Origin of the sequence: Serratia fonticola (assembly GCF_001006005.1) — a bacterium.
GTDB lineage: Bacteria > Pseudomonadota > Gammaproteobacteria > Enterobacterales > Enterobacteriaceae > Chania > Chania fonticola.
In genome coordinates this window covers 1,554,958-1,612,628 of sequence record NZ_CP011254.1, presented here as the reverse complement: position 1 = coordinate 1,612,628, position 57,671 = coordinate 1,554,958, and the positions used below count along the sequence as shown (strand labels likewise).

Annotated in this window: 49 protein-coding genes, 2 tRNA genes, 2 rRNA genes and 1 riboswitch (2 of these 54 only partly in view); of the genes, 25 read left to right on the top strand and 28 right to left on the bottom strand. The window is 55.0% G+C overall.

Annotated elements, in window-relative coordinates; translation table 11 throughout:
• On the bottom strand, positions 1 to 146 hold the beginning of the coding sequence (gene cpxR / locus WN53_RS07125) for an envelope stress response regulator transcription factor CpxR (RefSeq protein WP_021181873.1). It extends 553 nt beyond the left edge of the window; the window shows 146 of its 699 coding nt (coding positions 1–146); its start codon is at positions 144 to 146; its stop codon lies off the left edge, out of view.
• Between the two features lie 149 nt (positions 147 to 295).
• On the opposite strand from cpxR, the gene cpxP reads away from it, so the two are divergent.
• The 4 genes from cpxP to WN53_RS07105 all read left to right on the top strand — a co-directional run bounded on the left by cpxP (position 296) and on the right by WN53_RS07105 (position 4,476).
• The gene (gene cpxP / locus WN53_RS07120) at positions 296 to 790 is read left to right on the top strand and encodes a cell-envelope stress modulator CpxP (RefSeq protein WP_024482887.1); all 495 of its coding nucleotides are present in this window, start codon (positions 296 to 298) and stop codon (positions 788 to 790) included.
• Positions 791 to 1,125: 335 nt separating this feature from the next.
• Positions 1,126 to 2,028, top strand: coding sequence for a CDF family cation-efflux transporter FieF (fieF, locus tag WN53_RS07115; protein ID WP_024482886.1), 903 nt, complete (start codon positions 1,126 to 1,128; stop codon positions 2,026 to 2,028).
• Positions 2,029 to 2,261: 233 nt separating this feature from the next.
• The gene (gene pfkA, locus WN53_RS07110) at positions 2,262 to 3,224 is read left to right on the top strand and encodes a 6-phosphofructokinase (protein WP_021181876.1); all 963 of its coding nucleotides are present in this window, start codon (positions 2,262 to 2,264) and stop codon (positions 3,222 to 3,224) included.
• Between the two features lie 262 nt (positions 3,225 to 3,486).
• Positions 3,487 to 4,476: a sulfate ABC transporter substrate-binding protein gene (locus tag WN53_RS07105; RefSeq protein WP_024482885.1), complete on the top strand. Its 990-nt coding sequence runs from the start codon at positions 3,487 to 3,489 to the stop codon at positions 4,474 to 4,476.
• Between the two features lie 65 nt (positions 4,477 to 4,541).
• Here WN53_RS07105 and tpiA read toward each other — a convergent pair whose 3' ends face one another.
• Positions 4,542 to 5,309, bottom strand: a complete 768-nt coding sequence (tpiA, locus tag WN53_RS07100; RefSeq protein ID WP_024482884.1) for a triose-phosphate isomerase — start codon at positions 5,307 to 5,309, stop codon at positions 4,542 to 4,544.
• A gap of 127 nt (positions 5,310 to 5,436) precedes the next feature.
• Positions 5,437 to 6,024 carry a DUF1454 family protein gene (locus WN53_RS07095; protein WP_024482883.1) on the bottom strand — a complete coding sequence of 196 codons (588 nt, stop codon included), beginning with the start codon at positions 6,022 to 6,024 and terminating at the stop codon, positions 5,437 to 5,439.
• Positions 6,025 to 6,219: 195 nt separating this feature from the next.
• Here WN53_RS07095 and WN53_RS07090 point away from each other — a divergent pair, with 195 nt between their 5' ends.
• On the top strand, positions 6,220 to 6,639 hold the full coding sequence (locus tag WN53_RS07090; protein ID WP_021181880.1) for a DUF805 domain-containing protein: 420 nt from the start codon (positions 6,220 to 6,222) through the stop codon (positions 6,637 to 6,639).
• Between the two features lies 1 nt (position 6,640).
• Here the strand turns inward: WN53_RS07090 and fpr are convergent, their stop codons facing one another.
• Positions 6,641 to 7,387 carry a ferredoxin--NADP(+) reductase gene (gene fpr / locus WN53_RS07085; RefSeq protein ID WP_024482882.1) on the bottom strand — a complete coding sequence of 249 codons (747 nt, stop codon included), beginning with the start codon at positions 7,385 to 7,387 and terminating at the stop codon, positions 6,641 to 6,643.
• 4 nt (positions 7,388 to 7,391) lie between these two features.
• Positions 7,392 to 8,015: a helix-turn-helix transcriptional regulator gene (locus WN53_RS07080; protein ID WP_021807227.1), complete on the bottom strand. Its 624-nt coding sequence runs from the start codon at positions 8,013 to 8,015 to the stop codon at positions 7,392 to 7,394.
• A gap of 308 nt (positions 8,016 to 8,323) precedes the next feature.
• Between WN53_RS07080 and emrD the strand changes: the two genes are divergently transcribed.
• A complete protein-coding gene (emrD, locus tag WN53_RS07075; RefSeq protein ID WP_021807226.1) occupies positions 8,324 to 9,508 on the top strand; it encodes a multidrug efflux MFS transporter EmrD in 1,185 nt (394 codons plus the stop codon).
• Positions 9,509 to 9,540: 32 nt separating this feature from the next.
• Here emrD and glpX read toward each other — a convergent pair whose 3' ends face one another.
• From glpX to WN53_RS07060, 3 genes are all read right to left on the bottom strand, one after another.
• Positions 9,541 to 10,551: a class II fructose-bisphosphatase gene (gene glpX, locus WN53_RS07070; RefSeq protein WP_024482881.1), complete on the bottom strand. Its 1,011-nt coding sequence runs from the start codon at positions 10,549 to 10,551 to the stop codon at positions 9,541 to 9,543.
• Between the two features lie 121 nt (positions 10,552 to 10,672).
• Positions 10,673 to 12,181, bottom strand: coding sequence for a glycerol kinase GlpK (gene glpK / locus WN53_RS07065; RefSeq protein WP_021181885.1), 1,509 nt, complete (start codon positions 12,179 to 12,181; stop codon positions 10,673 to 10,675).
• Between the two features lie 43 nt (positions 12,182 to 12,224).
• Positions 12,225 to 13,070: an MIP/aquaporin family protein gene (locus WN53_RS07060; protein WP_024482879.1), complete on the bottom strand. Its 846-nt coding sequence runs from the start codon at positions 13,068 to 13,070 to the stop codon at positions 12,225 to 12,227.
• Positions 13,071 to 13,591: 521 nt separating this feature from the next.
• Here WN53_RS07060 and zapB point away from each other — a divergent pair.
• Complete coding sequence (gene zapB / locus WN53_RS07050) at positions 13,592 to 13,831, top strand: septal ring assembly protein ZapB (protein ID WP_021181887.1); 240 nt, start codon at positions 13,592 to 13,594, stop codon at positions 13,829 to 13,831.
• Between the two features lie 54 nt (positions 13,832 to 13,885).
• Here the strand turns inward: zapB and rraA are convergent, their stop codons facing one another.
• The 7 genes from rraA to priA form a co-directional block, all read right to left on the bottom strand.
• Positions 13,886 to 14,371, bottom strand: a complete 486-nt coding sequence (gene rraA, locus WN53_RS07045) for a ribonuclease E activity regulator RraA (protein WP_021181888.1) — start codon at positions 14,369 to 14,371, stop codon at positions 13,886 to 13,888.
• A 104-nt stretch (positions 14,372 to 14,475) separates the two neighbouring features.
• Positions 14,476 to 15,393 carry a 1,4-dihydroxy-2-naphthoate polyprenyltransferase gene (locus WN53_RS07040; RefSeq protein WP_024482877.1) on the bottom strand — a complete coding sequence of 306 codons (918 nt, stop codon included), beginning with the start codon at positions 15,391 to 15,393 and terminating at the stop codon, positions 14,476 to 14,478.
• Positions 15,394 to 15,490: 97 nt separating this feature from the next.
• Positions 15,491 to 16,825, bottom strand: a complete 1,335-nt coding sequence (gene hslU, locus WN53_RS07035) for an ATP-dependent protease ATPase subunit HslU (RefSeq protein ID WP_024482876.1) — start codon at positions 16,823 to 16,825, stop codon at positions 15,491 to 15,493.
• A gap of 12 nt (positions 16,826 to 16,837) precedes the next feature.
• Positions 16,838 to 17,368 carry an ATP-dependent protease subunit HslV gene (gene hslV, locus WN53_RS07030; protein WP_024482875.1) on the bottom strand — a complete coding sequence of 177 codons (531 nt, stop codon included), beginning with the start codon at positions 17,366 to 17,368 and terminating at the stop codon, positions 16,838 to 16,840.
• A 102-nt stretch (positions 17,369 to 17,470) separates the two neighbouring features.
• Positions 17,471 to 18,400: a cell division protein FtsN gene (gene ftsN, locus WN53_RS07025; protein ID WP_024482874.1), complete on the bottom strand. Its 930-nt coding sequence runs from the start codon at positions 18,398 to 18,400 to the stop codon at positions 17,471 to 17,473.
• A gap of 195 nt (positions 18,401 to 18,595) precedes the next feature.
• On the bottom strand, positions 18,596 to 19,624 hold the full coding sequence (cytR, locus tag WN53_RS07020) for a DNA-binding transcriptional regulator CytR (RefSeq protein ID WP_024482873.1): 1,029 nt from the start codon (positions 19,622 to 19,624) through the stop codon (positions 18,596 to 18,598).
• A 280-nt stretch (positions 19,625 to 19,904) separates the two neighbouring features.
• Positions 19,905 to 22,100, bottom strand: coding sequence for a primosomal protein N' (gene priA, locus WN53_RS07015; RefSeq protein ID WP_024482872.1), 2,196 nt, complete (start codon positions 22,098 to 22,100; stop codon positions 19,905 to 19,907).
• A gap of 199 nt (positions 22,101 to 22,299) precedes the next feature.
• Between priA and rpmE the strand changes: the two genes are divergently transcribed.
• On the top strand, positions 22,300 to 22,515 hold the full coding sequence (gene rpmE, locus WN53_RS07010) for a 50S ribosomal protein L31 (RefSeq protein WP_024482871.1): 216 nt from the start codon (positions 22,300 to 22,302) through the stop codon (positions 22,513 to 22,515).
• A 72-nt stretch (positions 22,516 to 22,587) separates the two neighbouring features.
• On the opposite strand, the gene metJ is transcribed toward rpmE, so the two are convergent.
• Positions 22,588 to 22,905 (bottom strand): met regulon transcriptional regulator MetJ, encoded by a 318-nt coding sequence (metJ, locus tag WN53_RS07005; protein ID WP_006317756.1) that lies wholly within the window; start codon positions 22,903 to 22,905, stop codon positions 22,588 to 22,590.
• A gap of 317 nt (positions 22,906 to 23,222) precedes the next feature.
• Here metJ and metB point away from each other — a divergent pair, with 317 nt between their 5' ends.
• The 3 genes from metB to metF all read left to right on the top strand — a co-directional run bounded on the left by metB (position 23,223) and on the right by metF (position 27,937).
• The gene (metB, locus tag WN53_RS07000; protein WP_021181896.1) at positions 23,223 to 24,383 is read left to right on the top strand and encodes a cystathionine gamma-synthase; all 1,161 of its coding nucleotides are present in this window, start codon (positions 23,223 to 23,225) and stop codon (positions 24,381 to 24,383) included.
• Positions 24,384 to 24,386: 3 nt separating this feature from the next.
• Positions 24,387 to 26,822, top strand: coding sequence for a bifunctional aspartate kinase/homoserine dehydrogenase II (locus WN53_RS06995; RefSeq protein WP_024482870.1), 2,436 nt, complete (start codon positions 24,387 to 24,389; stop codon positions 26,820 to 26,822).
• A 215-nt stretch (positions 26,823 to 27,037) separates the two neighbouring features.
• Complete coding sequence (metF, locus tag WN53_RS06990; protein ID WP_024482869.1) at positions 27,038 to 27,937, top strand: methylenetetrahydrofolate reductase; 900 nt, start codon at positions 27,038 to 27,040, stop codon at positions 27,935 to 27,937.
• Between the two features lie 36 nt (positions 27,938 to 27,973).
• Here metF and rihC read toward each other — a convergent pair whose 3' ends face one another.
• Genes rihC through dcuC form a run of 4 tightly spaced genes read right to left on the bottom strand, consistent with a single transcriptional unit; the run spans position 27,974 to position 32,665 of the window.
• Positions 27,974 to 28,909 (bottom strand): ribonucleoside hydrolase RihC, encoded by a 936-nt coding sequence (rihC, locus tag WN53_RS06985; protein WP_037411278.1) that lies wholly within the window; start codon positions 28,907 to 28,909, stop codon positions 27,974 to 27,976.
• A gap of 29 nt (positions 28,910 to 28,938) precedes the next feature.
• Positions 28,939 to 29,979: a type II asparaginase gene (locus WN53_RS06980; protein WP_024482867.1), complete on the bottom strand. Its 1,041-nt coding sequence runs from the start codon at positions 29,977 to 29,979 to the stop codon at positions 28,939 to 28,941.
• Between the two features lie 27 nt (positions 29,980 to 30,006).
• Entirely contained in the window at positions 30,007 to 31,284 is a 1,278-nt protein-coding gene (locus WN53_RS06975; protein ID WP_024482866.1) for an amidohydrolase, read from the bottom strand.
• Positions 31,285 to 31,294: 10 nt separating this feature from the next.
• Positions 31,295 to 32,665, bottom strand: coding sequence for a C4-dicarboxylate transporter DcuC (dcuC, locus tag WN53_RS06970; protein WP_024482865.1), 1,371 nt, complete (start codon positions 32,663 to 32,665; stop codon positions 31,295 to 31,297).
• A gap of 236 nt (positions 32,666 to 32,901) precedes the next feature.
• On the opposite strand from dcuC, the gene WN53_RS06965 reads away from it, so the two are divergent.
• Positions 32,902 to 33,819 carry a DMT family transporter gene (locus WN53_RS06965; RefSeq protein WP_024482864.1) on the top strand — a complete coding sequence of 306 codons (918 nt, stop codon included), beginning with the start codon at positions 32,902 to 32,904 and terminating at the stop codon, positions 33,817 to 33,819.
• Between the two features lie 295 nt (positions 33,820 to 34,114).
• Here the strand turns inward: WN53_RS06965 and WN53_RS06960 are convergent, their stop codons facing one another.
• From WN53_RS06960 to argE, 3 genes are all read right to left on the bottom strand, one after another.
• Positions 34,115 to 34,651, bottom strand: coding sequence for a MarR family winged helix-turn-helix transcriptional regulator (locus WN53_RS06960; protein WP_021181904.1), 537 nt, complete (start codon positions 34,649 to 34,651; stop codon positions 34,115 to 34,117).
• 335 nt (positions 34,652 to 34,986) lie between these two features.
• Positions 34,987 to 37,623 carry a phosphoenolpyruvate carboxylase gene (gene ppc, locus WN53_RS06955; protein ID WP_024482863.1) on the bottom strand — a complete coding sequence of 879 codons (2,637 nt, stop codon included), beginning with the start codon at positions 37,621 to 37,623 and terminating at the stop codon, positions 34,987 to 34,989.
• Between the two features lie 315 nt (positions 37,624 to 37,938).
• A complete protein-coding gene (gene argE, locus WN53_RS06950) occupies positions 37,939 to 39,084 on the bottom strand; it encodes an acetylornithine deacetylase (protein WP_037411277.1) in 1,146 nt (381 codons plus the stop codon).
• A gap of 218 nt (positions 39,085 to 39,302) precedes the next feature.
• Between argE and argC the strand changes: the two genes are divergently transcribed.
• The 4 genes from argC (at position 39,303) to argH (ending at position 43,793) form a co-directional block, all read left to right on the top strand.
• Positions 39,303 to 40,307, top strand: coding sequence for an N-acetyl-gamma-glutamyl-phosphate reductase (argC, locus tag WN53_RS06945; protein ID WP_024482861.1), 1,005 nt, complete (start codon positions 39,303 to 39,305; stop codon positions 40,305 to 40,307).
• A gap of 20 nt (positions 40,308 to 40,327) precedes the next feature.
• Positions 40,328 to 41,101 carry an acetylglutamate kinase gene (gene argB / locus WN53_RS06940; RefSeq protein WP_021181908.1) on the top strand — a complete coding sequence of 258 codons (774 nt, stop codon included), beginning with the start codon at positions 40,328 to 40,330 and terminating at the stop codon, positions 41,099 to 41,101.
• Positions 41,102 to 41,127: 26 nt separating this feature from the next.
• The gene (locus WN53_RS06935; RefSeq protein WP_024482860.1) at positions 41,128 to 42,345 is read left to right on the top strand and encodes an argininosuccinate synthase; all 1,218 of its coding nucleotides are present in this window, start codon (positions 41,128 to 41,130) and stop codon (positions 42,343 to 42,345) included.
• Between the two features lie 74 nt (positions 42,346 to 42,419).
• A complete protein-coding gene (gene argH / locus WN53_RS06930) occupies positions 42,420 to 43,793 on the top strand; it encodes an argininosuccinate lyase (protein WP_024482859.1) in 1,374 nt (457 codons plus the stop codon).
• Between the two features lie 30 nt (positions 43,794 to 43,823).
• Here the strand turns inward: argH and WN53_RS06925 are convergent, their stop codons facing one another.
• From WN53_RS06925 to WN53_RS06915, 3 genes are all read right to left on the bottom strand, one after another.
• Positions 43,824 to 44,150, bottom strand: coding sequence for a type II toxin-antitoxin system HicB family antitoxin (locus WN53_RS06925; RefSeq protein ID WP_024482858.1), 327 nt, complete (start codon positions 44,148 to 44,150; stop codon positions 43,824 to 43,826).
• A gap of 280 nt (positions 44,151 to 44,430) precedes the next feature.
• Positions 44,431 to 45,879, bottom strand: a complete 1,449-nt coding sequence (locus WN53_RS06920; RefSeq protein WP_024482857.1) for a dihydrolipoyl dehydrogenase — start codon at positions 45,877 to 45,879, stop codon at positions 44,431 to 44,433.
• Positions 45,880 to 46,009: 130 nt separating this feature from the next.
• On the bottom strand, positions 46,010 to 46,741 hold the full coding sequence (locus WN53_RS06915) for a glutathione peroxidase (protein WP_024482856.1): 732 nt from the start codon (positions 46,739 to 46,741) through the stop codon (positions 46,010 to 46,012).
• 153 nt (positions 46,742 to 46,894) lie between these two features.
• On the opposite strand from WN53_RS06915, the gene oxyR reads away from it, so the two are divergent.
• Positions 46,895 to 47,812 carry a DNA-binding transcriptional regulator OxyR gene (gene oxyR, locus WN53_RS06910; RefSeq protein ID WP_024482855.1) on the top strand — a complete coding sequence of 306 codons (918 nt, stop codon included), beginning with the start codon at positions 46,895 to 46,897 and terminating at the stop codon, positions 47,810 to 47,812.
• Here oxyR and sthA read toward each other — a convergent pair.
• A complete protein-coding gene (gene sthA / locus WN53_RS06905; RefSeq protein ID WP_021807209.1) occupies positions 47,795 to 49,192 on the bottom strand; it encodes a Si-specific NAD(P)(+) transhydrogenase in 1,398 nt (465 codons plus the stop codon). The two genes, oxyR and sthA, sit on opposite strands and share 18 nt — an antisense overlap.
• 214 nt (positions 49,193 to 49,406) lie before the next feature.
• On the opposite strand from sthA, the gene fabR reads away from it, so the two are divergent.
• Together fabR and WN53_RS06895 are read left to right on the top strand one after the other, a co-directional pair.
• A complete protein-coding gene (gene fabR, locus WN53_RS06900) occupies positions 49,407 to 50,039 on the top strand; it encodes an HTH-type transcriptional repressor FabR (protein ID WP_024482854.1) in 633 nt (210 codons plus the stop codon).
• A gap of 13 nt (positions 50,040 to 50,052) precedes the next feature.
• Positions 50,053 to 50,415, top strand: coding sequence for a YijD family membrane protein (locus WN53_RS06895; protein WP_024482853.1), 363 nt, complete (start codon positions 50,053 to 50,055; stop codon positions 50,413 to 50,415).
• Positions 50,416 to 50,479: 64 nt separating this feature from the next.
• Here the strand turns inward: WN53_RS06895 and trmA are convergent, their stop codons facing one another.
• Positions 50,480 to 51,580, bottom strand: a complete 1,101-nt coding sequence (trmA, locus tag WN53_RS06890) for a tRNA (uridine(54)-C5)-methyltransferase TrmA (RefSeq protein WP_024482852.1) — start codon at positions 51,578 to 51,580, stop codon at positions 50,480 to 50,482.
• A 120-nt stretch (positions 51,581 to 51,700) separates the two neighbouring features.
• Positions 51,701 to 51,915: riboswitch (cobalamin riboswitch) on the top strand.
• Positions 51,916 to 51,989: 74 nt separating this feature from the next.
• Between trmA and btuB the strand changes: the two genes are divergently transcribed.
• The 6 genes from btuB to WN53_RS06860 form a co-directional block, all read left to right on the top strand.
• A complete protein-coding gene (gene btuB / locus WN53_RS06885; protein WP_024482851.1) occupies positions 51,990 to 53,870 on the top strand; it encodes a TonB-dependent vitamin B12 receptor BtuB in 1,881 nt (626 codons plus the stop codon).
• The gene (gene murI, locus WN53_RS06880; protein WP_024482850.1) at positions 53,815 to 54,678 is read left to right on the top strand and encodes a glutamate racemase; all 864 of its coding nucleotides are present in this window, start codon (positions 53,815 to 53,817) and stop codon (positions 54,676 to 54,678) included. The genes btuB and murI overlap by 56 nt, the downstream gene beginning before the upstream one ends.
• Before the next feature lie 427 nt (positions 54,679 to 55,105).
• Positions 55,106 to 56,646, top strand: a 16S ribosomal RNA gene (locus WN53_RS06875).
• 75 nt (positions 56,647 to 56,721) lie between these two features.
• A tRNA-Ile gene (locus WN53_RS06870) sits at positions 56,722 to 56,798 on the top strand.
• 155 nt (positions 56,799 to 56,953) lie between these two features.
• A tRNA-Ala gene (locus tag WN53_RS06865) sits at positions 56,954 to 57,029 on the top strand.
• Positions 57,030 to 57,248: 219 nt separating this feature from the next.
• A 23S ribosomal RNA gene (locus WN53_RS06860) occupies positions 57,249 to 57,671 on the top strand (it continues 2,485 nt past the right edge of the window).
• The 16S and 23S rRNA genes sit together here with 2 tRNA genes alongside, the layout of an rRNA operon.

Here is a 57,671-nt window from a genome sequence, read left to right as displayed (position 1 = left end):
AACAGCAGATCGATGGAGCTGTCCAGTAACGACAACGCCTGTTCACCGTCGTGAGCCACGACGATGTTAAAGCCTTCCATTTCAAGCAGTTCTTTCAGTAGCGAGGTGAGCTCGCGGTCGTCGTCAACTAACAGAATTTTGTGCATATGTGATTTACCTCCTGACGCAAAATACGTCATCAACTGTTGCTATTCCATGACTTTACGTAGTTTTACATGCCCTGACGCATGTTTGCAGGTGCAGCGATACACTGCTCCTCGTTGATTCGCAAAGTGAGAAAGCTCGAGGAGTAAAAATGGTTAAGGTGACCGCAGTAGTTATGGCATCAATTTTGGCAATAGGTTCTACCGCTGCCTTTGCTGCTGATACTACACCGGAAACTGTCCAACCTCCTGCTAATGATGCACTGTTGAGAGCGCTTGGCCAGAATCACATGTTCGACGGCGTTCGCTTGACCGAACAGCAACGCCAGCAAATGCGCGATTTGATGCGCCAGGCCCGTTACGATTTGCCTGGTGTTAATGTAGACGAAGTGGAAACCATGCATAAGCTGGTCACCGCAGATAAATTTGATGAAGCCGCCGTGCAGGCCCAGGCGGAAAAAATGGCTCAGGAACAGGTTAAGCGCCAGGTCGAAATGGCCCGGGTACGCAACCAAATGTATAACCTGCTGACGCCAGAGCAAAAAAGTGTTTTAGACCAGAAACATCAGCAGCGTGTGCAGCTGATGAAGCAACAGATTTCTGGTTTGCAGCAAACTTCTGCCCAGAAGTTGAGTATGACTGAGTAATCCCCTGTTTTTCCTTGCCATAGACACCATCCCTGTCTTCCCCCTCATGATGAGGGGGTTTTTTTTCATTTCGATAAAATAAATATACTTAAAAAACAATGAATTAATTTTTTTCTAAAAGGTTTCGGATTTTTAAAAACCATTGAGTGTGGACACTATGTGGACGCGCCTTCAAACCTGGATAATTTATGAATACTTATCTAGGGACAGCGACATTACTGCACATTTTGCCAGATTTTTTTGCTTAACTGACAAGCATCCCGTAATGATGGCGGGACTTTTTTTACCCCGCATTCCGTTATACTGAAGCCCATAAACTTTGGTTGGGGTTTTTTATGGAACAGCAATACGCGCGGCTGGTGCAGTCCGCTGCTTTAGCCGCCACCGGAATGGCCTCCGTTCTACTGTTGATCAAGATCGTTGCCTGGTATCTCACCGGTTCGGTCAGCCTGTTGGCGGCGTTGGTGGATTCGTTGGTGGATATTGCCGCATCGTTAACCAACCTGCTGGTGGTGCGCTACTCGTTGCAGCCGGCTGATGAAGAGCATACGTTCGGTCACGGCAAGGCTGAGTCGCTGGCGGCGCTGGCGCAAAGCATGTTTATCTCCGGTTCTGCCCTGTTCCTGTTCTTGACCGGCTTCCAGCATCTGTATTCCCCGCAGCCCCTGAATTCGCCGGGTATTGGGATAGCTGTAACTATCATTGCGTTGATTAGCACTCTCATCCTGGTGACCTATCAGCGCTGGGTAGTCAGAAAAACGCGTAGCCAGGCGGTACGGGCCGATATGCTGCATTATCAGTCAGATGTGATGATGAATGGTGCTATTTTGATAGCACTTGGGCTAAGCTGGTATGGATTTCACCGTGCGGATGCGCTGTTTGCCCTGGGTATTGGGGTCTATATTCTCTATAGCGCGCTGCGTATGGGGTACGAGGCGGTGCAGTCCCTGCTGGATCGCGCCTTGCCGGATGAAGAGCGTCAGGCAATTATCGATGTGGTATCGTCTTGGCCGGGTGTGAAAGGTGCGCACGATCTGCGTACGCGGCAGTCCGGGCCAACGCGGTTTATCCAGTTGCATCTGGAAATGGAAGACAACCTGCCGTTGATGCAGGCGCATATTCTGGCAGAACAGGTGGAGCAGGCATTGTTGCATCGTTTCCCTGGGGCCGATGTGATTATTCACCAGGATCCCTGTTCTGTTGTTCCTCAGGGCCGACAGGGGCATTGGGAACTATAATCAACAGACGTAGGTCAATGTTGGGTGGATTGAGAAATCACGGTGTTAGCACGCCGTGCCATGTGAAGTTTTTTCCTTGATGTTGCGTGACCTGAATCAATTCAGCTGGGTGTTTTTGTTATAATATCCAGCAATAAAAGCCGTAAAGCTGGTTTTGCGCCGTTGGAGAGATACCCGGTGAGTCGGCGAATACAGAATTCTTAAGAAATTGCATCTACAGTTCAGAGGTAGTCATGATCAAGAAAATCGGTGTACTGACAAGTGGCGGTGACGCCCCAGGTATGAACGCTGCCATTCGTGGCGTTGTGCGTGCCGCGCTCACAGAAGGTCTGGAAGTATTTGGTATTTACGATGGCTACCTTGGTTTGTACGAAGATCGCATGGAGCAATTAGACCGCTATAGCGTGTCTGACATGATCAATCGCGGCGGCACCTTCCTGGGTTCTGCGCGTTTTCCAGAGTTCAGGGATGACAGCGTGCGCGCCAAGGCGATTGAAAACCTGAAAAACCGCGGCATTGATGCGCTGGTGGTCATCGGCGGTGACGGCTCCTACATGGGGGCGAAGCGCCTGACTGAAGAGGGTTTCCCTTGCATCGGTTTGCCTGGCACCATCGATAACGACGTTGCAGGCACCGACTACACCATCGGTTACTTCACCGCGTTGGAAACCGTGGTGGAAGCGATTGACCGCCTGCGCGACACCTCTTCATCACACCAACGTATCTCTATCGTAGAAGTGATGGGGCGTTACTGTGGCGACCTGACCCTGGCGGCGGCCATTGCCGGTGGTTGTGAATTTATCGTCCTGCCGGAAATCGAATTCAGCCGTGACGATCTGGTTGACGAAATCAAAGCCGGTATCGCCAAAGGTAAAAAGCACGCCATCGTGGCGATCACCGAGCATATCTGTGATATCGACGAACTGGCACGCCATATCGAGCAGGAAACCAAGCGTGAAACCCGTGCTACCGTATTGGGCCACATCCAGCGTGGTGGTTCACCGGTTGCCTACGACCGTATTCTGGCTTCCCGCATGGGCGCGTACTCCATCGACCTGCTGCTGCAAGGTTACGGTGGCCGCTGCGTAGGGATCCAGAACGAGAAGATGGTGCACCACGACATCGTTGACGCGATCGAGAACATGAAGCGTCCGTTCAAAGGTGACTGGTTGGAAACGGCGAAAAAGCTGTACTAATCTGCCCCTGATGCTGCTAAGCGGGCGCGGTATATAAGGCGCTCCTACGGGCGAACATGCTCGCCTCTACAAGTTCAGCCGCATTGGCACTTGGTCATCAATCTGGAGCCTCCGTTTTGGAGGCTTTTTTTTGTCTGTTATCGCTATATTCCAGAATGGTCTAGTACCACATTTTTTATTCTTTAATTGTGAGGGAAGTTTCTGGCAGGCTTTGATGCTAAATCAACCGTTTGAGGTTGCGTCATTTTCTGGGGGAACGGCAATGCAAAAATGGGGTGTGGGTCTGACTTTACTGCTGTTGGCATCGGGTGCCATGGCGAAAGATATTCAACTGCTGAACGTCTCATACGATCCAACGCGTGAGTTCTACCAGGAATATAACACGGCGTTTGGTAAGTATTGGCAGCAGCAGACCGGCGATAAGGTTACCGTGCGTCAGTCACACGGCGGTTCCGGCAAGCAGGCGACCTCGGTGATTAACGGCATCGAAGCGGACGTGGTCACGCTGGCGTTGGCATACGACGTGGACGCCATTGCAGAACGTGGTCGTATTGATAAAGCGTGGATCAAGCGCCTGCCAGACAACTCAGCACCTTACACTTCGACCATCGTTTTCCTGGTGCGTAAGGGCAACCCAAAACAGATCCATGATTGGGCTGACCTGGTGAAGCCCGGCGTATCGGTTATTACACCGAACCCGAAAACCTCTGGCGGTGCCCGTTGGAATTATCTGGCTGCCTGGGGCTATGCTCTGCACCAGAACGGTGGTGATAAAGCCAAGGCTCAGGAGTTCGTCAAAGAACTGTACCGCAATGTGGAAGTGTTGGATTCAGGCGCACGTGGTGCAACCAATACCTTCGTTGAGCGCGGCATCGGTGATGTGCTGATCGCTTGGGAAAACGAAGCCTTGCTGGCAGAGAAAGAGCTGGGTAAAGACAAGTTTGAAATCATCACTCCGAGCGAATCCATTCTGGCCGAACCGACGGTATCGGTGGTGGATAAGGTCGTTGATAAGCGTGGCACCCGTGATGTGGCCACGGCTTACCTGAAGTATCTGTATTCACCGGAAGGCCAGACTATTGCGGCCAACAACTATTACCGCCCGCGTGATGCAGCCGTTGCTGCCAAATTCGCCGAGCAGTTCCCAAAACTGAAGCTGTTCACCGTGGATGATACCTTTGGTGGCTGGACTGAAGCGCAGAAGGTGCACTTTGCCACTGGCGGGATCTTTGACGAAATCAGCAAGCGCTGATCGCTAATTTTTGGCCATAAAAAACCCCGGCAAGCCGGGGTTTTGTTATTTCAGGCCGGATAAAATCAGGCTTTTTTCGCTTGGGCAGCGGCTTTGACGATCACGGCGAAAGCGTCAGCTTTCAGTGATGCGCCGCCAACCAGCGCGCCGTCGATGTCTGGCTGAGCAAACAGCTCTGCGGCGTTCTTATCGTTCACGGAACCGCCGTACTGGATGATCACTTCGGCAGCGACAGCAGCGTCTTGCTTGGCGATATGGTCACGGATAAATTTGTGCACTGCCTGAGCTTGCGCTGGGGTGGCGGATTTACCGGTACCGATAGCCCATACTGGCTCATAAGCGATGACGGTGCCTTTGAACGCTTCAGCGCCCTGGGTTTTCAGCACGGCGTCGATCTGGCGCGCACAAACTTCTTCGGTTTTACCCGCTTCGTTTTCTGCTTCGGTTTCACCGATGCACAGCACTGGGATCAGGCCAGCGGCTTTCAGCACGGCAAATTTCTCTGCGATCGCTGCGTCGGTTTCTTTGTGATAGGTACGGCGCTCTGAGTGGCCGATGATGATGTATTCAGCACCTACGTCTTTGAGCATGGTGGCAGAAACTTCACCGGTGAAGGCGCCAGACAGGTTGATGTCGACGTTCTGTGCGCCCAGAGCGATGCGGCTGCCACCCAGCTCGTGCTTGGCCAGATCCAGATACATGACTGGAGGTGCGATGGCAACGCCACAACCGTCAACGCTGCTCAGTTCTTTACGCAAGGCGGCGATCAGTTCGTTAACCATATGAACGCTGCCGTTAAGCTTCCAGTTACCCATTACTAATGGATGACGCATGTGTTTTCCTCCAAAAAGGGGACGCGAGAGTCTAAATGACAACTGCCGGACTGGCAGTTTACCTGCCCAACAGTATAGAGATGAATCAGTGCAAAGGCTTTGCTTTTTGTCATTAATTGCTGGGGTATCAGGGTTCAGATAGCGTTAGCTTAATCGGTTCAACGGCGAAGGTTACCCCCTTATCGCCGTTATCTGCCACCACATAGCGTATTGCCCCGACCTGTTGCTGGTAGAAGTAGGAGCCTTTGCCTTTTTCCAGCAGGTTGTTCACCTTGATAATGCTTTCTTCCACGGTGAGTGCCGGTTCAAACTGACGGCTCAGGGCCGCCATGTAGTTCACCGCGATGGCTTTGGCCGCTTTTTCTTCGCCATCCTGCAACAGCAAATGGGTAAGCTGCATGGTTTTAATCTTACCGGTGCCCTTTTCCAACGCGGTAGAGGCGTACAGGTTTTCGTTAATCTTACTGGCCGCGCGGGTCAGCAAAGGAGAGTCATCCTCTCTGGAGGGGACGACGCGAAACTCACCAATCGGCAGCGTTGGGTTGTCGCGGTTGTATTTTTCGCGAAATTGCACCACCGTCAGATCGAAGGTGGGTGCGCCAGCCAGCAAGTAGGGGGCGTTCGCCGGGGCTTCGGTAGGCGTATCCGGTGGATCGGCCCAGGCACTGCCGATGGGGGAGCACAGGCAGGCTATAACGATGATTTTTTTCAGCATGGTATACGGCATCGGTAACAAAGATGACTCCGATTAAAACGATAACCCGGGGGAATTGTCAAAAATTCCGCGTGATTGTCGTTTGCTGACGCAAGGCGGTGCGATGGTCTGCGTTTTTCCGGGGCTAGCTCAACCCGGTATGGCCTATGTTACACTGCGGCGCAGAATATGGGCAGGCCAAGAGTGCATGAATCGATGAGCTTACAGCAATGGTGTTTTTCCTTTAAGGGCCGCATCGGGCGGCGCGACTTCTGGATCTGGATGGCAGTCTGGGTGGTGCTGATGGCGGTGGCTTTCACGCTGGCCAACTACGATGTGGTGGCGATCCAGACCATCGCCTTTTGCATTGTGGCGCTGTTGTGGCCAACGGCGGCGGTGCTGGTCAAGCGCCTGCACGATCGTAATAAAAAGGGTTGGTGGGCGTTGCTTTTGATCCTGGCGTGGATATTGGCGGCAGGTAATTGGCAGATGTTGGCGCCGGTCTGGCAGTGGGGCGTGGGGCGTTTTATTCCAACGCTGATTGTGGTGATGATGGCGATCGATCTGGGCGCTTTTCTTGGCACTCCTGGGGATAACCGATTCGGGCCAGAGGCCGAACCGGTAAAATTCCGCTGAACTACCAGTAATGCTCGCTGGTGATATGGCCCGGCTTACGGCGCAGATGTTTGCGCATCTGGTACTTCTCTTTCAGCGTTTGCTGGGTATCTCGCACCATCTGCGGGTTGCCGCACAGCATCACATGGCTGGTTTCGGCATCCAGGGTCAAACCAACTGCCGCTTCCAGTAGGCCGTCTTCCAGCAGAGCAGGAACGCGCCCGGTCAATGAGCCAGCCACCTCTTCGCGGCTGACCACGGTTTGAATGCGTAGTTTGCCGTTAAAACGCTGTTGCAGCTGCTGCATCAGCGGCAGGTAGCTGAGATCGCGAGCAAATCGTGCAGCGTGCACCAGCACCAGGTTGTTGAAGCGCTCCAGATCTTTGCCTTCTTGCAGGATCGATAGATAAGGGCCGATGGCGGTACCGGTCGCCAACATCCACAAGGTGTCGCAGTCTGGCACTTCTTCGAGCACAAAGAATCCGGCGGCTTCTTTGGTGACCATCACCTCCGCTCCGGGCTGCAACTGATGGAGGCTTGGGCTGAGTTTTCCTTCCGGCACTGTGACCAGATAAAACTCCAGGTTGGGATCGCTGGGGGCATTAACGTAAGAATAGGCGCGCTGAACGCGCTCGCCGCCTATTTCTAGTGATAGCTTGGCAAACTGCCCGGCGGTGAAACTGTCGATCGGGGCATTGACGGTGATGCTGAACAAGCCATCGGTCCAATGTTGTACCCCTGTCACTTTGCCATTAACCCATTCAGCCATACTTTTAACGCTCCCGTGGTCGGATCAAATAAGCACAATGTCGTGAGCCGGAGATGGCATGCGCGGTACGTTCTATCCGGTAGCCTTTACCAAACAGGCGATGGAACAGCTGCAGTTCGGAGTTGCACAGGTTGCTGCAAGTATGGGCCGCCACGCCGATCGGACAGTGGTTTTCCACCAGCAACATGCCCTGCGGGCTTTCCAACAGTTCCGCCATATAGCCGTCACGCTGGCGTAGGTTTACCAGGCGGTTGAGCTTGCTGAGATGGTCTTCTTCCTCTGCCAGCTCATCAGCGTACCGGTGATAGAGTTTATCCTCGCGCGCCCGGATCAGCTTTTCTATGCCTTCGGCACCGAACAGCTCATGTGCAGACTCCAGCAGGATCGCCGAAAGCCGATCGTGTCCGTCGGCAAACTGGGCATGGCCCTGTTGGGTCAAAGACCAGTAACGCGTCGGGCGGCCTACTTTGGCGCGCGTTTCCTCGTAGCAAACCAGCTCACGTTGTTCAAGGGATTGCAGATGCTGGCGGATCCCCATCGGCGTGATTTCCAGCCGCTCTGCCAGCATTTTGGCAGAATGAGGACCCAAGGTTTTTAACTGCAATAAAATCAGCTCTGGTGTTTTCATAAAACCCAAATCCCTGTGGCGGTATCTTATTTCAAGTTGATGGAAATAATTATCGATTAAGTGTTAAAGCTAATCTGATGCAAGTTTATCATTTTTAACTCTTTCCCGTTATGACAACAGATACGTACAGTTTCATTTACGAGACTGGTAGCGATAGGTGCCAGTGTGACGGCGATCTATATTTGCCCGAAACTCGCTAAAAAAATCAGATTTGTTAGCTTATGCGACGCTGAGAAGCTGCTCTGTGGTTCCCCCTGGGATATTAGGCGGGGTTGAGTGTCGCAAGACTGAATAAGTTAATGAAGATAATGAGAAAAGTTGAGAACTTCCACCTGCTGGTGATGCTGATCCTGCTGGTTGCCGTCGGTCAGATGGCGCAAACCATTTATGTACCTATCATCGCCGATATTGCCCGCGATCTCTCGGTGCCCTCCGGCTCCGTGCAGCGCGTTATGGCGGCTTATCTGCTGACCTACGGCTTCTCGCAGTTGATCTACGGACCGCTTTCCGATCGCATTGGCCGCCGCCCGGTGATCCTGGCTGGCATGATGATTTTCCTACTTGGTGCCTTGGGCGCTTTGCTGGCCAACAGCCTATCGATGTTGGTAGCCGCCAGCGCGGTTCAGGGTATGGGCACCGGCGTGGCGGGCGTGATGGCCAGAACCATGCCGCGCGATCTGTATGCAGGCACTTCCCTACGTTATGCCAATAGCCTGCTGAATATGGGCATTCTGGTCAGCCCGCTGTTGGCTCCGGTGATTGGCGGGGGACTGGCGATGATGTTTGGTTGGCGGGCTTGTTATGGCTTCCTGCTGGTGTTGTGCGCCGGTGTAGCGTTTGCCATGTTCCGTTGGTTGCCGGAAACCCGGCCGCAGCAAACGGAAAAACGCCGTATGCTTTCCAGCTTCCGCCAACTGCTGGCGGACGGCACCTTCAGCTGCTATCTGGTGATGTTGATCGGCGCTCTGGCCGGGATCGCCGTCTTTGAAGCCAGCTGTGGCGTGTTGATGGGCGGAGTGTTGGGCCTGAGCGGTTTGACCGTCAGTATCCTGTTTATCTTGCCGATCCCGGCGGCGTTCTTTGGTGCCTGGTATGCCGGGCGTGACGGCAAATCCTTCCACAGCCTGATGTGGCATTCGGTGATCAGTTGCCTGTTGGCCGGGCTGATGATGTGGATCCCTGGTTGGTTCGGGGTGATGAATATCTGGACGCTGATCGTGCCTGCAGCGTTGTTCTTCTTTGGTGCCGGGATGCTATTCCCACTGGCGACGACCGGTGCGATGGAGCCGTTTCCTTATCTGGCCGGGGCGGCGGGTGCCCTGGTGGGCGGCATGCAGAATATGGGGTCTGGCCTGGCAACCTGGCTGTCAGCCATGCTGCCACAAACCGGGCAGTTCAGCCTTGGTTTGCTGATGTTTGCCATGGCGTTGTTGATTTTGCTGTGTTGGTGGCCGCTATCGAGCCGTATGCAGCATCAGGGACATACTGCCTGATAGAGACGGGGCGCGCTCTGCGCCCCTAGGCGTTAAAGCAGGAATTCGTGCAGCGCTGCGTCTTTGCGATCCAGATAGTGGGTCGAACGGATGCGGCGGATAGTGCGCGATTTGCCCCGGATTAACAGGGTTTCGGTGGTGGCCATATTGCCTTTGCGGGTGATGCCTTCCAGCAGATCGCCCTTGGTGATGCCGGTCGCGGCAAAGATCACGTTATCGTTGCGCGCCATTTCATCCAGCACCAACACCTTACCGGCTTCGATGCCCATTTCTTTACAGCGGGCCAGCTCCTGCTCGCCAATACGGCGATTATCTTCGTTATCCCCTTTGACCTGATGGCGAGCCAGCAGGCGGGCTTGCATATCACCATCCAGCGCACGGATCACCGCAGCGGAGATCACGCCTTCCGGTGCGCCACCGATGCCGTACATCACATCCACTTCGCTTTCCGGCATACAGGTCAGGATCGACGCGGCGACATCACCGTCGGGAATAGCGAAAACCTTCACCCCGAGCTGCTGCATTTCTGCGATCACCGCATCGTGGCGCGGTTTAGCCAACGTGATCACCGTTAGCTCCGTCAGTGGCTTGCCTAGGCAGGCAGCGATGTTGTTCAGGTTGGTGGCTAGCGGCAAGTTGAGGTCGATCACTCCACGCGCCTGCGGGCCGACGACCAGTTTTTCCATGTACATATCAGGAGCGTGCAAGAAGGTGCCACGATCGCCTACCGCCAGGACCGCCAGCGCATTGGATTGCCCCATTGCGGTCATGCGTGTGCCTTCGATGGGATCGACGGCAATATCCACCGCATCGCCCAGCCCGGTACCGACGTTTTCGCCGATATACAGCATCGGGGCTTCATCAATCTCACCTTCACCGATCACGATCCGGCCATCAATATCCACCCTGTTGAGCATAATGCGCATGGCATTGACGGCGGCACCGTCGGCGGCGTTTTTGTCGCCGCGTCCCAACCATTTATAACCCGCAAGTGCGGCGGCTTCGGTAACGCGGGAAAATTCGATGGCTAATTCACGTTTCATGGCAAACCTGTCAGTGAGAAAAGGGAAGAAAATATCGGCAAAGTTTACCACAGGGGGGAGCTGGCAGGGCGAGGCAAAAAAAACGCTGCCCGTAGGCAGCGCTGTTGCAGGGTAAAACGAATCAGTCGTGATCTTCCCAGGCTTGCGCACGAGCCACGGCCTTTTTCCAGCCGCTGTAACGGAAATTACGCTCGGTAGTTTCGATACCCGGACGGAATTCACGCTCAATGTTGGCTTTGCTCTTCACTTCATCCAGATCGCTCCAGTAGCCAATCGCCAGCCCGGCCAGATAGGCCGCGCCCAACGCCGTCACTTCACGCACCTCAGGACGCTCGACACGGGTGCCGAGGATATCGGACTGGAACTGCATCAGGAAGTTGTTGGCTACCGCACCACCGTCCACACGCAGCGATTGCAGACGGGTATTGGCATCGGCCTGCATAGCATCCAGTACGTCGCGGGTCTGGTAGGCGATAGACTCCAGCGTGGCGCGGATGATGTGGTTGCTGTTGACGCCGCGGGTCAGGCCGAAGATGGCGCCACGGGCATACGGGTCCCAGTAGGGGGCACCTAGGCCGGTAAAGGCGGGCACCACGTAGACGCCATTGCTGTCTTTGACCTTGGTGGCGAAGTATTCGGAGTCGGCGGCATCGCTGATCAGTTTCAGCTCGTCGCGCAGCCACTGGATAGAGGCACCGCCAATAAACACCGCACCTTCCAGCGCATAGTTCACTTCGCCGCGTGGGCCGCAGGCGATGGTGGTCAGCAAGCCGTGGCTGGAGCGTACTGCCTCTTTGCCGGTATTCATCAACAGGAAGCAGCCGGTGCCGTAGGTGTTTTTCGCCATACCCGGCTGGACGCAGAGTTGGCCATACAGCGCCGCCTGCTGGTCACCGGCGATCCCGGCGATAGGAATACGCGTCCCGCCTTTACCTCCGATGTTGGTCTGGCCATACACTTCGGAAGAAGGACGGACTGCTGGCAGCATGGCGCGCGGGATGTCCAGCGCTTCCAGCATCCGATCGTCCCAGTCCAGCTCATGGATGTTGAACATCATGGTACGTGAGGCGTTGGTGTAGTCGGTCACGTGAACCCGCCCTTGGGTCATCTTCCACACCAGCCAGGTGTCGACGGTACCAAACAGCAGTTCACCGCGCTTGGCACGTTCGCGCGCGCCTTCGACGTGGTCGAGGATCCATTTGACCTTGGTACCCGAGAAGTAAGGGTCAACCACCAGGCCGGTATTGTGGCGGATATACTCTTCCAGGCCATCACGCTTGAGTTTTTCACAGATGTCGGCGGTGCGACGGCACTGCCAGACGATCGCGTTATAAATCGGTTTACCGGTCTCTTTTTCCCAGACGATGGTGGTTTCACGCTGGTTGGTAATGCCGATCCCGGCGATTTGGTCAGAACTGATATCGGCCTTGGCCAGCACTTCGACCAAGGTGGAACTTTGTGAGGACCAGATTTCCATCGGGTCGTGCTCTACCCAGCCGGCCTTCGGGTAGATCTGCGTAAATTCACGCTGTGAAACCGCAACAATATTGGCATCGTGATCGAGCACTACGGCACGTGAACTGGTGGTTCCCTGGTCGAGGGCGACAATGTATTTTTTTTCGGTTGTCATAATTTTGAGTCCTACTGTGGTTAACCGTTTAAAGCCGTGCCAATCACGCTTTACGTTGTTCTGGTTTAGTGGCGGGTTGCTCTTCCTCGAAGCAAACGTCACAAGGCAGATGGCGACCGATCAGCGCGCGATAACCAAAGGCGCCCAAACCTGCACCGACGATAGGGCCGAAGATAGGCACCAAGAAGTAAGGGATGTCGCGAGCGCCGGTGAAGGCCACGTTGCCCCAGCCCGCCAGGTAGGCGAACAGTTTCGGGCCAAAGTCACGCGCCGGGTTCAGTGCAAAGCCGGTTAATGGTCCCATAGAGGCACCGATGACGGCAATCAGAATACCGATCAACAGCGGTGCCAGCGGGCCGCGTGGAATGCCGTTGCCGTCGTCTGTCAGCGCCAGGATCAGGCACATCAGGATGGCGGTGATCACGGTTTCTACCAGGAAGGCCTGGCCGACGGAGATATGCGCGTTGGGATACGTCGAGAAAATGCCGGCCAATTCGAGGCTTTCGTTGCTGCCACGTACCATCTGGTGGGCGGCTTCAAAATCGAAGAACAGACTGTAATACAGCCCGTAGACCAGTGCTGCCGCGCAAAAGGCACCCGCAATCTGCGCAACGATGTAAGGGAGTACTTTGCGTCCATCAAAGCAGGCGAACAGCCACAGCGCGAGCGTGACGGCCGGGTTCAGGTGAGCACCGGAAATGGCGGCGGTCAGATAGATGGCCATCGCCACCCCCAGGCCCCAAATGATGCTGATTTCCCACTGGCCGAAGCTGGCACCTGCCAGTTTCAGCGCTGCCACACAGCCTACGCCAAAGAAAATCAACAGACCGGTGCCGAGGAATTCAGCGATGCACTGGCCTTTTAAGGTCGGACTGATGGTTTGGCTCATAATATTATTGTCCTGCAGACGACGGTTATAGGTTATCTAGGCTTGGCGCGTTGGCGTTTTGGCCTTGAGCTACAGAGTTTTTCTTCACGTCCTCTTATCGGTTGAGGATGTGATGTAAATTTATCGTTAACGAGCATAAACGAGAAATAGCGAAATCAAAATGTGTGTACTTCGTCATAAAATTGAGCGAATTCGCGTTGTTTGGTGTTCTTTCTGCGCCATAAAACGGTGATCTGACCAGTTATTTTGTCTCTATTTGTTAACAACCCTGCCGTTTGGCAGCGGTGACTTTCAGCTTTGGCTGATAGCCAGGGTAGGAAAATTGCAACAGAGTGCGCGTTGGGTCGGTATGTTGCTAGACACTGGGGGGCTGGCTACTTACAATCGTTTTTATTGCGGGAAAGGTTTTATCGAAACAGGCGCTGGGCCTGTTGGTTACGCGAGCATATTCGCAGTCGCTGCAGCTAAGGTTGCGGCGCTACTTATGGATGTACGCCTTGCTATCATGAGGGGACTGAAGAATGTCATTTGAAGTATTTGAAAAACTGGAAGCAAAAGTTCAGCAGGCGATCGATACCATCACGCTGTTGCAGATGGAAATTGAAGAGCTGAAAGAGAAAAACAATTCCCTGTCTCAGGAAGTTCAGAGCGCTGCGGGTAACCACGAGTCACTGGTCCGTGAAAACCAGCAGCTGAAAGAAGAGCAGCACGTGTGGCAAGATCGCCTGCGCGCATTGCTGGGTAAAATGGAAGAAGTCTGATCCATTAGCACCAACGAAAAGGGCGCCTCAGGCGCCCTTTGTCATTTTCTGCGGTTACTCGATATCGAGCGGGTCTTCAGAAAGGATGATGCCGGTGTTGTCGGCATACAGATGATCGCCAGAGAAGAAGGTCACACCGCCAAAATTCACGCGGATATCACTTTCGCCTATCGCTTCGCTGGTGGCTCCTACCGGGATCGCTGCCATCGCCTGAATGCCGATGTCCAGTTCTTCCAGATCATCCACCTGGCGCACCGCACCGTAAACCACGATGCCTTCCCATTCGTTCTGAGTCGCCAGACGGGCCAGCTCCGCGTCGATCAGGGCACGACGTACCGAGCCGCCGCCGTCGATCACTAACACGCGGCCACGGCCGTTTTCTTCGAGCAGTTCAAACAGCAGGCCGTTATCCTCGAAGCATTTCACCGTAGTGATTTGCCCGCCAAATGAAGTACGCCCGCCAAAGTTGGAGAACAGAGGCTCAACTACGTTGACCTCTTCCTGATAGATATCGCAAAGTTCGGAAGTATCGTATTTCATAGGATTTTACGTCTGTTTGCCGCTGGAATAACCAGTATATCCCTTTATTCGCCCCGTTGGCAAAATCATCAGTGCCAGGATGCGTTCTGGTACGCAAGTCTCAACTAACTGAGCACCACGCCAATAGCAAACAGCACGTTGGCGAGCAAGGCGGCCTTGACCATATGTTCCAGCATCGGACGCATACCGACGGCAGTAGGGTCACGTAGGACACGCATACCGTGGCGATACAGAAACGGGATGGCCAGCACAAACAGCCAGCCCCACAGGCTGTGCAGGTTAAGTAGGGTGAACAGGGCAAAGCAGACCACGGCGGCGATCAGCAGCGTTGCGTGGTAATAGCGCGCATTCTGTGGGCCAAGGCGGACGGCCAGGGTATTTTTGCCGTTAGCACGGTCACTTTCGATATCGCGCAGATTATTGATGTTCAACACCGCCGCCGCGAGCAGGCCACAGGCGGTGGCTGGCAACATCACGACGCTATCGAAAGTGTGAGTCTGTAGATAGTAGGTGCCTGCCACGCTGAGCCAGCCGAAAAACACCAATACCGAAATATCGCCCAGCCCCAGATAACCGTAAGGTTTGGTGCCCACGGTATAGGTAATGGCCGCGATAATCGCTAGCCCGCCCAGCACCAGGAAGCCCACTACATCGCTAGGTTTTTCACAGGCGACGGCGATTAGCCAGCAACCGGAAATGGCGATCAGCACCACCGTCAGCATCAAGGCCCGTTTCATCTGGCTTTGGGTGATCATGCCCTTTTGCATGCCGCGCAACGGACCGATACGGTCTTCTTTATCGCTGCCTTTTACCGCATCACCGTAATCATTGGCCAGGTTGGAGAGGATCTGCAGCAGACCTGCGGTCAGCAGAGCCAACAGCGCCACGCCGGGCTTCAGGCTGCCCTGCCAGGCCGCGATCGCGGAACCGACAACGATGGAGGCAAAGGCCAATGGCAGGGTTCGTGGTCGTAAACTTTCCAGCCAGGCTCTGGCCGGGGTGGTGGTGGTTGATGAGCTCATATTTCGCTTCAGTAAGTCAAAAGACGGTGTCCGTTAAAAATAAATGTGGGAGGCAATGCCTCCCACAAAGATAACTGACAGGACAGTGATAGAGCGATTATAGGATAAAACGACTCAGATCTTCATCCGCTACCAGTTCATCCAGATGATTGCGCACGTATTCCGCGTCAATTGTAATGGATTGGCCGCCAATTTCACTCGCATCGTACGAAATATCTTCCATCAGACGCTCCAGTACGGTGTGCAAACGACGTGCGCCGATGTTTTCGGTGCTTTCGTTAACCTGCCAGGCGGCTTCAGCGATGCGGCGGATACCGTCAGCGGTGAAATCGATAGTGACGCCTTCGGTAGCCATCAACGCTTTGTACTGCTCGGTAAGCGATGCGCTTGGCTCGGTCAGGATACGTTCAAAATCTTCCGTGGTCAGCGCTTGCAGCTCAACGCGGATTGGCAGACGGCCTTGCAGTTCCGGGATCAGGTCGGAAGGGCTGGCCGTCTGGAACGCGCCAGAGGCGATAAACAGAATGTGATCGGTTTTTACCATGCCGTGCTTGGTTGATACCGTACAGCCTTCCACCAACGGCAGCAGGTCGCGTTGGACGCCCTCGCGGGACACGTCCGGGCCGGAGCTCTGGCCGCTGCGCTTACAGATTTTGTCGATCTCATCGATAAACACGATACCGTGCTGTTCAACGGCTTCCACCGCCTGCTCTTTCAGTTCTTCCGGGTTTACCAGCTTGGCCGCTTCTTCTTCGATCAGCAGCTTGAAGGCTTCCTTGATCTTCACTTTACGCGGTTTCTGCTTCTGCCCACCGAGGTTTTGGAACATCGATTGCAGCTGGTTGGTCATCTCTTCCATGCCCGGAGGAGCCATGATTTCCACGCCCATCGGGGCCGAAGCCAGATCGATTTCGATTTCTTTATCGTCCAGCTGACCTTCACGCAGTTTCTTACGGAATGCCTGGCGAGCGGCAGAAGGTTCATTCTGCTCTTCTGCCTGGCCCCAGTTGTTCTTGGCCGGTGGGATCAGCACGTCGAGAATGCGTTCTTCTGCCATCTCTTCCGCACGGGTGCGGTTTTTCTCGATCGATTGCAGACGCACCATTTTCACGGCGGCATCGGTCAGATCGCGGATGATAGAGTCCACTTCTTTACCTACATAGCCCACTTCGGTGAACTTGGTGGCTTCTACCTTGATGAAGGGAGCGTTGGCCAGTTTAGCCAGACGACGGGCGATCTCGGTTTTACCGACGCCCGTTGGGCCGATCATCAGAATATTTTTTGGGGTCACTTCGTGACGCAGCATCTCGTTGAGCTGCATCCGGCGCCAGCGGTTGCGCAGGGCAATGGCGACAGCACGTTTGGCTTTGTTTTGGCCGATGATGTAGCTGTCCAGTTCGCTGACGATCTCGCGCGGGGTCATTTCAGACATGGTATTCGATCCTTACGCTTTGGAAGGCAATTCTTCAATGGTGTGACAATGGTTGGTGTAAATACAGATGTCGCCGGCGATGGTCAGGGATTTCTCCACGATTTCGCGGGCGCTCATTTCGGTATTTTCCAACAGCGCGCGGGCGGCCGACTGGGCATAAGGGCCACCGGAGCCGATCGCAATCAAATCATTTTCTGGCTGAATTACGTCACCGTTACCGGTGATGATCAGCGAGGCATTCTCATCGGCTACCGCCAGCAGGGCTTCCAGCTTGCGTAGCATGCGGTCGGTACGCCAGTCTTTCGCCAGCTCAACGGCCGCTTTCACCAGATGGCCCTGGTGCATCTCCAGCTTGCGCTCGAACAGTTCGAACAGGGTAAAAGCGTCAGCCGTACCCCCGGCGAAACCGGCAATCACTTTGTCGTTATACAGGCGACGGACTTTTTTGACGTTGCCCTTCATTACCGTGTTGCCCAGTGTGGCCTGGCCATCGCCACCGATCACTACCTGGCCGTTGCGGCGTACGCTTACAATTGTTGTCACGAGCAGACCCTCGTTGCGGACGGAAAGAAGTCCCCGCAGCCTCTGCGTTGGCAGAGACTACGAGGCATATTGAGACTATAGATGGGGGGAGATTGACGCTTTTCAACCCCCGACGGAGAGGGGAATGCAACTTGACATGCCAATGCCCTTCAGGCGCGACAGGGTTTTGTCTGCGGCGGCGCGGCTGCTGTATGGGCCGAGCATCACTCGATTCCAGCCACCGCCTGCGGTGACCCGGCTTTCAACCCCTTCAAACGCCAGCTGTGCCCGTACCGACTCGGCCTGATCGGCTGCGCGGAACGAACCACATTGCACCATCCACTTCTGCTTCGACTCAGGTTTGGTTTCCGGCTTGGCCGTTTCCGTTTTTACTTCTTGTTTCACTTCAGGCTGACGGGTCTGCACTGGCGGAGTTACGGCCTGTGGTTTTGGTTGCTGTACCTGCGGCTTCGGCTGCTGTACCGGTTGCTGCTGCACGGGTGCTGCGCCGTTGTTGAACGGGTTGCGAGGCTGAGTGACCTGCTGTTGCTGCACCGGTGGTGCTATCTGCTGCTGTACCGGCGGCTGTACCTGTTGTTGCCGCCCACCGTTACGCAGCTGTGAAGGATCGTTGTAAGGCACTTCAGACAGCTGCGTCGGGCGCTGCTGCATATCGGCCTGCATCTGCTCCAGCAATTGGCGCTGTTCGTCGGTCAACTGAGTTTTGGAATTGACCTCTCCCCCGGCCGTTGGCTCGGTAGGTGTCTTGACTCCGATCTGGCGGTTCTCCAGCTCTTTGATGTAACGCCAACGCTCTTCCGGCTTCGGTGGCAGACCGTTGCCCGGGCGTGTGCCATGCGTAGGCAACATCGGTGTTTCATCCGGTTTGTTGTGGGTAATGAAATAAAGACCACCGATAAAGACAACCAGAATGGCGACGGCAAGCGCCACCACGGTTTTGGATACCTTTGGAGAACTGCGTTTTTTACGGCTGGGGGTCTTGCGCCGCGCTGCTCCTGAGCGCCCGCGGCCTACATAGTCTCTCTGTGCCACTATAATTCCGCTGTGTCGTGATGAGGTTAAAACCTATCCTCTAGCTATTTTATCGGCCATTTTGCATCAGCTTACTGCCCTGTAGGTGTAGGCAGGCTCCGGGGAGCGATTCTGGCAAAATGACCACAACAATAATCATTACGCCGGTTTGGCCGGCGCTGGGTCTGCCATGTTACTTAACCCGAAAATATTTGACTAGCGTTTAGGGGCCGCGGTGCTGCCTCTGATGATCAATTCACTGTCCAGTAGCCGGGAACCGCTGTTCACGGTTTGCCCATGCAACTGTTCCAGCAGCAGCAACATTGCCTGCTGGCCAATCTGGAAGCGGGGCTGTGCCACGGTGGTCAGCGGTGGATCGCAATACTGTGCCAGCTTGATATCGTCAAAGCCGACAATCGACAGATCCTGTGGTACCCGCAAGCCCAGCTTTTTCGCCTGGGACAATACGCCGATCGCCATGACGTCGCTGTGACAAAAGACCGCCGTTGGCGGTTTCGGCAGCGCCATCAGTGAGGCTAACGCCTGCGCACCGGCTTCGTAGGTGAAGTCACCCCGGGTAATATAGCTGCTTTCGACGGTAATGCCATTACGGCGTAGCGCCTGAATGTAGCCTTGCAACCGATAATGGCTCAGCGGCATCTGCTCTGGCCCGGCGATACAGGCGATCTGTTTATGGCCAAGCTGGTGCAGATAATGTACGGCTTCAAACGCGGCGGTCAGGTTGTCGATATGCACCGTTGGCAGTTCGAGCTCCGGTGCAAACTCGTTGGCCATCACCATCGGCGGCAGGTTGCGCTGCTCTTCCTTGCTGGCGTCGAAAGGCAGGTTGGAGCCGAGCAGCAGCATGCCATCGATTTGTTTGGTGATGATCAGGTTAACGAAGGTGCGTTCCTGCTGGTTCTGCTGTGCACAGTCGCCGATCAGGACCAGATAACCCTGCTGCGCTGCCGTTTGCTCGATCCCCTGGATCACGTCGGCAAAAAACGGATCGCAGATGTCCGGGACGATCACCAGGATAGTGCGGGATTCATTGCGTTTGATATTGCGTGTCAGGGCATGAGGGGAGTAACCCACGGCCAGCACGGCCTGTTCTACTTTCTGGCGCGTTGGCGTTGACACCTTTTCCGGATTCATCAGCGCACGCGACACGGTTGCCGTGGAAACGCCGGCCATTTCGGCAACGTCTTTCATGGTCGCCATGGGTAATTCTTGCTTGTGTTCCAACGCCTTTCTCCTTGCGTCAGCACCCGGCTAACGCGGTTACTTCAGTTTGCTCACAAATTCTGGCATGCAGTGGTGGTGGTGTTATTTTTAGCGTCATCCACATTCAAGCATTCCATTGCCTGGCTGAAAAAATGCCTTCACCGACATTCTAAACAGATTACGGGCCGCTTTTGTTACCTAATTTGCATGAAAAGTGTGACGCAGGAAGGTTTTTTCGTGTTCGCTCGCAAATTGTGGTGTAAACGTTTGCTTTTTACCGTGGAATTAAGAGTTTTCTTAATCAACTATCAATGGGATCAACGTCTAACGTCCATTTAACTTTACGCGCCTGAGGCAGGGTGCCAATCAATGGCAACGTGCTTTTTATCAGGTGCTGTAACAGTTTTCTGGACGGGTGTTGCAACAAGAGTTGCCAGCGGAAGCGACCCCCACGTTTGGGTTGCAGGGCGGGAACTGGGCCCATTACCCACAGCGAATCATCCTTCAGCGGGCTGGCTTCCAACAGATTGCGTAGCTGCTGTAAGAACAGCGGTGCCTGCTGGTTATCGTGATCTTCCGAACGCACGATGATGTGGCTGGTGTAGGGCGGCAGGAAGACGCTGTTACGCTCGGCCAGGGTTTGCTTGGCAAAGGCGTCGTAGCCCTGTTGCAGCAGGATTTGCAGTAACGGATGTTCCGGGTGATGAGTTTGCAGCAGCACTTCGCCCTGTTTACCTGCCCTGCCAGCACGGCCTGAAACCTGAGTATAGAGCTGGGCAAAACGCTCGGCAGAACGGAAATCGGCGGAGAATAGCGCGCCGTCCACGTCGAGCAATGCCACCAGGGTGACATCCGGGAAGTGGTGGCCTTTGGCCAGCATTTGCGTGCCGATCAGGATACGTGGGCCGCCACGGTGAATATCGGCCAGATGCTGTTCCAGTGACCCCTTGCGGCTGGTGGTATCGCGATCGATACGGGTAATGGCGGTTTCCGGGAACAGGGGAGCCAGTTCATTTTCCAACTGTTCGGTACCGACGCCGACGGAAACCAGGTTGGTGGTACCGCACTGCGGGCACTGATGTGGCACCGGGCGCTGGCTGTCGCAGTGGTGGCAGCGCAGCTGGCGTTGATGCTGGTGGAACGTGTAGTAATGGTCGCAGCGCTGGCATTCGGCGATCCAGCCACACTCATGGCACAGTAGCGCGGGTGCATAGCCTCGGCGGTTAAGGAACAGGATCACCTGATTGCCGTTCTTGAGGTGGTGCTGCATGCTTTTCAGCAGAGGCTGAGAGAGCCCGACCTTCAGCGGCAGGCCTTTCAAATCGATCAGATGTTGGTTGGCCGGTTTGGCGTTGCCTGCCCGCTGGGTCAGTTTGAGCTGACGGTATTTGCCTAACTGCACGTTGTGCAGCGTTTCCAGCGCTGGCGTCGCCGAGCCCATTACCAGCGGGATGTTTTCGGCGTGAGCGCGGAACACCGCCAGATCGCGAGCGTGATAGCGCCAGCCTTCCTGCTGTTTATAGGAGCTGTCGTGTTCTTCGTCGATGATGATCACCCCAAGGCGCGAGAAGGGGGTGAACAACGCCGAACGGGTGCCGATCACAATGGCGGCTTCACCGCTGCGCGCGCGCAGCCAAACGGCCAGCCGTTCGCTGTCGTTCAGGCCGGAGTGCAGGACTTCTACCGGTGCGTTGAAGCGTTCGCGAAAGCGAGCGATGGTCTGCGGGGTCAGGCCGATCTCCGGCACCAACACCAGCGCCTGCTTACCTTTCGCCAGAATATTTTCCAGTACGCTGAGGTAAACCTCGGTTTTGCCGGATCCGGTGACCCCGGCCAGCAGCCAGGCGGCAAACTGGTCGTCTTCACTGCGGATCGCGCCCACGGCGGTGGCCTGTTCGGTATTGAGCCGCAGCCGTTCACCGAGTACGGCAAAGCCCGGCCGCCAATCCTGCGTTGCTACCGTTTGCGAACGCAGGTCGATCAAGCCTTTTGTACGCAGCGCCTGGAGCGCGCTTTCCGTCAGTTCCAGTTCGCTCACCTGATGGCGATACACCGGGCGTTGTAGCAGCGCCGCCAGTGCCTGTTGCTGCTTTGGCGCACGCTTCAGGCTTTCCGGCGGGGTTGCGCGCCCCTGTTCGGTAGCAAACCATTGCCACAGCGGGGCGACCTCTGCGGGCTTACCCTGACGCAATAGAATGGGCAGCGCATGGAACAACACTTCACCGATCGGGTAATGGTAGTATTCGCTGGCCCACAGCAGGATGCGCCACAGGCTGGTGGTGAATAGCGAGTCGTTATCCAGCAGGCTATCGATGGGCTTGAGCCTTTCCAGCGGCAGTTCACTGCTCTCGCTGCTGCCGGTGATGATGCCTATCGCCCGTTGCTTTCCCCAAGGCACACTGACGCGCGCGCCGATGACCGGCTGCAGGCCTGCGGGCAGCAGATAATCGAAGGTGCGGGCAAGGGGAACCGGTAGAGCAACGTGTACAACAGGCATGTGGCTGTCCAGGTAGAAAAAAGTGTTGGCTAGTTTACACGGTAGGCTGGCAAATGTACGGATCCGATTGCGCGCTACATTTTATTCTGTATAATTTGCCGCCTTTGGTATAATCCCATATCAAAACCTATTATCAACCACGTGTGGTGTCTGGCGGAACAGGGCTGGATAGCGACACGGCCTTAACTGAGGTTCTCCCATGAAAAAAGGTATTCACCCTAAATACGACGAAGTTACTGCAAACTGCTCTTGCGGTAACGTGATCAAAATCCGCTCTACCGTGGGTCACGATCTGAACCTGGACGTTTGTGGCGAATGCCACCCGTTCTACACTGGCAAGCAGCGTGATGTTGCTACCGGTGGCCGCGTTGACCGCTTCAACAAGCGTTTCAGCGTACCAGGCGTTAAGAAATAAGTTTTCTTATCGTCAGATGAAAAAGGCGCCTTCGGGCGCCTTTTTTCGTTTTTGCCTTCGGTGCAGGCAGGATCAATATTCCCAGGTATCAGGGTCGACACCCAATTCTCGCATCAGTACTTTCGCGGCTTCCGGGATTTCATCGCTGCGTTCTTTGCGCAGGTCTTCATCGTTCGGCAGCGGCTGGCCGGTAAAGGCGTGCAGGAATGCTTCACACAGCAGTTCGCTGTTGGTGGCGTGGCGCAGGTTGTTTACCTGGCGACGAGTCCGTTCATCCGTCAGGATTTTCAGCACCTTCAGCGGAATGGATACCGTGATTTTTTTGACTTGCTCGCTCTTTTTACCGTGTTCAGCGTAAGGGCTGACATACTCGCCGTTCCACTCAGCCATGGGACACCTTAAAATTGTCTGAAAAATACAAAATTCTAAAAACCGGCCAATTATGCCCGATCTTCACTGTGCTCACTAAATAAATGTCTACTTTACGCGATAAGGGTCACTGAATCTGATGATTTAATAGGCTATGCCTATGCATTGTTGGGCTGACATCTTATCAATATTACAAACCGCCATAATTTTAGCGGGTATTGTCCCTTTGCTCAATCTATACGCAAAGAAGTTTAGATGTCCAGATGTATTGACGTCTATATCCACTGCGGTTAATCTTTAGGCCTCATTCCCCCACTTTCCGAGAGCCGAGCCACCCTATGACGCGTAAACCAGCCACGATTGCCGTACGTAGCGGTCTGAATGATGACGAACAGTACGGCTGTGTCGTCCCGCCGATCCATCTTTCCAGCACCTATAACTTCACCGATTTCAACCAGCCCCGAGCTCATGATTACTCACGCCGTGGTAACCCTACGCGTGATGTCGTGCAGCGTGCGCTGGCTGAGTTGGAAGGAGGTGCGGGTGCGGTGATGACCGGGAGCGGGATGTCGGCGATCCATCTGGTGACCACGGTATTTCTCAAACCGGGCGATCTGCTGGTGGCCCCTCATGATTGCTACGGTGGTAGCTACCGCCTGTTCGATAGCCTGAGCAAACGCGGGGCGTATCGGGTGCTGTTTGTCGATCAAGGGAATGAAGCCGCACTGCGCGATGCGTTGGCACAAAAGCCGAAGTTGGTGCTGATCGAAAGCCCAAGCAACCCGTTATTACGCGTGGTGGATATTGCCGCCATCTGTAAAGCGGCCCACGAAGCCGGTGCGCTGACCGTGGTGGACAACACCTTCCTCAGCCCGGCGCTGCAACAGCCGATCGAACTGGGTGCCGATCTGGTCGTCCACTCTTGTACCAAATACCTCAACGGCCACTCCGACGTGGTCGCGGGCGCGGTGATCGCTAAAGATAAAGATCTGGCGGTCGAGCTGGCCTGGTGGGCCAACAATATTGGCGTCACCGGCGCGGCATTCGATAGCTATTTGTTATTGCGGGGGATGCGTACCCTGTCGCCACGTATCAAGGCTGCACAACATAATGCCGAGGCGATTGTCGGCTATTTACAGCAGCAACCCTTGGTCAAAAAGCTGTATCATCCTTCCTTGCCAGAAAACCCTGGCCATGAGATTGCGTGCCGTCAGCAACGTGGGTTCGGTGCCATGCTCAGCTTTGAACTGGATGGGGATGAAGCGCTGCTGCGCCGTTTCCTGTCTGCTCTGGAGCTGTTTACGCTGGCGGAATCCCTGGGTGGCGTAGAAAGCCTGATCTCACATGCGGCAACCATGACTCACGCCGGTATGGCGCCAGAAGCGCGTGCCGCAGCGGGGATTTCCGAAAGCCTGCTGCGTGTTTCCGTGGGGATTGAAGACAGCGAAGATTTGATTGCCGATCTGGAACAAGCCTTCCAGGCGGCGGCTACGAGGTAAGTCATGAATGCAATTGCGGTAGCAGGGCCGGTTAGCGGGCGTCAACTGCACAAATTTGGCGGCAGCAGCCTGGCAGATGTGAAGTGTTATCTGCGGGTGGCCGGGATCATGGCCGAATACAGCCAGCCGGGTGACATGATGGTGGTGTCGGCGGCGGGTAGCACTACCAACCAACTGATCAGCTGGTTGAAGCTCAGCCAGAGCGATCGTCTTTCCGCGCATCAGGTGCAGCAAACGCTGCGCCGTTATCACAGTGAGCTGATCGGCGGGTTGTTGCCTGTAGAAACGGCGGAACCGCTGATTGCCGAATTTATTCACGATCTTGAACGCCTGGCCATCCTGCTGGACGGCAAGGTTGATGATGCGGTGTATGCCGAAGTGGTGGGGCACGGTGAGATCTGGTCAGCCCGCCTGATGGCTGCGGTGCTGAACAAGCAGGACATGCAGGCGGCATGGCTGGACGCGCGTGATTTCCTGCGTGCCGAACGCGCGGCGCAGCCGCAGGTCGATGAAGGCCGCTCCTATCCGTTATTGCAGCAACTGCTGGCACAACATCCGGGCAAACGTCTGGTAGTGACCGGCTTTATTTCGCGTAATGACAGCGGTGAAACCGTGCTGTTGGGGCGCAACGGCAGTGACTATTCCGCCACGCAGGTTGGCGCATTGGCCGGTGTGGAGCGAGTCACCATCTGGAGCGACGTGGCCGGGGTTTATAGCGCCGATCCGCGCAAAGTGAAAGATGCCTGCCTGCTGCCGCTGCTGCGTCTGGATGAAGCCAGCGAGCTGGCCCGCCTGGCGGCTCCGGTGCTGCATACTCGTACTTTGCAGCCAGTGTCTGGCAGCGATATCGATCTGCAACTGCGCTGTAGCTATCAGCCAGAACAGGGCTCAACCCGTATCGAGCGCGTACTGGCTTCCGGTACCGGTGCCAAAATTGTCACCAGCCACGATGATGTCTGCCTGATCGAACTCAGCGTTGCGCCGCAGCATGACTTCAAGCTGGCGCAGAAAGAGTTGGATCTGGTGCTCAAGCGCGCACAGATCAAACCGTTGGCCGTAGGGGTTCATCCTGACCGAAACCTGATCCAGCTGTGCTACACCTCTGAAGTGGTGGGCAGCGTGCTGCGCATTTTGCAGGAGGCCGGATTACCGGGTGAATTGCAACTGCGTGAAGGGTTGGCGCTGGTGGCCTTGGTGGGCGCGGGCGTGTGCAAGAACCCGTTGCACAGCCATCGTTTCTATCAGCAGTTGAAGGACCAGCCGGTGGAGTTCATCTGGCAGGCTGAAGATGGTATCAGCCTGGTGGCAGTGCTGCGTCAGGGGCCGACCGGTCTGCTGATCCAGGGCCTGCACCAAACGCTGTTCCGTGCGGAAAAGCGTATTGGCCTGGTGCTGTTTGGCAAAGGCAATATTGGTTCACGTTGGTTGGAGCTGTTTGCTCGCGAACAGAAGAATATCTCTGCGCGCAGCGGCTTTGAGTTTAGCCTGGCAGGGGTGGTGGATAGCCGTCGCAGCCTGCTCAATTACGAAGGGCTGGATGCCAGCCGTGCGCTGGCGTTCTTTGAAGATGAAGCCCAGGAGCTGGACGAAGAGTCGCTGTTCCTGTGGATGCGGGCGCACCCGTTCGACGATCTGGTGGTGCTAGACGTCACCGCCAGCGGGGAGTTGGCGGAGCAATATCTGGACTTTGCCAGCTATGGTTTCCATGTGATCAGCGCCAACAAGCTGGCGGGGGCCTCATGCAGCGCCAATTACCGCCAGATCCGCGATGCGTTTGCCAAAACGGGCCGCCACTGGCTGTATAACGCCACCGTGGGGGCCGGGTTACCGGTGAACCATACCGTGCGCGATCTGCGCGACAGCGGGGACAGTATCCTGGCGATCAGCGGTATCTTCTCCGGCACGCTTTCCTGGCTGTTCCTGCAGTTTGACGGCACGGTGCCGTTCACCGAGCTGGTGGATCAGGCTTGGCAGCAGGGGCTGACGGAACCGGATCCGCGTGTTGACCTGTCTGGACAAGACGTGATGCGTAAGCTGGTGATCCTGGCACGTGAGGCGGGTTATGACATTGAACCTAACCAGGTGCGTGTGGAGTCGCTGGTGCCTGCAGGCGCGGAGCAAGGCTCCATCGATCAGTTCTTCGAGAACGGCGATGCGCTGAATCAGCAAATGCTACAGCGTTTCGAAGCGGCCAACGAAATGGGCCTGGTACTGCGCCACGTGGCGCGTTTCGATGCCAATGGCAAAGCGCGCGTTGGCGTTGAGGCCGTGCGGCCAGAACATCCGCTGGCTTCGCTGCTGCCTTGTGACAACGTGTTTGCCATCGAGAGCCGCTGGTACCGCGACAACCCGCTGGTGATCCGTGGGCCAGGGGCCGGTCGCGACGTGACTGCTGGAGCCATCCAGTCCGACCTTAATCGCTTGGCACAACTGCTTTAAATCCTCGCTTTAACCTCGGGGGTGGCGCTGCGCTGCCCCCATTCAATCCTGCAACTTGAAATTCTCTCATCTTGCGTGAGGATTAATCATCGTATCTCCCTCACTTTCCTGTTGACTCTTCAGGCAACATCCGGCATTTTCTATCTAGACGTCTAAACGTATAGACGCTTATTATAACGAAGCAAAAACAGTGATCGATAAGAGGCGGACAGGGTATGAGTTTTTATCACGCAAACCAGCGGGAAGCGCTGAATCAGAGTCTGGCAGAGTTAAATGGCCAGATTAACGTGTCGTTCGAGTTCTTCCCGCCGCGCACCAGCGAGATGGAAGATACCTTGTGGCAGTCGATCGATCGCCTGAGCAGCCTCAAACCCAAGTTTGTATCTGTGACCTACGGTGCCAACTCGGGTGAACGCGACCGTACCCACAGCATCATCAAGGGGATCAAAGAGCGTACTGGTCTGGAAGCTGCCCCTCACCTGACCTGTATTGATGCCAGCCCGGCGCAACTGCGTGAGATCGCGACCGATTACTGGAACAGCGGTATCCGCCATATTGTCGCGCTGCGCGGTGATTTACCGCCAGGCGGTGGCAAGCCGGAAATGTATGCGACCGATCTGGTCACGCTGCTCAAAGACGTCGGCGACTTTGATATTTCTGTCGCGGCCTACCCGGAAGTGCATCCGGAAGCGAAAAGCGCCCAGTCAGACCTGATCAACCTGAAACGTAAAATCGATGCCGGTGCCAACCGTGCCATCACCCAGTTCTTCTTCGACGTAGAAAGTTATCTGCGTTTTCGTGACCGCTGTGTGACTGCTGGCATCGACGTAGAAATCGTGCCGGGCATTCTGCCAGTGTCCAACTTCAAGCAGCTCCAGCGCTTTGCCACCATGACCAACGTGCGGGTGCCAAGCTGGATGACCAGCATGTTTGCCGGGCTGGATGACGATGCGGAAACCCGCAAGATGGTCGGTGCCAATATCGCCATGGATATGGTGAAGATCCTGAGCCGCGAAGGGGTCAAAGATTTCCACTTCTATACGCTCAACCGTGCGGAAATGAGCTACGCCATCTGCCATACCCTGGGCGTGCGCCCTAGTGCGGTGGTTGGCTGATAGATTGCGGTTGCCGTTGCGGCAACCGCGCCAACATCAAGGAACGGTCGGGTGCGTGAGCATCTCCAGGAACCACTGCCGGAATCCTTCGACATCGATTTCCAGACAGACTTCGGCATTGGCTGGCAGTTTCAAACGATTGGCCAGATCGACGCAGGTCGTTCCTCTGGTCAGTTCACCTTGCGTCTCTACCGCCACATGGCAGGTCTGAGTGGTAAACAACTCCGGTTTTGCCAGATAGGCCAGAGCGCATAGATCATGCATTTTCAGCCCACGGCTCATACTCCCACCCCGATAGTGTTGGAACAGGCTATGCAGCATGGCCCCGGTGCGGTTCAGCGTGGGTAAGCTGGCGATCATCTCGGCGGTGAGCGTAGCCCGGTTGGTGACGTCCAGCCCGCACATCACAATCGGGATACCGCTGGCAAACACCATGCTGGCGGCCTCGGGATCCACGTAGATATTAAACTCCGCGTTTGGCGTATGGTTGCCACGGCCAGCGGAGCCTCCCATCATGACGATCCGCGCGATGGATGGCTTACATTCCGGGTAGAGCGTGAGCAACAGGGCAATGTTGGTTAACGGACCAATCGGCACCAAGACGATAGGTTCCTTGCTGGCCAGCAGCAGGTCACGCATCACTTCGACGGCATGACCGTCAACGATCTGCCGTGTTGGCTCCTCAAACGCGTACCCATCCAGGCCAGAGTTGCCGTGAATATGGCTGGCATCTTCCAGTTTACGTACCAGTGGAGCCGCTGCCCCGCGAGCTACGGGCGTGGACGCGCCCAGGAAATGCAGTAGGCGCAGCGCATTGTGGGTGGTTTTATCCACGCTGACGTTGCCCGCCACCGTGCTCACCAGGCGCAGGTCGATTTTTGGATGAAACAGTGCGGCAACCAGCGCGACGGCATCATCGATACCGGGATCGGTATCCAGGATCATGGCAATAGGTGCAGAGCTAGAGGACATAATATCTCCCATACAGGATGGATCAGGCGTTAGCGCTGATGGTCAAAATAGCTGGCGATCTGCGGCAGATCTGCGCCACTCGCCAGAGCTAGTTGCAGTAAAACCCGGGACTTCTGCGGGTTGAGGAAGCCTGCGCCGATGGCGAAGGACTTGGTGCTGACATAGCCTGCACCGGTACGCGTGGACATCACCACCGGGATACCTTGCTGGTGTAGCTTGCCAATGGCCGCCTCCATATTGGTAGACACGTTCCCGTTGCCATTACCGGCGATGACAATGCCTTTGGCACCGCTCTTTAGGGCCGCATCCAGGATGGCGGTGTCCTGAGCCTGGTAGGAATAGAGTATTTCAACCTTCGGCAGGCTGGTGAGTTTACTGACGTCAAAATAGCGTTTATCGATCGGCTGGGCGGCGGTGTAATAGAATTTGGGTTGCCCGCTGACAAACAGCCCCAGATAGCCGGGCTCCGTGGCTTTAAAGGTGTCCAGCGTGGTGGAGTTGGTTTTGCTGGTGTAAAAGGCGGAGCCGATGCGGTCGTTTAATACCACCAGCGTTCCCCGGTTTTCTGCCTGCTTGGCCGTGGCTAACGTCACCGCTTCCAGCAGGTTCATTGGGCCGTCCGCACTGATGGCCGTTGCCGGGCGCATCGAACCGACCATCACCACCGGTTGCTTGCTGTTCACGGTTAAATCGAGGAAGAAGGCGGTTTCTTCCAAGGTATCGGTGCCGTGCGTGACGACGACGCCCTGCTGCCCCTGTTGGTTCAACAACTGATTGACTCGCTTGCTCAGGGTAAGCAGAACCTGGTCATTGACGTCGCCGCTGATGGTATTGGAGATTTGCTCGCCTTTCACCTCTGCCACCTGCGCCATTTCAGGCACGGCGGCGATCAGGGTATCGATGCCGACGGCCCCCGCCTTATAACCAGTGGTGTCCGTCTTGGAAGCTGAGCTGCCCGCAATGGTGCCGCCGGTCGCCAGGATAGTGACTTGGGGTTTACCCGTCTGTGCGGCTACCGGTAGGGCGAGTATCGTGCTTGCCAACAGAACGGCCAGTGTCGATTTGTTCATTTCTCTCTCCTTGGAAAATAGGCCGCGTTAATGGGCCAGCAAGAGGCGCTCAAGCAACTGGGTGAAGACGGTATAGCCAGTGAACAGCTGGTCTTCGTCGATATCAAACTCGGATTGGTGGTGGCCCGCCTTCAGATCGGAGCCAATCACAAAGTAAGCCGCTTTGCCGCCGTGAGACTGCACCCGCTTGATCAACACGGTGGCATCATCGCTGCCGTTAAAATTCATGCTGCGCTGCACGTGTTCCACCGAAGGGATGTCTCTGACAATAGCCATAATCAGCTCGGTCATTTCATCATCGGGCACGAAGTTGACTGCTTCCCCCATGATCTGGGTTTCGAGCTGTACGTCAAAGCTGAGCGCGGCCCCCTGGGCGCGGCGCATCGCTTCTTCATACATGAAGTTATTGATTTTTTCGTTCTCGCCTCGCACTTCGACCTGCATTTGCGCATGGCTTGGGATGACGTTGCGCCCTTCGCCGCCGTGTAACACCCCGACGTTAACGCGCGTCATACCCTCGCCGTGTGTCGGCAGGCTAAGGAGTTGCAGCGTGGTGTGGCAGGCCGCTGCCAGGGCGTTTTTCCCCAGATGGGGCTCCATACCGGCATGGGCGGCTTTGCCTTGGAAGCTCATATCGATCTTCAACGTCGAGAGGAATTTCTCTGGCGCAGCCACGATGGTGTTGCTGGGGATGTCACAGCCCAGATGGCCGCAAGCAAAAAAGTCCACATCGTCCAGAATGCCGCTTTCAGCCATTGGACGCGCACCCCGCACGCCTTCTTCCGCCGGTTGGAACAGCAGCTTGACGCAGCCATGCAGTTGGTCACGGTGATCCATCAACCATTGCGCCACGCCGAGTCCTATCGCCATGTGGCCGTCGTGGCCGCAGGCATGCATGAATCCAGGTTGGTTAGAGGCGAAGTTTTCCTGTTGTGGCGTATGGGACGTACAGGTCGACTCCTGCACGTTGACGCAATCCAGTTCAAAACGCAGTGCTACCACTGGGCCAGGCCTGCCGGTATCGAAAACCGCGGCGCAACCGGTGTAATCCCCAATCCTTTGCAGAATGTCTTCATCAATGCCTGCGGCTTTGGCGGCGGTCTGGGAGTTCTTTACCGCCTGCAGATTGTAGCCGCGGACGAAGTCGGGATTGATAACCTGTGTCCCGGTTAATACCTGATGCCCCATGGATTCCAGCGTCTGGATCACGCGGGCGGTGGTGGCAAATTCGGTCCAGCCGGTTTCCGGGTAAGCATGAAATTGACGCCGCCAGTTAATCAGGGTGCGGGGGTCGATAGTGCTCATGGTCGTCTCCTCAGAATGAATAGCGGATCAGCGTGAAAATCAGGGTGGCGACAAACCCGACCAGCAATGGCACCGAGGTTCTTTTGACCACCTCAATCGGGCTGACTTTGACTACTGATGCCACGATGATCACCACCGCAGAAACTGGTGATATCGCACGGATCAGGTTTGAGGTCAGCTGCATAGGCAGGGCAATCATGACCGGATCGACGTGAGCCTGATTGGCAATGGACGGAATAAGCTCAATAAAGGAGTAGAACACCGCATTACCGCTACCGCTGATCAGCGTGATCAGCGCGGTCAGGCCGGAGAAGATAAACATCAGGCCGATCCCGGCGTTATTGACCTCTTTAACCAGTGAGGCCACGGTGCTGATGGCTCCGATGGCGGTCAACCCGGCCACCAGGGTACTGGCAGCCACGATCAACACCACCACCTGTGAGAAGCCTTGCCCCATGCCGGTGAAGAACAGCGACGAGTTTTTCATTTGTTCGTGCAGGTCGCCTTTGCGGATCAGCTCCACAATAAAGGCCAGCGCAAACGAGAACAGGGTGATTTCCACCAGGCCGATTTTGATCTGGCGGAAGAACAGGCCAAATACCACGATCAGGAATAACGGGATCAGCGGAAACAGGGCGTAGTAAGCCGGAGGGAGCTGGCTGTTGGTGGTCAATTTGCTTTCATCGATGTCGGTAAACGCGGCTGCGCCCTGGCGCTTATCCATGTACTTTTGCCAGAAATAGTGCGCGATGCCGATAATGACCAGCACCGGCAGTGAGATAACGGCATGGTGCATAGTGACGTAGTCCACCACGTGCTCGAAACCCAGGATTTTGGCTGCGACCACATTATCGCCACCCAGCGGTGTGGGTACGATGGTGGCGGTGGTGGCAATGACCCCGGCGGCGCTGAGCGAGGACATTTTTGCCACCCGCAGAATGGGGTAAAGCGTGGCCATTAAAATCACGGCGAGGGAGGCGGCGCTGGGAATAATCAACGACAACAGTGACCCTATCCAGAATACGATCGGCACCAGAATATAGGGGGAGCGGATCTTTGCGATGGGTTTTGACATGATCTTAACCGCGACATCGTTTGCGCCAATGTGCGACATATAAGCGGAAAAGCCGAACAGCACCATGATGATGATGCCTGCCCGGCTAAACTGCTTGATGAAATCCAGCTCGATTTGTTTTAACGGATCCAACCAGACGGTGCCCGTTCCTGCCCCGGCACTTAAAATAGGTAAGCCCAAGGTGGCCGCCGCCAACATGAGTACGATCCCTGCGCTAAACAGCACCAGCTTGGTGTCGTAGTTCTTGGCAATGGCGTAACCGGCCACCACGAGCACTGCCAAGCTGATTATTAGTGCTACATCCATTTGCTTCCCCTGTCATCATCAATCTTCATGATAAATATCTTTCTGTGAAGATACTTTTAAGAAGGTAAGATTTTTGTCTATTACCTGCAACGAATAGTACCGGTAATTTTGATCTTAACTGCATTTATTGTGAATTCCTGATTGGGAAAAGCATTGGGCATTTACTATGCACAGAAAGTATCTTAACGTGAAGATAAATTCTCTGCGGATGTTCTGCCTACGGATAAGTCACCAGCATGAAAAAATTCTCTTTAATTGGCGTTTTGTTAACATTATCTGCTGCTTTCTTGTGGGGCACGGTGGGAACGGCGCAAAGCCTGGCACCCGGCTCGGCATCGCCTTACTGGCTCGGGGCACTGAGGTTGGTATTGGCCTGCCTGTTCTTCCAACTGCTGTTTGCTTACCTCCAGGCCAAAAATACGGCGACGACCAGCGCCGAAGGGCAACAGGTTGCGGCACAGCGCCATTTGTACTGGGGGTTTGTAGTCGGTGCCGGGGTGTGCATGGGGCTATATAATCTGGCCTTCTTTGCCGGGGTAAAAGCCACAGGGATTGCCGTGGGCACCGCCACGACGATAGGCAGCGCGCCGATCTGGGCTGGTTTGCTTGAGGCCGTCTGGTTGAGAAAGTCACCGAGCGCATTGTGGTGGGGAGGGGTGTTGTGTGCCACCAGCGGCGGGATCTGGATGGTGCTTTCGCAATCGGCTTCCTGGGTGATTAACCCGGTCGGGCTGATGACCTGTCTGGGGGCCGGTTTTTGCTATGCGCTGTATACCTTGCTCAGTAAGCGGCTGGTGGCCATCGCGTCACCGTTAACCATCACCAAACACACCTTTGCCATTGCCATGCTGATCGCCGTGCCGGTGGCCTGGGGGATGGCGGGTACGCCGTCACTGACCTTGCCAACCTGGTTGATCATCGCTTATCTGGGGATTTGTACCACCGGTATCGCCTATCTGCTGTTTACTCTGGCATTGAAGCACATGAGTGCGGCGACCTGCGTTGCCTTGGGATTATTTGAGCCGATTGTGGCCTTTGCGTTGGCCATCATGGTGGCAAGAGAGCCCATCAGCATGCTGGCCTTTGGTGGGTTATGCCTGATTTTAGCCGGGCTGTGGTTGGTATTGCGCGGAGAGAGCGCACCCAATCAATAGACGCCCTCACCCTAACCCTCTCCCCCAGGAGAGGGAACCGATCGAGTTGGCCGGAAAGGAAGGGGGCATACCTTGGATGCAGGACAATTACGGTGGGTAAAACATGTTAAAAAGTGTTCACCATGTCCTTGAACACCTGTCTACTCTATCCCCGGCCTGTACTGAGGGGACGTTATAGCTATTTGATATTACGATATTTTTCGAAGCTGCACGGGCTGATTCAGTACTCCGGCCAGCTCCCTCTCCCTGTGGGTGAGGGGCAAGGGTAATTCTGGCTAACGTTAGCCGAGTGACATCAGGCTGATTTGGTTTTTTCGTTCAGCTGTGATTTTTGCGAGAGGATCAATTTTTTCAGTAGCTCCGCCAACTGGTCTTGATCTTCTGCGCCCAGCCCCTGGATCAAGGCTTTTTCGATTGCCACATGGGTTTCTACCGTTTCCAGGGTTAATTTCCGACCTGCCGGAGTGATTTTAACGATCACGCCACGCCGGTCCGAAGGGTCGGGCATACGGACAATATATTTTTTATTTTCCAGGCGATTAATCCGGTTGGATAAGCCACCGGAGGAAATCAGGATTTTCTCTTGCAGATCTTTGGGAGAAAGCTGGCGGTCGGGGTTGCGGGCCAGGGCGGCCAGCACTTCGAATTCACCAATCGTCAGGTTATAGCGTGCGAAGTTGGCATCGACAAACTGCGAGATATAGTGGCTCATGCGCACAATTCTGGCGATCACCGGTAGGCCAGACAAATCTAAAGTGGGTACCGTGTCTAACCATTCCTGGATTAAACGATCAACGAAATCTGTTTCAGTGACATTGGTCTTATCGCCCATCTATCTTATCTCTTCCTGACTGGATTCAACGCATATACCCGTCGCCTTTCAAGCTGCAGCGTTGTTACCTGCACTTACCCACCCCAATAGTAAGCTCCTGGGGATGGGTAAGCTTGTCGCCTAGCTGCAACTTGAAATTCATAGGGTATAACCAAGGCAAAAGGTGCGGCCAAACGGAGCATGGACTCAAAATGAGTGTCAGCAATAATAGCATTGATAGCCCGCCGTGAGTGACGGATGGGACAAAAATCCGCAGATTAGAATGAGGATAACCGGGGGGAGAATAAGCACCGACGCCGATCGCATCGGTGCTTGCTGCAAAAGATGAAGCAATATTAGCCGGTGTTGCGCATCCCGGCCGCCACGCCAGCAATAGTGACCATTAGAGCCTGCTCAACGCGGGCATCCGGATGCTCCTGCTGGCGCGAACGGTGCAGCAGCTCGGCCTGCAATACGTTTAGCGGGTCGGTGTAGACGTTGCGCAACGCGATAGATTCGGCGATCCACGGCAGGTCTTCCATCAGATGGTCGTCGTTGGCAATAGTCAGCACCGCCTTGATATCGCTGGCCAATTGATCACGCAACTGTTGGCCGAGCGGCCACAGGGACTTGTCTACCAGACGCTGATCGTAGTATTCCGCCAGCCACAGGTCGGCTTTGGCGTATACCATTTCCAGCATCGCGATACGGGTAGAGAAGAACGGCCAGTTGTGGCACATGGCTTCCAACTGGTCCTGCTTGCCAGCTTTCACCGCTTCCTGCAGGCCAGCACCGGCACCCAGCCAGGCTGGCAGCATCAGGCGGTTCTGCGTCCAGGCGAAGATCCACGGGATAGCGCGCAGGCTTTCAACACCGCCGTTCGGGCGGCGTTTGGCCGGGCGTGAACCCAATGGCAGTTTCCCCAGTTCCTGCTCTGGCGTAGCGGCGCGGAAGTAAGGTACAAATTCTGGGTTTTCACGCACGTAACCGCGATACATGTTGCACGAGGTTTCGGACAGTTCATCCATCAGCGTGCGCCATTCTGGCTTAGGCTCCGGCGGTGGCAACAGGTTGGCTTCCAACACCGCACCGGCGTACAGCGCCAGGCTGCTGATGGTGACTTCTGGCAGGCCGAATTTAAAGCGGATCATCTCGCCCTGTTCGGTCACGCGCAGGCCACCTTTCAGGCTGCCTGGTGGTTGTGAGAGCAGAGCGGCGTGCGCAGGTGCGCCACCACGGCCAATTGAGCCACCACGGCCATGGAACAGCGTTAGCGCCACTCCGGCCTTCTCACAGGTTTTGATCAGTGCGTCCTGTGCACGGTATTGCGCCCAGGAGGCAGCCATCACGCCAGCATCTTTTGCCGAGTCGGAATAGCCGATCATGACCATCTGTTTGCCCTGAATAAAGCCGCGATACCAGTCGATGTTCAGCAACTGGGTCATCACGTCTTCGGCGTTGTTCAGATCGTCGAGGGTTTCGAACAGTGGGGCCACAGGTAGCGCGAATGGGCAACCAGTCTCCTTCAACAACAGGTGCACGGCCAAGACGTCGGACGGGGTACGAGCCATGGAAATGACGTAGGCGGCGATCGAACCTTGTGGCGCTTCGGCGACCACCTTGCAGGTTTCCAGCACTTCCTGAGTGTCTGCACTCGGCTCCCACTTCAGTGGCACCAGCGGACGCTTGGAGTTCAGCTCACGGATCAGGAATGCCTGTTTGTCGGCTTCTGACCAGCTCTCATAATCCCCCAGGCCCAGATAGCGGGTCAGTTCGGCAATGGCTTCGGTATGGCGAGTGCTTTCCTGGCGCACGTCGATACGCACCAGCGGTACGCCAAAGCAGCGTACGCGGCGCAGCGTGTCCAGCAGTTGGCCGTTGGCAATAATGCTCATGCCACAGGCCACCAAAGATTGGTAGCAGGCGTACAGCGGTTCCCACAACTGCTCGTTATTTTCCAGCAGGTCGTGTGGACGCAGGACGCGTTCGCCTTTCAGGCGGCCTTCAAGATAGGCCTGGGAGCTCATCAACTGGCTGCGCAGTTGCTTCATCAATTCGCGATAAGGTTCTTGTACTTCGTCACCGCCGGCAAGTTCGCGCAGCTCAGGAGTACATTCGGTCATCGACAGCTCGGAGACCAGCACCTGAATATCACGGGTGAACAGATCGCAGGCCTTCCAGCGGCTCAGCAACAGCACGTGACGGGTGATTTCAGCGGTCACGTTCGGGTTACCGTCGCGGTCGCCACCCATCCAGGAGGTGAAGCGGATAGGTACGGCTTCTACCGGCAGGCGGTAATCGATGGAGTTTTCCAACTGTTCGTTGAACTCGCGCAGGAAAGCCGGTACGCCTTCCCACAGGCTGTTTTCCACCACGGCAAAGCCCCATTTGGCTTCATCGACCGGGGATGGACGATTTTTGCGGATCTCGTCGGTATGCCAGGATTGCGCGACCAACTGGCGTAGACGGCGCATGATTTTATTACGCTCGTAGTCGGCCAGGTCGTTATGATCCAGCTGGCTCAGACAGGTGTTCACCTCAACCAGCTTGTGGATCAGGGTGCGGCGGGTAATTTCCGTTGGGTGAGCGGTCAGGACCAGCTCGATGGAAAGATCGTCCACCGCCTTTTGCAGCTGTTTGTTATCCAGCTTGTTGTCTTTCAGCTTGGTAAACAACTGCGCCAAGGCTTCCGGGTTGCTGGCCGCTTCGCCGTGCGGTGAGATGCTGTGGTATTGCTCGGCAACGTTGGTCAGGTTGAGGAATTGGCTGAAGGCGCGGGCAACGGGCAGCAGCTCATCGTTGGACAGGTTCTGCAGCGTGGAGAGCAGCTCCTGACGATGCGCCTCGTTACCGGCACGTGAAGATTTGGAAAGCTTACGGATAGTTTCAACGCGATCGAGAATATGCTCGCCCAGCGCTTCTTTAATGGTATCGCCTAGCAGTTTGCCGAGCATACTGACATTACTTCGCATTGCCGAATATTGTTCGTTCATATAATCCCTGACCCAGTTCTTTGTATACTTATCATCCTCCGATCGCGGTGTTTTTCGCCACGACCTGAACACGATGAGTACGTGATTTTTCATCTTGTAAGTAAATTTCACGTGCCGACGCAGACCGCCGGTTTTATCTGGTCACGTGCCTGTCCAATCATCAATTGACACTATTTTTAGCAAAAAAACATCAAATTCGGCGCATTTTCTGAAATTTAATTACGCGCTGCCGGTTATCAGTCTGGCTTATCGGCATAAATTACTACGTCTTAATAGGTAGGGAATGGTAACCCATTCCCCTGTTGTTACTAAGGTTTATTGCCGGCAGAAATGGTCGACCAACTGACCCAGCAGCTTACGCGTTGGCTCAATAAACGCGGTATCCAGATATTCGTCCGGCTGGTGTGCCTGGTTGATCGAACCAGGGCCGAGCACCAGCGTTGGGCACACTTCCTGGACGAACGGCGCTTCGGTGCAGTAGTTGACTACTTCGGTGCGTGCACCCAGCAGTTTTTCAATCACCGCCACCATGTGATGGTCGGTAGGGCATTCGTAGCCAGGGATCGGCGGATGTAGCTCATCGATCGTCAAGCGGCCCGGCCAACGTTGGCTTACCGGCGCCAACGCTTCTTGCAGGAGTTCGTTGATGTTATCCAGCGTCATCCCCGGCAGCGGGCGGATATCCATATGCAGTTCACAGCAGGCACAGATACGGTTAGCCGCATCGCCACCGCTGATATGGCCAAAGTTCATGGTTGGGTAAGGCACCGCAAACGCCGGGTTGTTGTAGCGCTCCTGTAGCGTTTTGCGCAATTCCATCAGATGCCCGATGGACTCATGCATCAGATCAATGGCATTGACGCCGCGCGCCGGATCGCTTGAATGGCCCGACTGGCCAACGATGCGGATCGCACTGGAGATATGGCCTTTGTGCGCACGCACCGGTTGCAGCGAGGTTGGCTCGCCGATGATGGCAAAGTCCGGGCGGATTTTACTGGAGGCAGCAAAGTAACGTGCACCAGCCATCGTCGTTTCTTCATCAGCGGTGGCCAAAATGTACAGCGGCTTAGTCAGCTTGCTGGCATCGATATCGCGTACCGCGTCTAGGATAAAGGCGAAGAAGCCCTTCATGTCGGCAGTACCCAGCCCGTACAGCTTGTTGTCGTGCTCGGTCAGGGTAAAGGGATCTCGCGTCCAGCGCCCCTGATCGTAGGGCACCGTGTCGGTGTGGCCCGCCAGCAGCAGGCCGCCGCTGCCTTCACCGAGGCTAGCCAGCAGGTTGAATTTGTTGCGGGTATCCGGCACGGGCTGCACGTCGACGCGGAAGCCCAAATCGTTGAACCAGCCGGCCAGCAAGTTGATTAATGCTTCATTACTCTGATCGAGGGCACCATCGGTGGCGCTGATCGACGGAGTGGCGATCAACGCCCGGTACAGCTCAATAAATGGAGGTAATTTCATCTTCACTGTTGACAGCCTTTGGTTAGGATAGTATCAATATTCATGCATTTATTTTGAATAAAAATACAGTAAGCTAGAGCGTAAGGGAACCTGTAACCCGGATGTTGATAAAAACATCACGCTCAACCACGTGGGTGAACCGCGCAACAACGCGACCAAGCCCTGCTACCAGGGTCGCCGTGACTCTTAGATTGCTAGCCAAGAAGGTGAAAGGCCACATGTTGAATACGCTGATTGTTGGTGCCAGCGGTTATGCCGGAGCAGAGCTCACGGCTTACCTGAATCGCCACCCACACATGAACATAACCGCTTTAGCGGTTTCAGCGCAAAGTGCAGATGCAGGAAAATTGCTTTCCGAGCTGCACCCTCAATTAAAAGGCATCGTCGATCTGCCATTACAGCCGCTGGTTGACGTTGCCGCCGCGGCCAAAGGCATCGACGTTGTTTTCCTCGCGACCGCCCATGAGGTGAGCCACGACATCGCGCCAGCATTCCTGGCTGCCGGTTGTGTGGTGTTTGATCTCTCCGGTGCCTTCCGCGTGCAGGATGCTGATTTTTATCAACAGTATTATGGTTTTACACACCAGCATGCCGACTGGCTGGCGCAGGCAGTTTACGGCCTGGCGGAGTGGCAGAGCGAAAAACTCAAGCAGGCGCAGCTGATTGCCGTGCCGGGCTGCTACCCAACGGCGGCGCAGCTGGCGCTCAAACCGCTGCTCGACAAGCAATTGCTGAACCTGGATCAATGGCCGGTCATCAACGCCGTCAGCGGTGTGAGCGGTGCAGGGCGTAAAGCCAGCGTCACGACCAGTTTCTGTGAAGTCAGCCTGCAACCTTACGGCCTATTCAATCACCGTCATCAGCCAGAAATTTCTGCTCATCTCGGGGTGCCGGTCATCTTTACGCCACACTTGGGTAACTTCCCGCGGGGTATTCTGGAAACTATTACCTGCCGCCTGAACAAGGGCGTCACCGCGCAGGACGTGGCGGCGGCTTATCATGCGGCTTACGACGATAAACCGCTGGTACGGCTGTACGACCAAGGAGTGCCAGCACTGAAATCCGTGGTGGGCCTGCCGTTCTGTGATATCGGCTTTGCCGTGCAGGGCGAGCATCTGATCGCCGTAGCCGCAGAAGACAACCTGTTGAAAGGCGCGGCGGCCCAGGCGGTGCAGTGTCTGAATATCCGTTTCGGCTTCCCGGAAACCCAATCCTTACTTTAAATCAGCGTGAGTAAACAGCAATGAATCCATTGATTATCAAACTAGGTGGCGTGCTACTGGACAGTGAAGAAGCGCTGGAGCGTTTGTTTACCGCGCTGGATGTCTATCGCCAGGAACATCAGCGCCCGCTGGTGATCGTCCACGGCGGCGGCTGCGTGGTGGATGAATTGATGAAACAGCTCTCCCTGCCGGTAGTGAAGAAGAACGGCCTGCGTGTCACTCCAGCCGATCAAATCGACATCATCACCGGCGCACTGGCAGGAACGGCGAATAAAACCCTGCTGGCCTGGGCGGTGAAGCACAAAATTAATGCCGTTGGCCTGAGCCTGGCAGACGGTGGCAGTGTTGCGGTAACTCAGCTGGACCCAGCGTTGGGCCATGTGGGCCATGCAGTACCAGGAACACCTGCGCTGCTCAATACCTTGTTGGGCGCTGGCTACCTGCCAGTGGTCAGCTCCATCGGCATTACTGCCGAAGGGCAACTGATGAACGTGAACGCCGATCAGGCTGCGACGGCCCTGGCCGCCACGCTGGGGGCGGATTTAATCTTGCTGTCGGATGTCAGCGGTATTCTCGACGGCAAAGGGCAGCGCATTGCGGAAATGACCGCACAAAAAGCCGAGCAACTGATTGCTCAAGGCATCATTACCGATGGTATGGTGGTGAAGGTCAATGCGGCGCTTGATGCTGCACGTACCCTTGGCCGCCCGGTAGATATCGCCAGCTGGCGTAATGCCGAAAAGCTCCCTGCTCTGTTTAATGGTGTGTCGATTGGCACCCGGATCCTCGCTTAAATTTAGAATTAAAAAGGAATAACACAATGCAAAACAAAGGCATCAAGAAAATCGTTCTGGCGTACTCCGGCGGTCTGGATACTTCGGCCATCATTCCATGGCTGAAAGAGAACTACGGTGGCTGTGAAGTGGTAGCCTTCGTGGCGGACATCGGCCAGGAGCGCGGCGATCTGGAAGGTGTTGAGCAGAAAGCTCTGCAATCCGGTGCCTCTGAGTGTCATGTTGTCGATCTGCGTGAAGAGTTTATCCGCGACTACGTTTATCCGGTGCTGCAGACCGGCGCACTGTACGAAGGCAGCTACCTGCTGGGGACTTCAATGGCGCGTCCGATCATTGCCAAGGCTCAGGTTGAGCTGGCGCTGAAAGTGGGTGCCGATGCGCTGTGCCACGGGGCTACCGGTAAAGGCAACGATCAGGTGCGTTTCGAAACCACCTATACCGCATTGGCTCCGCACCTGAAGGTGGTCGCGCCTTGGCGTGAGTGGAATCTGCGTTCCCGTGAGGCACTGCTGGATTACCTGAAAGAGCGTAATATCCCAACCACCGCTTCGCTGGAGAAGATCTACAGCCGTGACGAAAACGCCTGGCACATCTCTACCGAAGGCGGCGTGTTGGAAAGCCCGTGGAATGCGCCAAACAAAGATTGCTGGGTTTGGACTGTCGATCCGTTGGAAGCACCGGACAAGCCAGAACAAGTAACCGTCACCGTAGAGAAAGGCTGCGTTGTTGCCGTTAATGGTGAAGCGATGAGCCCGTATAAGTGTCTGGAAACCCTGAACGTGCTGGGTGCCAAACACGGAGTGGGTCGTATCGATATCGTAGAAAACCGCTTGGTAGGGATCAAATCCCGTGGTTGCTATGAAACCCCGGGGGGCACGATTATGGTTGCCGCGCTGCGTGGGGTCGAGCAGTTGGTACTGGATCGTGATAGCTTTAAGTGGCGTGAGCAGTTGGGCCTGGAAATGTCCTACGTGGTCTACGATGGCCGCTGGTTTGCTCCGCTGCGTCGTTCCATTCAGGCTTCCGCACAAGCGCTGGCGGAAGAAGTTAACGGCGAAGTGGTGCTGCAATTGTATAAAGGCCAGGTGACCGCGATCCAGAAGAAATCGGCCAACAGCCTGTACTCAGAAGAATTTGCGACCTTTGGCGAAGACGAAGTTTACGATCACAGCCATGCGGGTGGCTTTATCCGTCTGTTCTCGCTCTCTTCCCGTATCCGCGCGTTGAACGAGAAGAAAAAGTAACGTCGTTGGTTTAGCGTCAATTTGAGGGGCGCAGCATGCTGCGCCCTTTCGCATACTTATTCAGGAGCAAGATTATGGCACTTTGGGGCGGACGGTTTAGTCAGGCAGCGGATCAGCGGTTCAAACAGTTAAATGATTCCCTGCGCTTCGACTATCGCCTGGCGGAACAGGATATTGTGGGCTCCGTCGCCTGGTCAAAAGCGCTGGTGACCGTCAACGTACTGACGTCAGCAGAGCAACAGCAGCTTGAGCAGGCACTGAACGTGCTGCTGGAAGAAGTGCAGGCCGATCCTCTGGCGATCGTTAACAGCGACGCAGAAGATATTCACAGCTGGGTTGAGCAAAAGCTGATCGATAAAGTCGGCGATCTGGGCAAAAAGCTGCATACCGGCCGCAGCCGTAACGATCAGGTGGCCACCGATCTGAAACTGTGGTGCAAACATCAGGTTAGTGAACTGCATCAGGCGTTGGTACAGCTGCAACAGGCGCTGGTAGAAACCGCCGAAGCCAATCAGGATGCGGTGATGCCGGGTTATACCCACCTGCAGCGCGCCCAGCCGGTAACTTTTGCCCACTGGTGCCTCGCTTACGTTGAGATGCTGGCGCGTGATGAAAGCCGCCTGCAGGATACGTTGAAACGCCTGGACGTCAGCCCGCTGGGTAGCGGTGCCTTGGCCGGAACCGCTTATCCGATCGACCGTGAACAACTGGCTGGCTGGTTGGGCTTTGCCTCTGCCACGCGCAACAGCCTGGACAGCGTCTCCGATCGTGACCACGTGCTGGAGCTGCTGTCCAATGCTGCCATCAGCATGGTTCACCTGTCGCGCTTTGCCGAAGACCTGATCTTCTTCAACAGCGGCGAAGCGGCGTTTGTCGAGCTTTCGGATCGCGTGACCTCAGGCTCATCCCTGATGCCACAGAAGAAAAACCCCGACGCGTTAGAGCTGATCCGTGGCAAGTCTGGGCGTGTGCAAGGGGCTTTGACCGGCATGATGATGACGTTGAAAGGCCTGCCGTTGGCCTACAACAAAGACATGCAGGAAGACAAAGAAGGGCTGTTCGACGCGCTCGACACCTGGATGGACTGCCTGCAGATGGCGGTATTGGTGCTGGACGGCATTCAGGTGAAGCGCCCACGTTGCCAGGAAGCGGCACAGCAAGGCTATGCTAACGCCACCGAACTGGCCGACTATCTGGTTGCCAAAGGCGTGCCGTTCCGCGAAGCGCACCACATTGTGGGTGAAGCGGTAGTGGAAGCGATCCGCCAGGGCAAGCCGTTGGAAGACCTGCCGCTGAGCGATTTGCAGAAATTCAACAGCGTGATTGGTGACGACGTTTATCCGATCCTGTCGCTGCAATCTTGCCTGGATAAGCGCGCGGCCAAGGGCGGTGTCTCTCCTCAGCAGGTTGCCTATGCGATCGCCGAGGCGAAAAAACGTCTGTTCTAAGCTATACCTGAGGGCAGCGCAATGCTGCCCTTATCCTGCCAACCGGGCGCACAAATAACGGTTAAGGCTGACGCCTTCATCCATAGCATTAATCGCCAGGCGGCGATGCTGTTCCGGGGTCATCCGCAGTACCAGTTTCCCGCTGAAATTTTTCTCTGCCAGTGCCTCTGGCGGCGTTTCGCCCTGGGCGAGCATATCGGCAATCACATCGCGGACCAGTTTTTCAATGCCGTCCAGCGCTGCGGTGCGGGTAGGTGCCAACCATGACAGAGAAGGAAACTCCGTACAGAGGCCGACATACTCGCTATCCTCCGCTGACCAGGTGATGCGATAAGTGTAGTGCTCATGTTTTTCCATGTTCTTCCTCCAATATCTACACCACGCATAATAGTATCAATAGTAGTATCACATCAATATTGCAGAACATGAAAATGGCCAAGATTCTCTTTTCAGCAAGCAGAGAAACCGAACATTACGTGCAGTGACGGCCCCTCTCCTAAAGGGAGAGGGGCCCGAAGGTGCCACAAAGTGACTTCCGTGCCTGACTTCGGCGCCATACAGCACCCTCTCCTTTTTGGGGAGAGGGTTGGGGTGAGGGGAGATTGGTGGATTTAACTGTAACGCAATAGCGAAAGGTTTATTCGCCAGGGCAACGCTGGCAGCGTTCCGCCTCAGACTCACCCAGCTTCAGCTTGGCTTGCAGATCGCGTAGCGCGGTACGCAGCCCTTCTTCGATCACCGGGTGATAGAACGGCATATCCAGCATTTGGTCGATGGTCATCTGTTGCTGATGTGCCCAAGCCAACAAATGGGCGATATGCTCCACGTCCGGCCCCATCATCTCAGCACCCAGGAAGCGACCTGTGCCTTGCTCGCCATAAACGTGCAAGATGCCTTTATTGCGTAGCATCACCCGGGAACGGCCCTGGTTTTCGAACGACACGGCACCCACTTCAAAGCAGCCACAGGCACTGAATTTCTGGTTCAACTCACGGAAGGTTGAGCCGACCATGGCGATTTGCGGGTCTGAGAACACCACGGAAATCGAGCTGCGGCGCAGGCCTGGCGTTACTTCTGGGAAGCTGCCCGCGTTGTGCCCGGCAATACGAGCCTGATCGCTGGCTTCGTGCAGCAGTGGCAATTGGTTGCTGGCATCACCGGCGATGAAAATATGCGGCACGCTGGTTTGCATGGTTAAGCGATCGGCCTGTGGCACGCCTTTGGCATCCAGCACCAGAGTGGTATTTTCCAATCCCAGTTTGTCGACGTTCGGCCGGCGGCCGGTGGCGGCCAACACGTAATCCACCATCATTTCCTGCGTTTGGCCGTGCAGATCCTGGTAGCGGATAAACACTTTGTCGCCTTCGCGCTGCATGATGTCTACTTTGACATCCGGGTCGAGATAGAACTCTTCACCCAGCGTTTTAGCGGCATATTCCCGCACTACGCTGTCGGTCAGCGGGCCAACCGCGCCGCCAACGCCGAACACTTTGGTGGCAACGCCAAGGCGATGCAGCGCCTGTCCCAGTTCCAATCCGATCACCCCTGGGCCAAATACCGCGACGGACTGCGGCAAATCATCCCAGTTAAACACATCGTCATTGACGATCAGGCGGTCGCCCAGATCGTTCCACGGTGCAGGCCAGCTAGGGCGGGAACCGGTGGCGATCACGATACGTTGCGCGACGATGCGCGTATGTTCGTCAACCTGCAAAGTGTTGTCGTCAATGAAGCGGGCATAGCCCTGAATTTTGTCTGCGGCAGGGATGCTATCGACCCCTTCCAGTACAAAACCGACGAAGCGATCGCGTTCGCGTTTGACGCGAGCCATCACTTCACGGCCATTGATGGTGGCTTTTCCCGCCGGGTGGACGCCAAAGCCAGGAGCCCGTTCGATCTGATGCACCGCTTCTGCCGCAGCGATCAGTAATTTGGAAGGCATACAGCCAACGCGGGCACAGGTGGTGCCAAAAGGTCCGCCCTCAATCATCACCACGTTGGGGGTAGAAAGTTTTGCTGCGCGGTAAGCGCCTAGTCCGGCAGTGCCGCCGCCAATAACCGCGACGTCGACATTCAACAGTTTCATATCCGCTCCTGAAGGGTATAAAAAAGGGCGGGTCAGCACCCGCCAAAAGTTACATTAGTGCTATTCCGTTGGTTTACAGGCGACAGATTGTTGAACCGTGCCTGAGGCCCATCGGGTTTATTTTTATCATTCAGGCTGACAGGAAGTTTTCCAGATCGTCGCTACCACCGATGTGGCGACCACCGATAAACACCTGTGGCACGGTAGCGCGGCCGCTGACAGCGCGCAGGCTGACCGTGGTCGCGTCTTGGCCCAACACGATTTCTTCATATTGGATCCCGCGCTCTTGCAGCATTTGTTTGGCTTTGGCGCAGAACGGGCAGCCCGGTTTGGTGAACAGGGAAACCGATTCCTGCACTTGGAATTCCGGTGCCAGGTATTTCAACATGGTGTCGGCGTCAGAAACTTCAAACGGGTCGCCCGGCTTGTTTGGCTCGACGAACATTTTTTCTACCACGCCGTTACGCACCAGCATGGAGTAGCGCCATGAACGTGGGCCAAAGCCCAGATCGGCTTTCTCAACCAGCATGTTCATGCCCTTGGTGAATTCACCGTTGCCGTCCGGCACGAAGGTAATATTTTCGGCGTGTTGATCGGCTTTCCAGGCGTTCATCACAAAAGTATCGTTCACCGAGACGCACAGGATGCTGTCAACGCCATGCTGCTTGAACACGCTGGACAGTTCGTTATAGCGCGGCAAATGGCTTGATGAGCAGGTTGGGGTGAACGCGCCTGGCAGGGAGAACAGGATCACGGTTTTGTCTTTGAACAGGTCATCCGTGGTGACATCGATCCATTGGTCGCCCTGGCGAGTATGGAAGGTAACCTGAGGGACTTTTTTGCCTTCTTGACTGGTAAACATGAATTAACCCCTTAATTAGAAAAATGAATTTTTTATGTTGGCGCCGTTGCGCTTCGTTGGGGGACATTATTCACTGCGGGGCTTGATAGTTCTAATCACTCGTTGCTATCTTATCTATCGCCATGAGCTATCATGGCCAGGAGGGAAACAACAATGAATATTCGTGATTTAGAGTATCTGGTCGCCTTGGCCGAGCACCGCCACTTCCGGCGCGCTGCCGACTCATGCCATGTCAGCCAACCAACATTGAGTGGCCAGATCCGCAAGCTGGAAGACGAGTTGGGCGTGATGCTGCTTGAGCGGACCAGCCGTAAGGTGCTTTTCACACAGGCTGGCTTACTGCTGGTGGAACAGGCGCGCACCGTGCTACGCGAAGTCAAAGTCTTGAAGGAAATGGCCAGCCAGCAAGGGGAAGCGATGTCCGGGCCGTTGCATATCGGCCTGATCCCTACCGTGGGGCCTTATCTGCTGCCGCAGATTATCCCGACGCTGCATAAATCCTTTCCCAAGTTGGAAATGTACCTGCATGAAGCACAAACCCATCAACTGCTGGCACAGCTGGACAGCGGCAAGTTGGACTGCGCTATTCTTGCCTTGGTGAAAGAGACCGAAGCCTTTATCGAAGTGCCTTTGTTCGATGAGCCGATGCAGTTAGCAGTCTATTCCGACCATCCGTGGGCGCAGCGCGAACGCGTGGCGATGGCCGATTTGGCGGGTGAAAAACTGCTGATGCTGGAAGATGGCCACTGTTTACGCGATCAGGCGCTGGGCTTTTGCTTCCAGGCCGGTGCGGATGAGGATACCCACTTCCGCGCGACCAGTCTGGAAACGCTGCGTAATATGGTTGCCGCAGGCAGTGGGATAACGCTGTTACCCGCCTTGGCAGTACCGCGTGAGCGCGAGCGTGATGGCGTCTGCTATCTGGAGTGCTACAAACCGGAACCGAAGCGCACCATTGCTCTGGTGTATCGCCCCGGCTCCCCACTGCGTAGCCGCTATGAGCAGCTGGCCGAGGCTATTCGCGAACACATGCAGAACTACCTGGACGCGGGCCTAAAAAAGGCGGTTTAAACCGTTTAGCGCGGCCACGCGGTAGGCTTCGGCCATGGTCGGATAGTTGAAGGTGGTATTGACGAAATACTCGATGGTATTACCTTCACCTTTTTGTTCCATGATCGCCTGACCGATGTGAATGATCTCTGCCGCACGCTCACCAAAGCAGTGGATCCCCAGGATCTGCAAGGTATCGCGGTGGAACAGGATCTTCAGGCTACCCACGTTCATACCGGCAATCTGCGCCCGGGCCAGGTGTTTGAACTGGGCACGGCCCACTTCATAGGGCACCTTCATCGCCGTCAGTTCCTGCTCGGTTTTACCGACGGAGCTGATTTCCGGAATGGTATAAATGCCCGTTGGAATGTCTTCGATCAGATGCCCGCTGGCTTCCCCAGAGGAGATGGCCTGAGCGGCGATGCGGCCCTGGTCATAAGCGGCAGATGCCAGACTCGGATAGCCGATCACGTCACCTACGGCATAAATGTGGGATACAGCGGTCTGATACATGCTGTTGACCTTTAGCAGGCCACGGCTGTCTGATTCCAGACCCACGTTCTCCAGGCCAAGCGCATCGGTGTTACCGGTACGGCCATTGGCATACAGCAGGCAATCGGCCTTCACTTTCTTGCCGGATTTCAGGTGCACAATCACGCCGTCATCGGTACCCTCGATCTTCTCGAACTCTTCATTGTGGCGGATCACCACGCCGTTATTCCAGAAGTGATAAGACAGGGAATCTGACATCTCCTGATCGAGGAACGCCAGCAATCGATCGCGGGTGTTGATCAGGTCCACCTTCACGTTCAAACCACGGAAGATAGAAGCATATTCGCAGCCAATCACCCCAGCGCCGTAGATAATCACGTGGCGTGGCTCGTGGTTCAGCTCCAGGATGGAGTCGCTGTCATAAATACGCGAGTGGTTAAAATCAACGCCGTTCGGATGATAAGGGCGTGAACCACAGGCGATCACAATATGGTCGGCGCGGATGGTATCCTGCGTGCCATCCATATAGCTTACGCTGACGGTGTTGGCGTCGATAAACTTGGCGTTACCGGCGAACAGCTTGCACTGGTTACGCTCGTAGAACCCTTGGCGCATGCGCGTTTGCTGGTTAATCACGCTGTCGGCGTGGCGTAAAATGTCAGGGAAGGTGGCGCTAAGGGTGCGGGAGTTATTGTAAAGCGGGTTCTGATTGAATTCGATAATGCGGCTGACGGCGTGGCGGAGGGCTTTTGAGGGGATGGTTCCCCAGTGAGTACAACCGCCGCCCACGTTATTGTACCGTTCGATCACGGCCACGCGGGCACCTTGTTTCACCAGACCCATGGCTGCGCCTTCACCACCAGGGCCGGAGCCGATGATAATGGCATCAAATTGATAGTGTTGTTGCATGTAGGAGAGACCTGTTCTTATACAAATTTACAACGGTATCTTAACATCATAGCGCTGCGTGCCCAATTACCATTAGCCTTTTTGTGGCAAAGCACAATCGGTGTGGCCCAGAACTGTGACAAAGCGCGTTTGTATAAATGCTGTTGCAATAAATTTGCTATATTGCCAGTTCTGCGGCGTTAGACTGAAGAAGGGAAGTCATCCGGATATGCAAATGGGCGTCAGAGCACAACAAAAAGAACGCACTCGTCGTTCCCTCATTGAGGCGGCTTTCAGCCAGCTGAGTGCCGAGCGCAGTTTTGCCAGCCTGAGCCTGCGTGAAGTCTCACGAGAGGCGGGCATCGCGCCCACGTCTTTCTATCGCCATTTTCGCGATGTGGATGAGCTTGGGCTCACCATGGTTGACGAAAGCGGCCTGATGCTGCGCCAATTGATGCGCCAGGCACGCCAGCGTATTGCCAAAGGCGGCAGCGTGATCCGCACGTCGGTATCGACCTTTATGGAGTTTATCGGCAATAATCCCAACGCCTTTCGGCTGTTGCTGCGTGAACGTTCCGGCACCTCGGCCGCGTTTCGTGCGGCGGTAGCACGGGAAATCCAACATTTTATTGCCGAACTGGCAGATTACCTTGAGCTGGAAAACCATATGCCGCGCAGCTTTACCGAGGCGCAGGCGGAAGCTATGGTGACGATCGTGTTCAGTGCCGGGGCGGAAGCGCTGGATATTGATATTGAACAACGGCGGCAGCTCGAAGAAAGGTTAGTGTTGCAACTGCGGATGATTTCCAAAGGAGCCTATTACTGGTATCGCCGCGAACAAGAAAAAGCATCTGTATCCCACGTATAACAAGGTGAAAGTCATGGAAAAACTAAGCCGTGAGAATGGTACTTTACTGCTGGCGTTGATTGCTGGCCTGTCCGTAAACGGTTCCTTTGCCGCGCTGTTCAGCTCGGTGGTGTCGTTTTCAGCCTTCCCGTTGATTGCTTTGGTGCTGGCGGTATATTGCCTGCATCAGCGTTACCTGAACCAGCCAATGCCGGATGGTATGCCAAAACTGGCGGCCGGCTGTTTCCTGTTGGGCGTCCTGGGATATAGCGCGATCGTGCGTGCGGAATATCCGCAGATCGGCTCGAACTTCCTGCCTTCGATTGTTTGCGTAGTGCTGGTGTTCTGGCTTGGTTTCCAGTTAAGGAAACGCAATACCGTCGCCGTCCAGCATTAATAATGGTTTCATCGAGAAAAGGCACTTTGCGGAGTGCCTTTTTTTGTTTTTGCGCCCGTCTAGATCAGCGGCGTTCGAGCAATACGCCACATTCCATATGATGGGTGTATGGGAACTGATCGAATAGAGCCAGGCGAGTGATTTTGTGCGTGGCCTGCAGCGTATCCAGATTGGCGCACAGGGTCTCCGGGTTGCAGGAGATGTAAAGGATGCGTGGATAGGTCTGCACCATTTTCACCGTTTCCTCATCCAGCCCGCTGCGCGGCGGATCGACGAAAATCGTCTCACAGTTATAGCTGCTCAGATCGATCCCTTTTAACCGGTTGAACTCGCGAGCGCCGTTCATTGCCTGAGTGAAATCTTCCGCCGCCATGCGGATAATCTGCACGTTGTCGATATTATTGGCCGCGATGTTGTACTGCGCCGCCGCCACCGAAGGCTTGGCTATTTCAGTGGCTAACACCCGCTCGAAGTTGCGGGCCAGGGCCAGCGAGAAGTTGCCGTTACCGCAATACAGCTCCAGCAGATCCCCTTTTGCACCTTGGGTCACATTCAGCGCCCATTCCAGCATTTGCACGCTCATGGCTGCGTTGGGCTGGGTGAAGCTGTTTTCGACCTGGCGATAAATCATTTCGCGGCCAGCGACCGGCAGCACTTCGTCGACGTAGTCCTGATCCAACATGATTTTCATCTTCGAGGCGCGGCCAATCAGCTGCACATCGAAGCCGTCTGCGCGTAATGCGTCACGCAGCACAGTGGCATCTTGCTGCCATTGTTCGTCCAGCTTGCGGTGATACAGCAGCGAGGCAATGATTTTACCGCTCTGCGTAGAAAGATAATCGATCTGGAACAGCTTGTGGCGCAGCACCGGGTTGGGCTTGAGGGCCACCATCAGGGCGCTCATCAGGCGGTTAATCAGCTCGCTGGCCGCCGGGAAGCTATCGACACGGATACGCTGCTTGGTCTGCTGATCGAACATGATGTGGTACATATCGTCCTCATCATGCCAGATGCGGAATTCCGCACGCATCCGGTAGTGGCTGACTGGCGAGCGAAACACTTCCGGCTCGGGTGCCGTAAACGGTGACATCATGGTCTTCAGGCGGGCTGTTTTCTCCGCCAGTTGGTCGTCATAGCGTTCAATGGGCAAATTCTCGGGCGTCATGGTTTCTCTCGTCAGGCAAATTGGATCAGCGGGGATTGTAGGGAATCAGCCCGTGAAGTCCAGTTTTGTTGTGGTGCTATTTTGCAACACTGTTGGCAATCTAGACATCCATTTTCATTGATTGTAGCATTGCCATCCGGTCTCAAGCAGCGAGTGAAAAGGGAATCCAGTGCAAATCTGGAGCTGACGCGCAGCGGTATGGGGAAGTCACGGCGATAGCGTTAAATGACGCAGACACTGTCCACTGCAGGATGGGAAGTCATCGCCCGGTGCGGGTTGCCACAGGCAACCGGCAAATCCCAAGCCCGAAAACCTACCGGTGTACGTCGCAATATCCATAGCCGTCGCGAACTACCGGCCGTGGCCCTGCGGCATCCCCAATGAAGTTTGGATGCTTTTTATAATGACAATGATAAAAAATACACTGCTGGCGGTGGTCTCCTCCGTGACGGCATTTTCTGGATGGGCGCAAGATAACACCACGGCTAAAAGTAGCGATGACCTGGTGGTTACCGCCAACCGCTTCCCTCAACCGGTCTCTTCCGTATTGGCGCCTGCCGATGTGGTGACCCGCGAAGATATCGATCGCTGGCAGGCCAAAAGCCTCAATGATGTGATGCGCCGTTTGCCCGGTGTCGATATTTCACAGTACGGCGGTATGGGGCAGGGATCATCTCTCTCGGTACGCGGCACTGAAGCTCGTCATGTATTGGTACTGATCGACGGCGTGCCAATGGCCCGTCTGGGGATTAGCAACGGCGTTGATTTTAACCAGGTTCCGTTGGCGCTGGTTCAGCGTGTGGAGTTTATCCGTGGACCGCGCTCGGCCATTTATGGTTCTGGTGCCATCGGTGGGGTCATCAACATCATTACCCAGACGGATAAAGAGGGCGGTAAAGTCCAGGCGGGTATCGGTTCTAAAGGATACCAGCAGTACGATGGTGCCTTGCGCCAGCGTTTTGATAACACGGTTGCTACCGTTGCGGGTAGCTACCAGATGACCAATGGCTTCAATGTGAAGCCGGGCTCGCCTTATTCGGTCGACAGCGATCGTGATGGTTTCCGTAATAAAAGCTTCTGGGGTGGGTTGGAGCAGCAGTTCAATCAGAATTTCTCAGGTTTCGTGCGGGGTTATGGTTATACCAATAACTCGGACTACGATGTCGGCAGTGTACCTTACAGCCCGAAGTACAGTAATGATGAAGACCGCCTGTATAGCCACACCTATGATATGGGGCTGCGTTTCCTGTCTGGGGCTTTCTCTTCTCAACTGACGGGCAGCTATCAGAAACAGAAAGATTACAACTACAGCAGCCAGAATGGCCGTTATGGCATCAGCACTACGCTGGATGATATGGATCAGCGTAACCTGCAATGGGGCAATACCTATGCTTTCGAGCACGGTAGCGTTACCGCCGGTGCCGATTTCCAGCAACAGCGCCTGACTTCTTCCGACAATTCCTTTGCCGATACCTATAAAAGAGACAACACGGGGCTGTACCTGAGCGGTCAACAGCAGTTTGGCAGCGTGACTCTGGAAGCCTCTGGGCGTGAAGACAAGGCAGGTGACTTTGGTTGGCACGGCACTTGGCAGACCGCGGCAGGTTGGGAGTTTGTTGATGGCTATCGAGCCACTTTGTCTTATGGTACGGGTTTCCTGACGCCGTCATTGGGTCAGCAATATGGCTCAAAACGCTTTGGCATTGATTCCAACAGTAACCTCAAGCCGGAAGAGTCCAAACAGTGGGAAATGGGTCTGGAAGGTTTGACCGGGCCGTTGGATTGGCGTCTGTCTGCTTACCATTACAAAATTCAGAACCTGATCAATTATGATTCTGACCCCGTGACCTATCAGGGGCAGTATTACAATGTGGATAAGGCAACGATTAAAGGCGTGGAATGGACGGGTAGCTTTGATACCTGGATGTTCACCCACCGATTGACGCTGCAATATATCGATCCGCGTAATGACCAGACCGATGAGGTGTTGGCGCGCCGTTCGAAACGTCAGGCCAAATATCAGTTGGATTGGACGATGTTCAACCTGGACATGGATATCTCGTATCAATACTACGGTAAGCGTTACGACAATATCTCTTCTACTTATAACCCTGAGCAGCGCGTATTGCCGAGTTACAGCACGGTCGACGTGAGCGCCTCATATCCAATAACCTCTCAGCTGACAGTTCGTGGTAGAATTGCCAACCTGTTTGATAAAGATTATGAGACGGCTTATGGCTATGCTACCCCAGGAAGAGAGTACTACCTCACTGGCAGCTATACCTTCTAACGCCACTGCGGCTCCTCGCCCGACGGCGCTGGTTTTTGATTCCGGCGTCGGCGGGTTATCAGTGTTTCAGGAGGTTCGGCAACTGCTGCCGGATCTCCACTATATCTATGCCTTCGATAACGTAGCATTCCCCTACGGCGAGAAATCCGAAGAGTTTATCGTTGAGCGCGTGCTGGAAATTGTCAGTGCGGTTCAGCAGCGCCATCCTCTGGCGATCGTCATCATCGCCTGTAATACCGCCAGTACCGTTTCCTTACCCGCACTGCGTGAACGTTTTGCTTTCCCGGTAGTGGGGGTGGTGCCTGCGATCAAGCCTGCTGCCAAACTGACCGCCAACGGTATCGTCGGTTTGCTGGCCACGCGCGGTACGGTTCAGCGTACTTATACTCATGAACTGATCGAGCGTTTCGCGACAGATTGCAAAATTGAGCTGTTAGGCTCTTCTGAGCTGGTGGAACTGGCAGAAGCCAAGCTGCATGGTGAACCTGTGCCGCTGGTAACGCTGAAGAAAATATTGCAGCCGTGGCTGAGCATGCGCGAGCCTCCGGACACGGTAGTGTTGGGGTGTACTCACTTCCCTCTATTATCTGAAGAGCTGATGCAAGTCCTGCCTGAAGGAACGCGTTTGGTGGATTCTGGTGCGGCAATTGCTCGCAGAGCCGCCTGGCTTATCTCTAATCAGGAAAATCTGGTCTCAACTCAGGAAGAGAATCTGGCGTATTGCATGGCGCTGAATGAAGACACTGATGCTTTATTGCCCGTTTTGCAGGGTTATGGCTTTAAATCGTTGAAAAAACTGCCGCTTTAATAGGTTTTTGCTTAAACATTCGACGGTCAGAAAAAAAAGTGAATTTAGGGGTTGCGGCGTTCTGAGAACTCCCTATAATGCGCCTCCACTGACCGGGAACAACGAACTCTTTATAGCAAAGAATGTCGCCCAGCCAGGAAGAAGCAACCCGGTGAAAACACCGCGTCTCGTAAGAGAAAAAGGTTGACTCTTCAGCGGGAAAGCGTAATATGCACCTCCCGCGTTACCGAGAAACTTCCCGGTAACGAACGCTCTTTAACAATTTATCAGACAATCTGTGTGGGCACTCACAAGACGATATCCAGCTACTTCGGTAGCAAAAAAATATCAAGTCTTGAAGAGTGACCAAGCAGTAATTCATGCGAATGAATTATTACGAAAGTTAATTTTCGAGCATCGCTGCACGAGTTGCAGCAAATCAAGCTTTTAATTGAAGAGTTTGATCATGGCTCAGATTGAACGCTGGCGGCAGGCCTAACACATGCAAGTCGAGCGGTAGCACAAGGAGCTTGCTCCTGGGTGACGAGCGGCGGACGGGTGAGTAATGTCTGGGAAACTGCCCGATGGAGGGGGATAACTACTGGAAACGGTAGCTAATACCGCATAACGTCTTCGGACCAAAGTGGGGGACCTTCGGGCCTCACACCATCGGATGTGCCCAGATGGGATTAGCTAGTAGGTGAGGTAATGGCTCACCTAGGCGACGATCCCTAGCTGGTCTGAGAGGATGACCAGCCACACTGGAACTGAGACACGGTCCAGACTCCTACGGGAGGCAGCAGTGGGGAATATTGCACAATGGGCGCAAGCCTGATGCAGCCATGCCGCGTGTGTGAAGAAGGCCTTCGGGTTGTAAAGCACTTTCAGCGAGGAGGAAGGGTTCAGTGTTAATAGCACCGTTCATTGACGTTACTCGCAGAAGAAGCACCGGCTAACTCCGTGCCAGCAGCCGCGGTAATACGGAGGGTGCAAGCGTTAATCGGAATTACTGGGCGTAAAGCGCACGCAGGCGGTTTGTTAAGTCAGATGTGAAATCCCCGAGCTTAACTTGGGAACTGCATTTGAAACTGGCAAGCTAGAGTCTTGTAGAGGGGGGTAGAATTCCAGGTGTAGCGGTGAAATGCGTAGAGATCTGGAGGAATACCGGTGGCGAAGGCGGCCCCCTGGACAAAGACTGACGCTCAGGTGCGAAAGCGTGGGGAGCAAACAGGATTAGATACCCTGGTAGTCCACGCTGTAAACGATGTCGACTTGGAGGTTGTGCCCTTGAGGCGTGGCTTCCGGAGCTAACGCGTTAAGTCGACCGCCTGGGGAGTACGGCCGCAAGGTTAAAACTCAAATGAATTGACGGGGGCCCGCACAAGCGGTGGAGCATGTGGTTTAATTCGATGCAACGCGAAGAACCTTACCTACTCTTGACATCCACAGAACTTTCCAGAGATGGATTGGTGCCTTCGGGAACTGTGAGACAGGTGCTGCATGGCTGTCGTCAGCTCGTGTTGTGAAATGTTGGGTTAAGTCCCGCAACGAGCGCAACCCTTATCCTTTGTTGCCAGCGCGTAATGGCGGGAACTCAAAGGAGACTGCCGGTGATAAACCGGAGGAAGGTGGGGATGACGTCAAGTCATCATGGCCCTTACGAGTAGGGCTACACACGTGCTACAATGGCATATACAAAGAGAAGCGAACTCGCGAGAGCAAGCGGACCTCATAAAGTATGTCGTAGTCCGGATCGGAGTCTGCAACTCGACTCCGTGAAGTCGGAATCGCTAGTAATCGTAGATCAGAATGCTACGGTGAATACGTTCCCGGGCCTTGTACACACCGCCCGTCACACCATGGGAGTGGGTTGCAAAAGAAGTAGGTAGCTTAACCTTCGGGAGGGCGCTTACCACTTTGTGATTCATGACTGGGGTGAAGTCGTAACAAGGTAACCGTAGGGGAACCTGCGGTTGGATCACCTCCTTACCTAAAGATATGCAGTTGAGTGCAGTGTCCACACAGATTGTCTGATGAAAAAGTAACGAGCAGAAATACCTTTATAGGCTTGTAGCTCAGGTGGTTAGAGCGCACCCCTGATAAGGGTGAGGTCGGTGGTTCAAGTCCACTCAGGCCTACCAAATTCGCACTTATGCTGCGTTATGCGCGCGGTCGTTTACCCAAAAGTAAACTTCCCTTCCGCATGCCTTGCCTAAGCACGAATTAACAGGGTTTCCAACAGGAAAGACTGTTATTCACGCGAGTGGTAAATAAAGGTTTCTGCAAGTGACTGTATGGGGCTATAGCTCAGCTGGGAGAGCGCCTGCCTTGCACGCAGGAGGTCAGCGGTTCGATCCCGCTTAGCTCCACCATATCCATATGGTCCTTGATAATACTTCAGAGTGTACTGGCAACAGTATGCTGCGAAGTATTTTGCTCTTTAACAATCTGGAACAAGCTGAAAATTGAAACATGACAGCTGAAACTTATCCCTCCGTAGATGTATTGGGGTAAGGATTAACCTGTCATAGAGTCTCTCAAATAAACAGCACGACAGTGTCTCTGTTTACAGAAACACCTTCGGGTTGTGAGGTTAAGTGACTAAGCGTACACGGTGGATGCCTAGGCAGTCAGAGGCGATGAAGGGCGTGCTAATCTGCGAAAAGTGTCGGTAAGGTGATATGAACCGTTATAACCGGCAATACCCGAATGGGGAAACCCAGTGTGTTTCGACACACTATCGTATGGTGAATACATAGCCATACGAGGCGAACCGGGGGAACTGAAACATCTAAGTACCCCGAGGAAAAGAAATCAACCGAGATTCCCCTAGTAGCGGCGAGCGAACGGGGAACAGCCCAGAACCTGAATCAGTTCTTGTGTTAGTGGAAGCGTCTGGAAAGTCGCGCAGCAAAGGGTGATAGCCCCGTACACTAAAATGCATTAATTGTGAGTTCGATGAGTAGGGCGGGACACGTGACATCCTGTCTGAATATGGGGGGACCATCCTCCAA

Coding starts and splice junctions, on each gene's coding strand:
- cpxP (WP_024482887.1), top strand. CDS start 296: ATGGTTAAGGTGACCGCAGTAGTTATGGCATCAATTTTGGCAATAGGT.
- fieF (WP_024482886.1), top strand. CDS start 1,126: ATGGAACAGCAATACGCGCGGCTGGTGCAGTCCGCTGCTTTAGCCGCC.
- pfkA (WP_021181876.1), top strand. CDS start 2,262: ATGATCAAGAAAATCGGTGTACTGACAAGTGGCGGTGACGCCCCAGGT.
- WN53_RS07105 (WP_024482885.1), top strand. CDS start 3,487: ATGCAAAAATGGGGTGTGGGTCTGACTTTACTGCTGTTGGCATCGGGT.
- tpiA (WP_024482884.1), bottom strand. CDS start 5,309: ATGCGTCATCCATTAGTAATGGGTAACTGGAAGCTTAACGGCAGCGTT.
- WN53_RS07095 (WP_024482883.1), bottom strand. CDS start 6,024: ATGCTGAAAAAAATCATCGTTATAGCCTGCCTGTGCTCCCCCATCGGC.
- WN53_RS07090 (WP_021181880.1), top strand. CDS start 6,220: ATGAGCTTACAGCAATGGTGTTTTTCCTTTAAGGGCCGCATCGGGCGG.
- fpr (WP_024482882.1), bottom strand. CDS start 7,387: ATGGCTGAATGGGTTAATGGCAAAGTGACAGGGGTACAACATTGGACC.
- WN53_RS07080 (WP_021807227.1), bottom strand. CDS start 8,015: ATGAAAACACCAGAGCTGATTTTATTGCAGTTAAAAACCTTGGGTCCT.
- emrD (WP_021807226.1), top strand. CDS start 8,324: ATGAGAAAAGTTGAGAACTTCCACCTGCTGGTGATGCTGATCCTGCTG.
- glpX (WP_024482881.1), bottom strand. CDS start 10,551: ATGAAACGTGAATTAGCCATCGAATTTTCCCGCGTTACCGAAGCCGCC.
- glpK (WP_021181885.1), bottom strand. CDS start 12,181: ATGACAACCGAAAAAAAATACATTGTCGCCCTCGACCAGGGAACCACC.
- WN53_RS07060 (WP_024482879.1), bottom strand. CDS start 13,070: ATGAGCCAAACCATCAGTCCGACCTTAAAAGGCCAGTGCATCGCTGAA.
- zapB (WP_021181887.1), top strand. CDS start 13,592: ATGTCATTTGAAGTATTTGAAAAACTGGAAGCAAAAGTTCAGCAGGCG.
- rraA (WP_021181888.1), bottom strand. CDS start 14,371: ATGAAATACGATACTTCCGAACTTTGCGATATCTATCAGGAAGAGGTC.
- WN53_RS07040 (WP_024482877.1), bottom strand. CDS start 15,393: ATGAGCTCATCAACCACCACCACCCCGGCCAGAGCCTGGCTGGAAAGT.
- hslU (WP_024482876.1), bottom strand. CDS start 16,825: ATGTCTGAAATGACCCCGCGCGAGATCGTCAGCGAACTGGACAGCTAC.
- priA (WP_024482872.1), bottom strand. CDS start 22,100: ATGCCTGTTGTACACGTTGCTCTACCGGTTCCCCTTGCCCGCACCTTC.
- rpmE (WP_024482871.1), top strand. CDS start 22,300: ATGAAAAAAGGTATTCACCCTAAATACGACGAAGTTACTGCAAACTGC.
- metJ (WP_006317756.1), bottom strand. CDS start 22,905: ATGGCTGAGTGGAACGGCGAGTATGTCAGCCCTTACGCTGAACACGGT.
- metB (WP_021181896.1), top strand. CDS start 23,223: ATGACGCGTAAACCAGCCACGATTGCCGTACGTAGCGGTCTGAATGAT.
- WN53_RS06995 (WP_024482870.1), top strand. CDS start 24,387: ATGAATGCAATTGCGGTAGCAGGGCCGGTTAGCGGGCGTCAACTGCAC.
- metF (WP_024482869.1), top strand. CDS start 27,038: ATGAGTTTTTATCACGCAAACCAGCGGGAAGCGCTGAATCAGAGTCTG.
- rihC (WP_037411278.1), bottom strand. CDS start 28,909: ATGTCCTCTAGCTCTGCACCTATTGCCATGATCCTGGATACCGATCCC.
- WN53_RS06980 (WP_024482867.1), bottom strand. CDS start 29,979: ATGAACAAATCGACACTGGCCGTTCTGTTGGCAAGCACGATACTCGCC.
- WN53_RS06975 (WP_024482866.1), bottom strand. CDS start 31,284: ATGAGCACTATCGACCCCCGCACCCTGATTAACTGGCGGCGTCAATTT.
- dcuC (WP_024482865.1), bottom strand. CDS start 32,665: ATGGATGTAGCACTAATAATCAGCTTGGCAGTGCTCGTGGTGGCCGGT.
- WN53_RS06965 (WP_024482864.1), top strand. CDS start 32,902: ATGAAAAAATTCTCTTTAATTGGCGTTTTGTTAACATTATCTGCTGCT.
- WN53_RS06960 (WP_021181904.1), bottom strand. CDS start 34,651: ATGGGCGATAAGACCAATGTCACTGAAACAGATTTCGTTGATCGTTTA.
- ppc (WP_024482863.1), bottom strand. CDS start 37,623: ATGAACGAACAATATTCGGCAATGCGAAGTAATGTCAGTATGCTCGGC.
- argE (WP_037411277.1), bottom strand. CDS start 39,084: ATGAAATTACCTCCATTTATTGAGCTGTACCGGGCGTTGATCGCCACT.
- argC (WP_024482861.1), top strand. CDS start 39,303: ATGTTGAATACGCTGATTGTTGGTGCCAGCGGTTATGCCGGAGCAGAG.
- argB (WP_021181908.1), top strand. CDS start 40,328: ATGAATCCATTGATTATCAAACTAGGTGGCGTGCTACTGGACAGTGAA.
- WN53_RS06935 (WP_024482860.1), top strand. CDS start 41,128: ATGCAAAACAAAGGCATCAAGAAAATCGTTCTGGCGTACTCCGGCGGT.
- argH (WP_024482859.1), top strand. CDS start 42,420: ATGGCACTTTGGGGCGGACGGTTTAGTCAGGCAGCGGATCAGCGGTTC.
- WN53_RS06925 (WP_024482858.1), bottom strand. CDS start 44,150: ATGGAAAAACATGAGCACTACACTTATCGCATCACCTGGTCAGCGGAG.
- WN53_RS06920 (WP_024482857.1), bottom strand. CDS start 45,879: ATGAAACTGTTGAATGTCGACGTCGCGGTTATTGGCGGCGGCACTGCC.
- WN53_RS06915 (WP_024482856.1), bottom strand. CDS start 46,741: ATGTTTACCAGTCAAGAAGGCAAAAAAGTCCCTCAGGTTACCTTCCAT.
- oxyR (WP_024482855.1), top strand. CDS start 46,895: ATGAATATTCGTGATTTAGAGTATCTGGTCGCCTTGGCCGAGCACCGC.
- sthA (WP_021807209.1), bottom strand. CDS start 49,192: ATGCAACAACACTATCAATTTGATGCCATTATCATCGGCTCCGGCCCT.
- fabR (WP_024482854.1), top strand. CDS start 49,407: ATGGGCGTCAGAGCACAACAAAAAGAACGCACTCGTCGTTCCCTCATT.
- WN53_RS06895 (WP_024482853.1), top strand. CDS start 50,053: ATGGAAAAACTAAGCCGTGAGAATGGTACTTTACTGCTGGCGTTGATT.
- trmA (WP_024482852.1), bottom strand. CDS start 51,580: ATGACGCCCGAGAATTTGCCCATTGAACGCTATGACGACCAACTGGCG.
- btuB (WP_024482851.1), top strand. CDS start 51,990: ATGATAAAAAATACACTGCTGGCGGTGGTCTCCTCCGTGACGGCATTT.
- murI (WP_024482850.1), top strand. CDS start 53,815: ATGGCTATGCTACCCCAGGAAGAGAGTACTACCTCACTGGCAGCTATA.